47 protein-coding genes and 1 tRNA gene (2 of these 48 only partly in view) are annotated in these 57,671 nt (G+C 43.1%); 34 read left to right on the top strand and 14 right to left on the bottom strand.

What is annotated here, in order from left to right:
- From celB to IGJ42_RS12495, 3 genes are all read left to right on the top strand, one after another.
- On the top strand, positions 1-1,020 hold the 3' portion of the coding sequence (celB, locus tag IGJ42_RS12505) for a PTS cellobiose transporter subunit IIC (protein ID WP_430615647.1). The gene continues 333 nt to the left of window position 1, outside the view; the window shows 1,020 of its 1,353 coding nt (coding positions 334-1,353); its start codon lies beyond the left edge, outside the window; the stop codon is at positions 1,018-1,020.
- Between the two features lie 148 nt (positions 1,021-1,168).
- Positions 1,169-1,807, top strand: a complete 639-nt coding sequence (locus tag IGJ42_RS12500) for a GyrI-like domain-containing protein (RefSeq protein ID WP_086297843.1) — start codon at positions 1,169-1,171, stop codon at positions 1,805-1,807.
- Positions 1,804-2,748: an ROK family protein gene (locus IGJ42_RS12495; RefSeq protein WP_430615644.1), complete on the top strand. Its 945-nt coding sequence runs from the start codon at positions 1,804-1,806 to the stop codon at positions 2,746-2,748. Before IGJ42_RS12500 ends, IGJ42_RS12495 begins: the two co-directional genes overlap by 4 nt.
- A gap of 42 nt (positions 2,749-2,790) precedes the next feature.
- Here IGJ42_RS12495 and IGJ42_RS12490 read toward each other — a convergent pair whose 3' ends face one another.
- Both IGJ42_RS12490 and IGJ42_RS12485 read right to left on the bottom strand, forming a co-directional pair.
- Complete coding sequence (locus IGJ42_RS12490; protein ID WP_086297837.1) at positions 2,791-3,990, bottom strand: AI-2E family transporter; 1,200 nt, start codon at positions 3,988-3,990, stop codon at positions 2,791-2,793.
- A gap of 201 nt (positions 3,991-4,191) precedes the next feature.
- Complete coding sequence (locus IGJ42_RS12485; protein WP_005234285.1) at positions 4,192-4,560, bottom strand: PaaI family thioesterase; 369 nt, start codon at positions 4,558-4,560, stop codon at positions 4,192-4,194.
- A 188-nt stretch (positions 4,561-4,748) separates the two neighbouring features.
- On the opposite strand from IGJ42_RS12485, the gene menB reads away from it, so the two are divergent.
- Genes menB through menC form a run of 6 tightly spaced genes read left to right on the top strand, consistent with a single transcriptional unit; the run spans position 4,749 to position 12,089 of the window.
- Positions 4,749-5,564 (top strand): 1,4-dihydroxy-2-naphthoyl-CoA synthase, encoded by an 816-nt coding sequence (gene menB, locus IGJ42_RS12480; RefSeq protein ID WP_005228595.1) that lies wholly within the window; start codon positions 4,749-4,751, stop codon positions 5,562-5,564.
- The gene (gene menE / locus IGJ42_RS12475) at positions 5,564-7,063 is read left to right on the top strand and encodes an o-succinylbenzoate--CoA ligase (protein WP_086316487.1); all 1,500 of its coding nucleotides are present in this window, start codon (positions 5,564-5,566) and stop codon (positions 7,061-7,063) included. Before menB ends, menE begins: the two co-directional genes overlap by 1 nt.
- A complete protein-coding gene (locus tag IGJ42_RS12470) occupies positions 7,041-8,405 on the top strand; it encodes an isochorismate synthase (protein WP_430615642.1) in 1,365 nt (454 codons plus the stop codon). The genes menE and IGJ42_RS12470 overlap by 23 nt, the downstream gene beginning before the upstream one ends.
- Entirely contained in the window at positions 8,398-10,110 is a 1,713-nt protein-coding gene (gene menD / locus IGJ42_RS12465; RefSeq protein WP_008380821.1) for a 2-succinyl-5-enolpyruvyl-6-hydroxy-3-cyclohexene-1-carboxylic-acid synthase, read from the top strand. The genes IGJ42_RS12470 and menD overlap by 8 nt, the downstream gene beginning before the upstream one ends.
- The gene (gene menH / locus IGJ42_RS12460) at positions 10,107-10,946 is read left to right on the top strand and encodes a 2-succinyl-6-hydroxy-2,4-cyclohexadiene-1-carboxylate synthase (protein WP_008380823.1); all 840 of its coding nucleotides are present in this window, start codon (positions 10,107-10,109) and stop codon (positions 10,944-10,946) included. The genes menD and menH overlap by 4 nt, the downstream gene beginning before the upstream one ends.
- Positions 10,947-10,961: 15 nt before the next feature.
- Complete coding sequence (gene menC / locus IGJ42_RS12455) at positions 10,962-12,089, top strand: o-succinylbenzoate synthase (protein ID WP_429968744.1); 1,128 nt, start codon at positions 10,962-10,964, stop codon at positions 12,087-12,089.
- Between the two features lie 73 nt (positions 12,090-12,162).
- On the opposite strand, the gene IGJ42_RS12450 is transcribed toward menC, so the two are convergent.
- Together IGJ42_RS12450 and IGJ42_RS12445 are read right to left on the bottom strand one after the other, a co-directional pair.
- On the bottom strand, positions 12,163-13,701 hold the full coding sequence (locus IGJ42_RS12450) for an AMP-binding protein (RefSeq protein ID WP_430615639.1): 1,539 nt from the start codon (positions 13,699-13,701) through the stop codon (positions 12,163-12,165).
- Between the two features lie 194 nt (positions 13,702-13,895).
- Positions 13,896-14,519, bottom strand: coding sequence for a DapH/DapD/GlmU-related protein (locus IGJ42_RS12445; protein WP_008380829.1), 624 nt, complete (start codon positions 14,517-14,519; stop codon positions 13,896-13,898).
- 94 nt (positions 14,520-14,613) lie between these two features.
- Between IGJ42_RS12445 and IGJ42_RS12440 the strand changes: the two genes are divergently transcribed.
- From IGJ42_RS12440 to IGJ42_RS12425, 4 genes are all read left to right on the top strand, one after another.
- On the top strand, positions 14,614-15,807 hold the full coding sequence (locus IGJ42_RS12440; RefSeq protein WP_430615637.1) for an NAD(P)-dependent oxidoreductase: 1,194 nt from the start codon (positions 14,614-14,616) through the stop codon (positions 15,805-15,807).
- 54 nt (positions 15,808-15,861) lie between these two features.
- Positions 15,862-16,515, top strand: coding sequence for a GntR family transcriptional regulator (locus IGJ42_RS12435; RefSeq protein WP_005234303.1), 654 nt, complete (start codon positions 15,862-15,864; stop codon positions 16,513-16,515).
- 135 nt (positions 16,516-16,650) lie between these two features.
- The gene (locus tag IGJ42_RS12430; protein ID WP_034872109.1) at positions 16,651-17,865 is read left to right on the top strand and encodes a quaternary amine ABC transporter ATP-binding protein; all 1,215 of its coding nucleotides are present in this window, start codon (positions 16,651-16,653) and stop codon (positions 17,863-17,865) included.
- Entirely contained in the window at positions 17,858-19,582 is a 1,725-nt protein-coding gene (locus IGJ42_RS12425; RefSeq protein WP_430615635.1) for an ABC transporter permease/substrate binding protein, read from the top strand. Before IGJ42_RS12430 ends, IGJ42_RS12425 begins: the two co-directional genes overlap by 8 nt.
- Positions 19,583-19,700: 118 nt before the next feature.
- Here the strand turns inward: IGJ42_RS12425 and IGJ42_RS12420 are convergent, their stop codons facing one another.
- From IGJ42_RS12420 to IGJ42_RS12410, 3 genes are read right to left on the bottom strand one after another with little or no spacing between them, the layout of a single operon-like run.
- Positions 19,701-20,537 (bottom strand): histidinol-phosphatase HisJ family protein, encoded by an 837-nt coding sequence (locus tag IGJ42_RS12420; RefSeq protein WP_430615633.1) that lies wholly within the window; start codon positions 20,535-20,537, stop codon positions 19,701-19,703.
- Positions 20,538-20,556: 19 nt separating this feature from the next.
- Positions 20,557-21,198: a sugar O-acetyltransferase gene (locus tag IGJ42_RS12415; RefSeq protein ID WP_430615631.1), complete on the bottom strand. Its 642-nt coding sequence runs from the start codon at positions 21,196-21,198 to the stop codon at positions 20,557-20,559.
- Positions 21,199-21,211: 13 nt separating this feature from the next.
- Positions 21,212-21,604, bottom strand: a complete 393-nt coding sequence (locus IGJ42_RS12410) for a VOC family protein (RefSeq protein WP_008380837.1) — start codon at positions 21,602-21,604, stop codon at positions 21,212-21,214.
- A gap of 170 nt (positions 21,605-21,774) precedes the next feature.
- On the opposite strand from IGJ42_RS12410, the gene IGJ42_RS12405 reads away from it, so the two are divergent.
- Complete coding sequence (locus IGJ42_RS12405) at positions 21,775-22,755, top strand: ROK family protein (RefSeq protein ID WP_086297807.1); 981 nt, start codon at positions 21,775-21,777, stop codon at positions 22,753-22,755.
- A gap of 88 nt (positions 22,756-22,843) precedes the next feature.
- Here IGJ42_RS12405 and rnhC read toward each other — a convergent pair whose 3' ends face one another.
- On the bottom strand, positions 22,844-23,770 hold the full coding sequence (gene rnhC, locus IGJ42_RS12400) for a ribonuclease HIII (protein WP_430615628.1): 927 nt from the start codon (positions 23,768-23,770) through the stop codon (positions 22,844-22,846).
- Positions 23,771-23,985: 215 nt separating this feature from the next.
- Between rnhC and zapA the strand changes: the two genes are divergently transcribed.
- The 9 genes from zapA to IGJ42_RS12355 all read left to right on the top strand — a co-directional run bounded on the left by zapA (position 23,986) and on the right by IGJ42_RS12355 (position 33,549).
- Positions 23,986-24,426, top strand: coding sequence for a cell division protein ZapA (gene zapA / locus IGJ42_RS12395; protein WP_005228634.1), 441 nt, complete (start codon positions 23,986-23,988; stop codon positions 24,424-24,426).
- A gap of 23 nt (positions 24,427-24,449) precedes the next feature.
- Positions 24,450-25,004 carry a CvpA family protein gene (locus IGJ42_RS12390; RefSeq protein ID WP_016612652.1) on the top strand — a complete coding sequence of 185 codons (555 nt, stop codon included), beginning with the start codon at positions 24,450-24,452 and terminating at the stop codon, positions 25,002-25,004.
- 78 nt (positions 25,005-25,082) lie between these two features.
- On the top strand, positions 25,083-27,446 hold the full coding sequence (locus IGJ42_RS12385; protein ID WP_430615626.1) for an endonuclease MutS2: 2,364 nt from the start codon (positions 25,083-25,085) through the stop codon (positions 27,444-27,446).
- Positions 27,447-27,542: 96 nt separating this feature from the next.
- A complete protein-coding gene (trxA, locus tag IGJ42_RS12380) occupies positions 27,543-27,857 on the top strand; it encodes a thioredoxin (protein ID WP_005228645.1) in 315 nt (104 codons plus the stop codon).
- Positions 27,858-28,035: 178 nt separating this feature from the next.
- The gene (locus IGJ42_RS12375) at positions 28,036-30,270 is read left to right on the top strand and encodes a L,D-transpeptidase family protein (RefSeq protein ID WP_430615624.1); all 2,235 of its coding nucleotides are present in this window, start codon (positions 28,036-28,038) and stop codon (positions 30,268-30,270) included.
- A 122-nt stretch (positions 30,271-30,392) separates the two neighbouring features.
- Positions 30,393-30,719 carry a PadR family transcriptional regulator gene (locus IGJ42_RS12370; protein WP_005234324.1) on the top strand — a complete coding sequence of 109 codons (327 nt, stop codon included), beginning with the start codon at positions 30,393-30,395 and terminating at the stop codon, positions 30,717-30,719.
- Positions 30,706-31,386: a DUF2812 domain-containing protein gene (locus IGJ42_RS12365; protein ID WP_430615622.1), complete on the top strand. Its 681-nt coding sequence runs from the start codon at positions 30,706-30,708 to the stop codon at positions 31,384-31,386. The genes IGJ42_RS12370 and IGJ42_RS12365 overlap by 14 nt, the downstream gene beginning before the upstream one ends.
- A 17-nt stretch (positions 31,387-31,403) precedes the next feature.
- Positions 31,404-32,303 carry an ABC transporter ATP-binding protein gene (locus IGJ42_RS12360; RefSeq protein WP_086297797.1) on the top strand — a complete coding sequence of 300 codons (900 nt, stop codon included), beginning with the start codon at positions 31,404-31,406 and terminating at the stop codon, positions 32,301-32,303.
- The gene (locus IGJ42_RS12355; protein WP_008380850.1) at positions 32,296-33,549 is read left to right on the top strand and encodes an ABC transporter permease; all 1,254 of its coding nucleotides are present in this window, start codon (positions 32,296-32,298) and stop codon (positions 33,547-33,549) included. The genes IGJ42_RS12360 and IGJ42_RS12355 overlap by 8 nt, the downstream gene beginning before the upstream one ends.
- 72 nt (positions 33,550-33,621) lie before the next feature.
- On the opposite strand, the gene IGJ42_RS12350 is transcribed toward IGJ42_RS12355, so the two are convergent.
- Both IGJ42_RS12350 and gloA read right to left on the bottom strand, forming a co-directional pair.
- Positions 33,622-34,335, bottom strand: coding sequence for a gamma-glutamyl-gamma-aminobutyrate hydrolase family protein (locus IGJ42_RS12350; RefSeq protein WP_008380852.1), 714 nt, complete (start codon positions 34,333-34,335; stop codon positions 33,622-33,624).
- A gap of 76 nt (positions 34,336-34,411) precedes the next feature.
- The gene (gene gloA / locus IGJ42_RS12345) at positions 34,412-34,786 is read right to left on the bottom strand and encodes a lactoylglutathione lyase (protein WP_005234340.1); all 375 of its coding nucleotides are present in this window, start codon (positions 34,784-34,786) and stop codon (positions 34,412-34,414) included.
- Positions 34,787-34,933: 147 nt separating this feature from the next.
- Here gloA and IGJ42_RS12340 point away from each other — a divergent pair, with 147 nt between their 5' ends.
- Positions 34,934-35,377, top strand: coding sequence for an NUDIX hydrolase (locus tag IGJ42_RS12340; RefSeq protein ID WP_005234342.1), 444 nt, complete (start codon positions 34,934-34,936; stop codon positions 35,375-35,377).
- A 42-nt stretch (positions 35,378-35,419) separates the two neighbouring features.
- Here IGJ42_RS12340 and yidA read toward each other — a convergent pair whose 3' ends face one another.
- Genes yidA through IGJ42_RS12325 form a run of 3 tightly spaced genes read right to left on the bottom strand, consistent with a single transcriptional unit; the run spans position 35,420 to position 38,423 of the window.
- Positions 35,420-36,238: a sugar-phosphatase gene (gene yidA, locus IGJ42_RS12335; protein WP_016619757.1), complete on the bottom strand. Its 819-nt coding sequence runs from the start codon at positions 36,236-36,238 to the stop codon at positions 35,420-35,422.
- A gap of 9 nt (positions 36,239-36,247) precedes the next feature.
- The gene (locus IGJ42_RS12330) at positions 36,248-37,618 is read right to left on the bottom strand and encodes an HD domain-containing protein (protein ID WP_008380856.1); all 1,371 of its coding nucleotides are present in this window, start codon (positions 37,616-37,618) and stop codon (positions 36,248-36,250) included.
- A complete protein-coding gene (locus IGJ42_RS12325; RefSeq protein ID WP_430616153.1) occupies positions 37,602-38,423 on the bottom strand; it encodes a lipoate--protein ligase family protein in 822 nt (273 codons plus the stop codon). Before IGJ42_RS12325 ends, IGJ42_RS12330 begins: the two co-directional genes overlap by 17 nt.
- Positions 38,424-38,646: 223 nt before the next feature.
- Here IGJ42_RS12325 and IGJ42_RS12320 point away from each other — a divergent pair, with 223 nt between their 5' ends.
- Both IGJ42_RS12320 and rpoE read left to right on the top strand, forming a co-directional pair.
- On the top strand, positions 38,647-39,084 hold the full coding sequence (locus IGJ42_RS12320) for a DUF1934 domain-containing protein (RefSeq protein WP_005234346.1): 438 nt from the start codon (positions 38,647-38,649) through the stop codon (positions 39,082-39,084).
- Positions 39,085-39,168: 84 nt separating this feature from the next.
- Complete coding sequence (rpoE, locus tag IGJ42_RS12315) at positions 39,169-39,777, top strand: DNA-directed RNA polymerase subunit delta (RefSeq protein WP_005234347.1); 609 nt, start codon at positions 39,169-39,171, stop codon at positions 39,775-39,777.
- Positions 39,778-39,941: 164 nt separating this feature from the next.
- Here rpoE and IGJ42_RS12310 read toward each other — a convergent pair.
- Positions 39,942-40,013: transfer RNA gene (locus tag IGJ42_RS12310), tRNA-Arg, on the bottom strand.
- A gap of 51 nt (positions 40,014-40,064) precedes the next feature.
- Between IGJ42_RS12310 and rpoN the strand changes: the two genes are divergently transcribed.
- From rpoN to IGJ42_RS12270, 8 genes are all read left to right on the top strand, one after another.
- Complete coding sequence (gene rpoN / locus IGJ42_RS12305) at positions 40,065-41,384, top strand: RNA polymerase factor sigma-54 (RefSeq protein WP_005234348.1); 1,320 nt, start codon at positions 40,065-40,067, stop codon at positions 41,382-41,384.
- Positions 41,385-41,630: 246 nt separating this feature from the next.
- The gene (locus IGJ42_RS12300) at positions 41,631-42,668 is read left to right on the top strand and encodes a sugar-binding transcriptional regulator (protein ID WP_005228675.1); all 1,038 of its coding nucleotides are present in this window, start codon (positions 41,631-41,633) and stop codon (positions 42,666-42,668) included.
- A 40-nt stretch (positions 42,669-42,708) separates the two neighbouring features.
- Positions 42,709-43,710, top strand: a complete 1,002-nt coding sequence (gene gap, locus IGJ42_RS12295) for a type I glyceraldehyde-3-phosphate dehydrogenase (RefSeq protein ID WP_008380858.1) — start codon at positions 42,709-42,711, stop codon at positions 43,708-43,710.
- A gap of 99 nt (positions 43,711-43,809) precedes the next feature.
- Positions 43,810-45,000, top strand: coding sequence for a phosphoglycerate kinase (locus IGJ42_RS12290; protein WP_005234355.1), 1,191 nt, complete (start codon positions 43,810-43,812; stop codon positions 44,998-45,000).
- 63 nt (positions 45,001-45,063) lie between these two features.
- Entirely contained in the window at positions 45,064-45,819 is a 756-nt protein-coding gene (gene tpiA / locus IGJ42_RS12285) for a triose-phosphate isomerase (RefSeq protein WP_008380860.1), read from the top strand.
- Positions 45,820-45,931: 112 nt separating this feature from the next.
- A complete protein-coding gene (gene eno / locus IGJ42_RS12280; RefSeq protein WP_005234360.1) occupies positions 45,932-47,233 on the top strand; it encodes a surface-displayed alpha-enolase in 1,302 nt (433 codons plus the stop codon).
- A gap of 230 nt (positions 47,234-47,463) precedes the next feature.
- A complete protein-coding gene (gene glf / locus IGJ42_RS12275; protein WP_430615619.1) occupies positions 47,464-48,576 on the top strand; it encodes a UDP-galactopyranose mutase in 1,113 nt (370 codons plus the stop codon).
- Between the two features lie 159 nt (positions 48,577-48,735).
- Positions 48,736-57,671 carry the 5' portion of a KxYKxGKxW signal peptide domain-containing protein gene (locus IGJ42_RS12270; protein WP_430615616.1) on the top strand. 4,060 nt of this gene lie beyond the right edge of the window, so 8,936 of the gene's 12,996 nt are visible here — the first part of the coding sequence; it begins with the start codon at positions 48,736-48,738; its stop codon lies beyond the right edge, outside the window.

The following is a 57,671-nucleotide window of genomic DNA, read 5'->3' as shown; positions in this document are numbered from 1 at the left end:
AATCTCGACCTGACGCCGATCAATGGGGCGTTGTTAGGTGTTTTTGCTACATTGATGTCGATTCCTCAGCTTGTTTTTGACGGCGGAAAAATGACACGGATGAATGATATGGAAGAAGGGCTGATCAATGGTTGGTTGATTGGTGCCGATGGGGTCGCACGTTTAGGAACTGTTGGTATTTTCACTGGGATCGTGATGGCGGTCGTTGCCGTTCAGCTGTATCGTCTCTGTGTAAAAAACAACTGGGTCATCAAAATGCCCGAAGAAGTGCCTGAAGGTGTGGCTCGTAGTTTTACAGCACTGATACCAGCCTTTGTAGTGGCAGTTGTGGTTCTGACCATCAATGGGATTTTAGTTGTTTTTGGGACGGATATTTTTCAACTAGTGGCAATTCCGTTTGGGTTTGTTACCCACCTTACGGATAGTTGGTTGGGAATCATGGTGATTTACTTCCTCGCGCATGCCTTGTGGTTGGTAGGGATTCATGGATTCAATATCATTAGTCCACTGATCACCCCGATCATGTTAGCTAATTTAGCTGCCAATGTTGAAGGGGCGAGTTTCCCATTAGCAGGCCAATTTACCAACGGGTACGTGACATTAGGTGGTTCGGGAGCAACCCTTGGTTTTACCTTATTTATGATCTACATTGCTAAATCGAAACAGATGAAAGTATTAGGGAGAGCTGCCATCGTCCCGTCGATTTTCAATATCAATGAACCGATTATTTTCGGGGTGCCGATCATCTATAATCCTTATTTAGCAATTCCTTTCTTGTTAGCACCGATGGCATCCGCCACGATCGCGTATTTTGCCACAAGGATGGAATTGATTCGTCCCATGATCGCCAATATTCCTTTCCCAACACCCGTTGGACTTGGTGGCTTTATTGGCACCGGTGGAGACTGGCGTGCAGGCGTCGTTGCCATTGTTTGTGCAGTTGTTTCTTTCTTGATCTATTTTCCATTTGCGAAGTTTTATGACACAAAATTGCTGAAAGAAGAACAAGAAGCCGCATAAGACGAGCAGTTGGGGTAACAGCAAGTAGCTACATTATCCCTATAAGAAAAAAACAGTTGTCCCTTTGCAGTTGAAGGGATAACTGTTTTTGCAATGGTCCTTCTTTTTCATGGTAAAATAAAGAAAAGCAAATCGAGGAGGGTCTTTTATGAAGTATGAATGGCGCAAACTAGAAAAAGAGCTTTATCTTCCCAAAAAACCAACAGTGATCGAGGTGCCAACGTATCAATTTATTAGTTTGAGCAGCAGCGGCAATCCGAATCGTCCTGAATTTAGCGAAGAGATCGCCGCTTTATATACGATTTCTTATTCACTCAGGATGGGATTGAAAAAAGGGGCTTTTGGCAATGAACCCTTTGAATACACGGTCTTTCCTTTGGAAGGCGTGTGGACCTCTCTGACAAAGCCAGAGGGTGCCATCAACAAAGAAGAATTGATCTACAAAATCATGATTCGCCAACCAGAACCAGTCACGGAAACACTGTTTCAAGAACAGCTCTTGGCCGTCAAAGAGAAGAAAGACAATCCAAATCTAGAAAAGCTCATCTTTGAGCGCTATGAAGAAGGATTGTGTCTGCAAGCGATGCATACAGGTTCTTTTGACACTGAAGCGGAAACATTTGCGAAAATGAAAGAGCTGTTAAAACAAGAGCAGTTAGTGATCCGTCCAACGATGGACACGTTCCAGCATCGAGAAATCTATTTGTCTGATCCGCGAAAAGTTTCACCAGATAAAGCCAAAACCGTCCTGCGATGGGCAGTAGAAGCAGAGGGTGGGATTCAGTGAATAAAAACTATTTAAGCATCGACATCGGCGGCACGAAAATCAAATCGGCTGTCATTGATCGCTCGGGGAATATTCTGACACGAGGCCGGATGGATACGCCGAAAAATCTTACGGAATTTCTGACAGGGATTGAAACGATCGTTGAAGACGTTCATGGGAGCATTCGGGGCATTGCTGTTAGTACTCCAGGAAAAGTCAACCCAGAGACAGGGACAATCTCGTTTGGCGGGGCATTGCCTTTTTTAGATGGGGTCTCCTTAAAACAGCTGCTGGCAAAGTATCAAATGCCGCTTGCTGTGACCAACGATGGCAAAGCAGCCGCATTAGCTGAATGGTGGCTAGGAAACCTTAAAGGGATTCAAAACGGAGCTGCCATAACATTAGGTACTGGTTTGGGCGGTGGCGTAATCGTTGAGGGAAAACTGATCCAAGGTGCACATTTTCAAGCCGGGGAATTAAGTTTTCTACTAAATGCCACTAAGAGAAGTGACACTCAAGAAAACGCTGAGCAACCAGTCAATCAGGGATTGACCCTGCAGCAATTGGCAGGTTTTAGCGGTTCAGCGGTCGCCATGATTCGTCGCAGCGCCCAACTGCTAGGCTTAGCTGATCTTGCGGATGGTGAAGCAGTTTTTGACGCCATCAATCAGAAACAACCACAGGTCTGGGCGCTGTTTACAGCGTATTGCCGAGAAATCGCGTGTGTCATGCTCAATGTTCAAGCCGTGATCGACTTAGAGCGCTTCGTGATTGGCGGGGGCATCAGTGCCCAAGCGATCGTGGTGGAAGAAATCGACCGTCAGTATCAGCAACTGCTAGCTAGTTTACCGATTTTGCAGCAGACTTTGACGAAGCCGGAAATCCAAGCCTGCAAATTTCAAAATGACGCCAATTTATTAGGGGCGCTCTATCATTTCTTTTTGGAACATGAGATGAAATAAAATAGAAAAAAACTGCCGCGAACCAACGATCGCGGCAGTTTTTTAGGCTTTTTTCTTGGTGTCTTTGTCTTCGTCACCTAGGTAATCTTTGCTAGTGAAGGCACTGTGGAAGTATTTGCCCTCTTGACCGTAATAGCGGTTATAGCGCTGCTTGAATTTGCGGAACACGTAAACGACAAGAACTTTTAGCAGACAATAAATTGGGATCCCGAAAATCACCCCAACGATCCCCATCAAATCACCCATCACTAATAAAACAACCAGAATCGTAATAGGATGAATTTTCAATCGGTCACCCATCACACGGGGCACGACTAAATCCCCATGAAGCAACTGTACAGCAAACCAAGCAATCAAAAATTTAATCAACATCCCGGTGGAGTCTTGTGCGGCAATGAAAAGTCCCGGAAAAAAGACGATAAAAGGACCAATATAGGGGATGATGCAAAGCAGACCAGCGGCGATCGCCAGAATACTGGCATACTCTAAGCCAATCAATAGGAAAACGACCCAATAGATCGCCCCTAAAATCAAGGAAGAAATGATTTGTCCTTTCAAAAAGGCACCGACTTGTATGTCAGAGATCTTGACGATTTCATTAAAGTCTTTGCGAAAACGTGGTGGCACTAACGAGAGAACTGAAAAATAAAACTTGTTGGGGTTGCGCAATAAGAAAAAGGCAATGATCGGTCCCGTAAACAAAGCGATGAACAAGGTCGAAATCGTTGAAAACAAGCTGCTGAGCCCAGCAGCACCAGTTTCCCAATAGTCCCCAATAAAACTCATGATGTTGTTGGTGATATTTTGCAATGTGTCTGTAATTTGTGCCATCTCATCTTGAAACGGGGTATTTTCTAAAAAGGCGGTCGCGTTTTTCTCAAAGTCACTGACCAAACTTGGTAAGCTGTTGATCAGATCGGTGGTTTGCTGCTCCAAAATCGGGTAAAGCTGGAAACCAGCAAAGACGATCAACAAAAGAATCAAAAGATAGATCCCAGCAATCGAAACACTGCGGGGAATTTTTTTCGATTCCAATTTATCGACCACCGGGTTAAACAGATAGTAAAGGATCAGCCCAAATAAAAAGGGTGGGATAATAGCTGTAAGTATGGCTGAAAAGGGTGTAAATAAAAAAGAAATCTGATTTAGCAAAAAGACAGCAACTGCCGACAAGATAATCAGTCCTAAGACATAATAGCTTGTTTTGCCGCCTAAAAAGTGGATCAATCGGTTATTTTTCATAATAAGCCTCGCTTTCTTAGCTACATTATAACGAAAGACCCCTATTCTGTAAAAAAACAACGTACCTTTTGAAAAAACTACGCTCATATTATCAATATCTTTATAATGAAAGAATATCTTTGATAAGGGGTTAACTGATGGCATCTTTCTTCAAAGCAGGCCAAAAATGCTCCCGTGTTTACAACACAGGAGCGAAAAGAATTATTTGCGCACTGTCGTCAAGGTACAGCGACCAACGGCTGTTTTTAACCCGCTAGCTAACCAAATAGTGGCTTGCCAAGTTTGGATACGAGCGCCGATACGATCAGGACTAGCTTCTACGATCAGGGTTCCTTCTTGAGCGGCGGCTAGATGGTTGACTTGTAGGTCAACGCCGGCGGCGAAGGCTTCTTCTTGAGCCAAAGCTTGATTGGCGCCGATGCTGCAGGCAGTCTCGATCAAAACGCCGTTAATGCCACCGTGAACGAGACCAAAAGGCTGTTTGTGCTGTTCTTTGATTGGCATCCGTAAACGAACAAAATCGGCTGTTGCTGCTTCTACTTCGATTTCTAAAGCTTCTAGTAAGTTCATTTTTAGCTCCTTTTTCTAAGAAAGTTACCATGATTATAGCACGAGTTTTGTTAGAAATAGCCGAAGTTCTCAGAAAGTCGGCAACAGGGGGAGAAGTCTTAAGAAATTCCCTTAACCAAAGCAATTTCTAACGAAAAGCGACTAGATATGTGTATAATAGAGCTATGTGAATTGAGGAGGAACAAGTAATGAGAGAATGGAAAACCTTAAAAGAGTACGATGAAATTTTATTTGAACAACATGGAAAAGTGGCGAAAATCACGATCAACCGCCCAGAAGTCCACAATGCGTTTACACCAAAAACGGTGTTTGAAATGATTGATGCGTTTTCAATCAGTCGCGATGAACCAGGCATCGGCGTGATTATTTTGACAGGCGCCGGCGACAAAGCCTTTTGTTCAGGCGGAGACCAAAAAGTCCGTGGTCACGGTGGCTATGTTGGGGAAGATCAGGTTCCTCGCTTAAACGTATTGGATCTGCAACGCTTGATCCGCACGTTGCCAAAACCGGTGATCGCCATGGTCAAAGGCTGGTCGATCGGCGGCGGGAATGTTTTACAATTAGTTTGTGATTTAACGATTGCCGCTGACAATGCTAAATTTGGTCAAACAGGACCAAATGTCGGTAGTTTTGATGGTGGCTATGGTTCGGGCTATCTTGCACGGACGATCGGACATAAAAAAGCCAAGGAAGTTTGGTTCATGACAAAACAATATACTGCCGAAGAAGCATTGGCGATGAACTGGATCAATACAGTCGTTCCTCTTGATCGAGTAGAAGATGAAACGATGGAATGGGCCGAAACGATGCTGCAAAAGAGCCCGTTGGCGTTACGTATGATCAAAGCATCAATGAATGCCGATACGGACGGATTAGCTGGCATTCAGCAATTGGCCGGCGATGCGACCTTATTGTATTACACGATGGATGAAGCCAAAGAAGGTCGTGACGCGTTTAAAGAAAAACGTCAACCAGACTTCGACCAATTCCCTAAATTCCCATAATGACTGGGAGTTGGCTGCAAAGGCAAGCACAACTTCATCCAGAACGACCAGCTTTTTATTGGCATGAAAAAAGCTGGTCGTTTGCTGCCTTGCAAAAAGAGGTTTATGCTTATGCTGCTTATTATCAAGCCCAATTCGTTGTTCTGCCAAACCGGGTAGCCCTTTTTAGCAATAACTCCCCTGAAATGGTCTTTACGATCCTTGCATTGTGGGAGTTGGGGATCGAAGTCCAGCTGTTGAATACGCGATTGACAGCCGCTGAAATCACCTTCCAATTACAAGATGCCCACTGCGACTGGGTGATCACGGCGGATCAGGCAGCGGTCCCGGGTGTTCGCAGCCTGACCTTTGGACAAGCGATGGAACAGGCGAAGGCTCTTGCCAGTTCTTTTGATCCTTCGTTTGTTCCTAATAAAGCAATCTATCAAGCAGAACAAGTAGCTTCGATTATGTATACATCCGGTACGACGGGCAATCCCAAGGGTGTGCCGCAAACCTTTAGGAATCATCTAGCAAGTGCCGAAGCGACTCAAAAGAACTTAACGATCACTAGTGAGGATTGTTGGCTTTGTGCAGTTCCGCTGTATCATATCAGTGGATTATCAATTCTCTTGCGTTCCTTGCGACTTGGAATGAGTGTTCGTTTGTATGAGCGCTTTGATGCTGGAGAAATGGCGAAAGATCTTGAGGCAGGAAAAGGGACGATCGTTTCTTTGGTGGCGAAAATGTTGACAGATTTGCTGCCGTTGGTGCCCCAACAAGGCTTTGATTCGTTGCGTTATGTACTGCTAGGCGGCGGTCCGATTGCCAAAAGTGTATTGGAAAAATGCCAGCAAAAACAGCTTTCTGTGATCCAATCCTATGGGATGACAGAAACCTGTTCACAAGTGGTGGCATTGCCGCCAGAAAAAGCTTCAGAAAAAATCGGCTCCTCAGGGGTTCCCCTGCAAGGTGTCCATTTACGAATTGCGGTTGATGCGAAAATGGCAGATCATCAGACTGCTGAAAGTACCCAGTCGATCGGAGAGATCCAACTGCAAGGACCGGCGATCACGACCCGTTACTTAAACGATCGCAGTCCACAGCAGTGGGATCAAGAGGGCTGGTTTGCCACAGGAGATCTAGGGTATCTTGATCAAGAGGGCTTTTTGTATGTAGTCAGTCGTGCAAGCGAACTGATCATATCTGGTGGAGAAAACATCTATCCTGCAGAAGTGGAGCAAGCCTTGTTGCAGCATCCAGCGGTCAAAGAGGCAGCTGTGGTGGGGGAACCAGACGAGGAGTGGGGACAATCTGTCGCGGCTTATTTAACGTTAAATGAGTCCGTCCGACTCCAAGCCTTGTTGGATACATTAGAAGGGCAGATCGCCCATTATAAATTTCCGCGCCGTTTTTATCACGTGCGAGAAATGCCGCGCACAGCAAGCGGCAAACTTTTAAAACGGCTATTGCTGAGTGAAGAAAGAGTGAACTACATTGAACAGCAAATCATCAAGTAATTATGAAGCAGCGATCGCTGCCGGGAAAACCTATTTGAGTGAGTATCAGCCTTTAAAAAGGTGTGACTTACTGGCTCTTTATGCAGCGGCACAAGAATATCAAGGGGAACGCTATTTCTGGCGTACCCCTGATGAAACGACTAGTCTGGTAGGGTTGGGTTGGTTAGCCACTTTTTCGCAACCCAAACTTGCAGACTTTTCAGAAGTCCGCTCTCTCTTAAAGCAAGCCCATTATCAACCAGAGGCACCTTTGCAGGCGCAGTTGGTTGGTGGTTTTGCTTTTGATGAACAGGCAGAAGTCAGTCAGGATTGGGCTGAGCTAGGTGCCGGTCTCTTTGCGTTGCCAGAAATACTGGTCAGCAAAACTGATGATCAGTGTGGCGTCGTTTATACAGTAGCCGCTTCTTCCGAGGAACAACGACAACAAAAAGTCGCTGCCTTACAGGAAAAAGTCGCAAGCTGGTTGAATGCCAACCCGGACAAGAGTCTTGTAGCAGAAACGCCTGCTTTTCAGGCACAAGAGGAACTAGAGGTGCCCCAATGGCTGCAAGCGGTCGAAGAGACAGTGGCAGCCATTCGCTCGACTGAAACACCGTTGAAAAAAGTGGTTCTGGCCAGGAGAATGAAGATAGAAACGAAGCAGTCGATCATTAGTGCTGGGGTGTTGCAACGGTTGGCGCAACAGCAGCCGAATACCTATCTTTTTGCCATCGAACATGGGGGCCATGTTTTTGCTGGTGCGACGCCAGAACGCTTGCTAAAAGCAACTGTCGATCAGTTTGAAACGGTAAGTATCGCAGGTTCCGCGCCAAGAGGCCAAACCAAAGAAGAAGATGAGGCACTGGCACAAGCCCTCTTAGCGGACGCAAAAAATACCCATGAACATCAAGTAGTTGTCGATCGCTTGGAAACGGCATTGGCTACTTTGTTAGCTGACGGTTTTCAATCAGAAGCCCGCTCCGTCATCAAAAATCGTGACATTCAGCATTTGTTTGTTCCTTTAGCAGGGCAAAGAAAAGCAGGAGTCAACTTTCTGAGCGCCGTGCAAAAACTACACCCGACCCCAGCATTGGGGGGAGAACCGAAAGAAGCAGCCGTCTCTTGGATTCGTACCCATGAACCAGCCAGCAGAGGGATGTACGGTGGACCGATCGGTTGGTTGGGTATTCAAGAAGATATTGGCGAGTTTGCAGTGGCCATCCGCTCAGGATTCTTTAGCGGCAATCAAGCAACGCTGTATGCAGGCTGTGGGATCGTTGCCGATTCAGATGCGGAATCCGAACGTCAAGAAACACGGTTAAAATTTCAACCGATGAGGAGAGGGATCTTAGGAGATGAATAACCAGACAGTCATGACAGACTATTTATTAGCGGCAATCCAAGGACTAAAAGCAGCGGGTGCGAAGCGAGCGGTTATTAGTCCCGGTTCACGCTCAACGCCATTGGCGCTACTATTGCATCGTGATCCTGAGATCACCTGTATGGTGGCTGTCGATGAACGTTCGGCTGCTTTTTTTGCTTTAGGGATGTCCAAAGTTGATCTCCAACCGACGATCTTACTGTGTACCTCTGGAACTGCAGCAGCCAATTATTATCCAGCAATTTGTGAAGCAGAGGCCACCAACTTGCCATTGATCGTCTTAACGGCTGATCGCCCGCCAGAACTGCGGGGCGTTGGGGCGCCACAAGCAATGGACCAACAGAATTTGTATGCCTCTCACGTCAAAAAGATGGTAGAGATGACGGTGCCAGAAAACGATCCTGCTTTGTTGCGTTATAGTTTTTGGCAAGCTACAACTTGCACGATCGAAGCGCAAAAACAGCCGAAAGGCCCGGTCCAAATCAACTTTCCATTACGGGAGCCGCTGTTGCCTGACTTTAGTCGCCAATGCAGTATTCAGCAAGACGTGAGCTATCTGGCACCACAACAAGAGCTGTCAGCAGAGATGATCACCCAGCTAGCCCCTTACTTTGATAAAAAAGGTATTCTGATTGCTGGAGAAAGCCTTACGATCGAAGAAGCGCAGCAGTTGCTGGCTTTTTCAGAGAAATTAGGCTGGCCGATTGTCGGCGATCCATTGACCAATCTGGCGACAGCCGGTACCAAAGTAGGAACATTTATCAGTCAAGCCGATCTTGTTTTCCCGCAATTGACTTCTGCCTTCCAACCAGAAGTGGTCGTGCGTTTTGGTCGCTTACCAGTCACTAAAAATGTCCTATTATGGTTGAACAAAGCAGCGGATACGACGACGTGGCTCTTTGTTGATCCATCGGGGCAGTGGCAAGATCAGCTGCATCGGGCAAACTATTTGATCGAAGCAGCGATCAGCACTTTCGTGGCGGCCATCACCCAGTTGCCGATCGTCAAACATACGGCGTGGCAACAACAATGGCAAGCACTTCAAGCGCGGGCAGATCAGGTGATTGCTGCAAGTCCGCAGTTGAAACAATGGGATGAGAGCAGCGCTGTGCGCATGCTCCAACAATGTCTACCTGAAGAAGCGCAAATTCTTTTGGCAAACAGCAATGCGATCCGTTTCTTTGATCGCTACGGCAGCAAAACTTCCTCCACTTATCGAGTGTATGGAAATCGGGGCGTCAATGGGATCGACGGCCTTGTCTCGACCGTAGCTGGGATTGCTTCCGCCAGTCAAAAGTCTACCTACTTGTTGATTGGTGATTTAGCGTTGTACCATGATATGAACGGCCTACAACTACTGCGTCAGTATCAATTGCCAATAACGATCATTTTACTGAATAATAACGGTGGTGGGATCTTTTCCTTTTTGTCACAAAACACCTTAGAACCAAACGACTTTGTCCCGCTCTTTGGCACGCCGTTAGACCTTGAGTTTCAAAAAGTGGCGGCCTTATATGAGGCAGATTGGCACACACCGACCTCTTTGCTAGAGTTTCAAACGATTTTAACGGAAACAAGCCAACAGCCGTGCTTTCAAATAATCGAAGTGAAGGGTGAGCAAAAAGATCCGGTTGATACTTGGCAAGCACTGCAACAGCAGTTTAGCGAGGCGGGAGCGCAGCAATGAGGGACACGATAAATGGTGTCAGTTATTTTTATCAGTGGTTGCAACCTTACCGACCAGCCTTACCAACCCTTGTGGCATTGCATGGCTTCACGGGTTCTTCGGAAAGTTTTCGACCGGTTTTTGTAGAGGAAGGTTCTTATAATGTATTGGCTGTCGACTTGATTGGACATGGACGGTCATCGATTTATGTCCATCCCATGCGTTATGAACTTCCTTTACTGGTGGAGGATCTCGCACAGCTTTTAGCGAAGTTAGGGATTGAACGCTATGGTCTTTATGGCTACTCGATGGGGGCACGAATCGCACTTGTCTGGGCAGTCAAGGAACCAGCTGCAGTGACCCATCTTTTGCTTGAGAGTGGTTCCCCCGGGTTGGCTGATCCAGGAGAACGACTCGCTCGTCAGCGGCACGATCGCTGCTTAGGATTGCGCTTACTAAGGGAGCCTTTGGTCGATTTTGTCGATTACTGGCAAGAACTGCCGTTGTTTGCTAGTCAAAAGGAGCTGCCCTTAGTGCAGCAGGCTGCTGTACGGCAAGGACGCTTGCAGCAAAATAAATTTGGCTTGGCAGTAAGCTTGGTTTACGGTGGTACTGGCAAACAGCCAAGCTGTTGGTCGGCACTTCCGCAGCTAGCTTGTGAAATTCTTTATTTAGCGGGGGAAAAAGATTTAAAGTTTCGGAAAATCGCCCACCAAATGAAGCAGCTGCAACCAGAGATGACCATCAAAGTCGTTGCTAATGCTGGACATTGTATCCATTTAGAACAGCCGACACAGGTTCGTCATGAAATCGATCAATGGTTTGTAAAAGGATCGAGGCCACAGTCAGCTGATTGACAAGGAGAGAACGCAATGAAGATTGAGAAAATTGAACGCATCGCCTGTCGCTTGCCCCTCAAACAATCCTTTGTGACAAGTTACGGACAATTAACAGAAAAAGCCTTTGATCTTTATTTGGTGACTGCAGAGGAGGGAACGGTGGGCATCGGTGAATTGGTCGCTTTTGAGCAGCCAGATTACATTGAAGAAACCCTCTTTTCTGCTCGACAAGTGATTGAAACAGCACTGATCCCATTATTGATTGACCAGGAGATCGAGCATCCGCAAGAAGTTTGGCAATTGTTTCAAACGGTCCAAGGAAACTACATGGCAAAATCGGCTTTGGAAACAGCAATTTGGGATCTATATGGCAAGCAAACGCATCAAAGTGTGAAAGAGCTGTATACCGCGACCCGACCGAGTGTCGCTGTTGGCGTTAGTATCGGCATACACGACTCTGTCGAAAAACTAATGGCTCTTGTTGCCGCTTATGTCGCCCAAGGGTATCAACGAATCAAGTTAAAAATCAAGCCGGGGCAAGATGTGGCACCCTTGCGAGCGATTCGACAAGCCTTTCCAGAATTGCTTTTGATGGCAGATGCGAACGGGGCCTATCAAAATGAGCCTGAACGCATTTTGGCACTTGATGACTTAGGCTTGGTGATGATCGAGCAACCCCTTAAGGTACGAGATCTGGTGGGGCACAGTCAGCTACAGCGACAGATGAAGACGCCTCTATGTTTGGATGAAGATATTCGAACGGCAGAAGACGTCGATACAGTCGCAGCACTGGACAGCTGCCGTGCGATCAACCTGAAAATCCCTCGTGTCGGTGGGATCACCGAAGCTTTGCGAATCCTTGATCGATGTCAAACCCATGGACTACTCGTTTGGTTAGGCGGCATGTTTGAGTCTGGTGTAGGACGAGCCATGAATTTGCAATTTGCGAGTCAAGATATTTTCCATTTTCCCGGGGACCTTTCCGCTTCTGACCGTTACTTTTATGATGATGTCATTACACAGCCTGCAACTTTGCATGAAGGAAAGCTGCTGGTACCTGATGGAAAGGGCTTTGGTATCACATTAGCTGAAACAAAGCTAAGTCAATATGGGCAATCTAAAGAACGTATCTACTCAAGAAAACGGTCAGCGAAAGAATAACCGCAGCGAAAAAAAACACAGCGAAAGCAAAAGAAACGGCCAGCAGGGAAATCTGCTGGCCGTTTCTTTTGTTTTAGTCTGCGTTTTTGAATTCTTTTTCAATTTGTAGTCGTTGAACTTTCATGGTTGCTGTTCGTGGGATATCTTCGTAGTCGCGTAAAATTGGCTGATTGAGGTGAGGGAGATCTTCCACCATTTTCCACCAAGCATCCCAATCCATTTCACGATTTGGCGCTAAAGCAATGATAGGTTGTGGTGAGTTCTCTTTGTCGCGAACGATCACAACTTCGGCAAGGAAGTCTAAATGATCCAGCAAAAGGTCTTCCAAAGCAAGATTGCTTTCAATATTTTTGATCAAGTCCACTTGACGGTCTTTTAAGTAAAGATGTCCCTGATCATCCATCATGCCGTAGTCACCACTGTCCCACCAAGCGCCATAGACATTGTCAGCAAAACGCTGATCTTCTTTATAATAGGTCAACGCGCGTCCTTTTGAAAGGAAATGGATGTGCCCATCGGTATTGGCTGGCAGCTCGTTGCCCTCTGCATCGGCGATCCGTGCTCTCGTTAAGTCCTCTAGACCAACACCCATATCACGGGCATCGTTGGTAGCGATGCTTTCTAAGGTATGTGCTTTTAGGATCATTGGCCCGCATTCACTTTGACCATAGACTTGCAAAAAGATTGCTTCTTTTGTTGCTGAAGTATTTAAAAAAGTGGCCATTGTTTGGTTGTTGATGGCATCAAAGGTTGAATGGTAATAGCGAATATTGGCGAAAGCATCTGGTTGTTCTTTTGCCACAAAGCTCCATTGGACAAAATTGTTTGGATGAGTTTCCAAAGCGATTGGTGGATATTCTTTTAACATGCTTACGACATGAGCGCCGTTGGCATTGGCTAATGGCATCATCGGAAAGCCCATCGCCATCAAGGATGAGATGCCGATATTGAAGCGGGAGTGCACCGGTGAGATATGGAACGCAATTAAATCAGAGTCTGCCTTGGTGCGATCAATCTTGGTGAAGATCGTTTTTTGCCATTTTGTCCGCCAGCCCATGGAGTTTGCCGAATGACAAATCAATTTTGGAATACCCGTTGTTCCAGAAGTGTGGGTCATATAAGAAATTTGATCCACTGGTAACTCAGTTTGGGCCACTGGTTCCGCTGGTTGTTGCAGCAGATGACGAACAGCAATCTGTTTGTCAGTACTGCTATTTTTCACTTGTGCGACGCGGCCTTCGGTTTCTTCATCAAATAAGATGAATGGATCTTCTAAGCGATCCACAAACACTTCGATGGTTTCAGCAGGGAAATGGTAAGAGATCATAGCAGGCACTGCGCCAAGGTAAGAAGCAGCCGTTGCTAATAAATAGGTATCGAATTTTGAAGATTTATAAAGGATGATTTTATCGCCGGCTTGCACGCCTAGTGCAGCAAGTTGGTAAGCACGTTTTAAAATCATTTCATGACTCGAACGGTAGGCACTACGATAGCCAAGTTCAGGAAATGCTGGTAGCACTTCATCGTGGATGATGGTTGTGTCAGGAAATGCCTCGGCAGCTTCTCGGTAATTGGTGTAAAGATTTAATGGACGATAGTCTAAAATGGTCAAATAGAACACTCCTTTAAAAGTTCGTGAAAAACTTCATTTGATTTCTCCATTTTAGCACAGGAATTTCTCGATACAATAGATTTTCAGTGTTTTTTATTTATTTCTAAAAAATCCTTCCCTCAAAGACTTTCGAAGAATGAATGACTGTGATGTGTTATCATTCATTCCTCGTACTAAGCGGAAAAAGCGCATAATCAACGGGTGTATTTTACTATAAAATCTTCGATTGGGAGCCGGAAATCCAGATAGCGTGCTTCTAATTCTGCACGACTCCAATTCCACCAAGCGATTTCTTGTAAAGCAGTGATCGTTTCTGGATCAAAGCGGTATTTGATCACTTTTGCTGGAACCCCGCCGACGATCGCATAAGGCGGCACATCTTTGGTTACGACTGCGTTTGAGGCGATCACGGCACCATCACCGACGGTCAAACCAGATTGGATCACGGCACCGTGGCCGATCCAGACATCATTGCCAATGACGGTCGTTTTTGCTTTGCGTTTTTCTAAGAAGGACTCGTCCTTTGGCGCAAATCCATAGCCTTCGCCATTATAGGCAAAAAGATGCTGACTAGGGCGTTCATAGGGATGATTGGTGGGGCCGATGCGGACCATCGCTGCGATACTGATAAAACGTCCTAATTGACTGTTCTGAATAAAGCAATATTGCCCCGTATAGGTATAATTGCCGATGGAAGAATGATCAATGTGATTGGCTTCGCCAATTTCGACATAGTCTCCTAAAGTTGTGTCTTGAAGCTGCGAGTCTTTGCCAACGATCGGCTGTTCATCTGGAAAATTTGTGATCGATAGGTGCATAGTAATCATCCTCTCTTGCGTATTGCTATCATTTTACCGCACTTTTTTGTACTATTTGACTAATACGCACTAAAGACAAAAGGAGGTCTGCTTTATGGAGACGATTTATCAGTTAGATAAGATGACCGAAACGATAGGTAAGCGAGCAATCAAAAAAGGATACTCGTTAAAAAATCAAGCGGCCCCAGAGGCGCTGTTTGTACGCAGTTCAACGGTTCCTAACGAATTGATCACACCAGAATTAGCTGTGATCGCTCGCTCAGGAACAGGCACCAATACGATCGATTTGGCACGGTGTACTCAAAATGGCACAGTAGTCTTCAATAGTCCCGGTGTCAATGCCAATGCAGTCAAAGAATTGGTGCTCTCCAATTTGTTTCTCAGCGTTCGCCCCTTATTCAAAGCCATCCAGACGGTAGCCGATTTGCAAGAAGAGGTAACGTCAGGTCAAATTGAAGCAGAAGATGTGTTGAAGGTAGCTGAAGAACGGCGAAAAGAAGTGATCGGCGAAGAATTAGCTGGAAAAACCATCGGTATTTTAGGCTTAGGAGAGATCGGTGAACGGGTGGCAAAAGCCTGTCATCAGCTAGGGATGGAAGTCCTCGGCTATGCCCGTACGAAAAAAGCGGCACACGATTACGAACAAGTCAGTGACTTGCACGTACTGTTGGCCGAATCAGATTTTGTAGTGGTTTTGCTCCCTTTAAGTCAGGAAACCAAAGGCATGCTGAATCGACAAACGATTCAGCAGATGAAAAAAAATGCAGTGTTGATGAATTTTGGGCGCGGGGAGATCGTGGAAGAAGCAGCCGTCTTAGAAGCACTAGCCAAAAATCAGCTCAAACAATACATCACCGACTTTCCTAGTGCCGGCTTGATCGGACAACAGAAAGTGTTGTGTTATCCGCATATCGGCGGCAGTACTACCAATGCCTTGGAAAAGGGGGATCACGTAGTTTTTGATCGCATGCATGCCTATTTGCGCGCTGGGACGATTCAAGAATCGGTCAATTTTCCTCATGCAGAGTTGCCTTTTTTGGCACCGTATCGCTTGGCGCTGTTTTATCACGACAAGCCTGGTGCTTTTGCCCCGCTATTGCGGATCATTTCTGAAGCAGGCGTAGATATCGATAATTTGGCGAGTGAGAGAAAAGCCGGAGTCGCCTATACCTTGATTGATCTTGATGAGACAAATGAAATACTGCTGCAAGATCTACAGAAGCAGATACAGCAAGAAACAGCGGTCATCCGTGCCCGCTTGATCAAAAATTCGCGAACCAGTGAATAGTTGCCACCAACAATGTTTCTTGTTATGATGAAAAAAAAGTAAAGGAAGTTCATCATGACGAATAAGTTTCAAGATAAAAAGAAGGTCGCTTTGCCTCGTTATCAGCAGATTGCCGTGGCGATCGCGGAACGAATCGTTGAAAATCGCTACCAAGTTGGGCAAAAGATCCATGCGCGCTCAACGTTAGCCAGCAATTTCAATGTCTCTCCTGAAACAGCCCGCAAAGCGATCAATGTATTAGTTGATTTAGAAATCATGGATGTCCGTCATGGCAGCGGCGCCTATATTGCTTCAAAGGAAAAAGCACAGGCCTTTGTTGAACAATACCAAGATGTGCAGTCGATCCAAGAAATCAGACAAGACATTTTAGACAGTGTGGAGCGGCAGCAGCAAGAGCTGGATAATTTTTCTGACTTGTTGAACACGTTAGTGCAGCAGACCAAAAAGGTACACCATATGAGTCCGTTTGTGCCCTTTGAACTTCAGTTGACGGAACAAGCGCAGCATTTGGAAAAAAGTATCAATGAATTGAATATTTGGCAAGCCACAGGGGCGACGATCATCGCAATCCAAACAACCGAAGAATTGTTGTTGTCACCAGGACCTTATGCGAAATTCAGTGCAGGCAATACGATTTATTTTGTCGGAAATGAACTGGCGTTGCAGCGCATGACCAATTTCTTCTATCCAACGGACCATTCAGCGTAATTCTTTTTCCTGATTCCCATGCTTTTTTTGCAAAAGAAAAAGCATTGGGAAATTTTTTTTGACAAAGTGACCACATCTTGTTAAGATAGTATGGTCACTTTCGTGAAATTTTTCAGAAAAAGGAGTATTAATCATTTGAGTAAAGTTAAAGTGGAACACTTAACCAAAATCTTCGGTAAGAAAAAGCAGCAAGCTCTTGCCATGGTCAAAGAACAACGCAGCAAAAACGAGATTTTAGAAAAAACGGGTGCCACCGTCGGGGTCTATGATGTGAACTTTGAAGTCAACGAAGGCGAGATTTTCGTCATCATGGGCCTTTCTGGAAGCGGGAAGTCAACATTGATTCGACTATTGAATCGATTGATCGAGCCGTCTGGCGGAGATATTTACATAGATGGCGTGGATGTTGCCAAAATGAGTAAAGAGGAACTACGAGAAGTTCGCCGTCACAAAATCAACATGGTTTTCCAAAGCTTTGGCCTTTTCCCTCATCGGACAATTTTAGAGAACACAGAATACGGACTAGAAGTCCGTGGGGTCTCGAAAGAAGAACGAACAGCGAAAGCGGAAAAAGCGTTAGAAAACTCAGGATTGCTTTCTTTTAAAGACCAATACCCTGACCAGCTGTCTGGAGGGATGCAACAGCGTGTGGGACTTGCCCGTGCGTTAGCCAATGATCCAGAGATCCTCTTGATGGATGAGGCCTTTTCAGCATTAGATCCGCTGATTCGCCGTGAAATGCAAGATGAACTTTTAGAATTGCAAGCCAATGTTCAAAAAACGATTATCTTTATCACCCATGATTTGAACGAGGCCTTGCGGATCGGTGACCGGATCGCTTTAATGAAAGATGGTCAGATCATGCAGATCGGTACAGGAGAAGATATTTTGACGAATCCTGCCAACCAATATGTGCGTGATTTCGTGGAAGATGTCGATCGTTCCAAAGTCTTGACTGCGCAAAACATCATGGTTCCAGCATTGACGACGAACATCGAGATCGATGGACCAAGCGTAGCATTGAACCGGATGCGGAAAGAAGAAGTCAGCATGCTGTTAGCCGTCGACAAACGTCGTCACCTAAAAGGAAGCTTGACAGCCGAGTCTGCTCGTGAGGCACGGAAAAACAATCTGACCTTGAAGGAAGTTATTGATAAAAATGTTAAAAAGATCGATAAAGATATGCTGGTAACGGATATCTTCAATTTGATCTATGATTCGCCTACACCTTTAGCCGTGGTAGAAAACGATCGTTTGATCGGAGTCGTGATCCGCGGAAGCGTGATTGAAGCGTTGGCTGAGACCGATTCAGCCGTTCAAGCAGAGGAAGGGGTAGTGACAAATGGATAATTTCTTACAACATACGATTCCGGTAGCTGATTGGGTCGAAAACTTTACTGATTGGCTAACAGGAACTTTCAGTGGATTGTTTTCAGCCTTACAGTCTTTCGGACAATTTATCATGGACGCTATTACAAATGTATTACTGTTTGTACCACCGTTATTAATGATCGTCTTATTGACGGCTGCTGCCTTTTTCGTTTCACGCAAAAAATTTGGCTTGCCAGCTTTTACTTTTGTCGGGTTGCTGTTCATCTATAACCAAGGGTTATGGACAGACTTGATGAACACCGTCACGTTGGTCTTGTTGTCAAGTTTGGTTTCGATCATCATTGGGATTCCACTAGGGATCTTAATGGCGAAAAGCGAAAAAGCGCAAAGTATCGTGACGCCGATCTTAGACTTTATGCAAACGATGCCTGGTTTCGTTTATTTGATTCCTGCGGTTGCTTTCTTTGGGATCGGGATGGTTCCAGGGGTCTTCGCCTCAGTGATCTTTGCTCTACCACCAACCGTTCGGATGACGAACTTAGGGATTCGCCAAATTTCACGTGAATTGGTAGAAGCCTCTGATTCCTTCGGGGGGACTGGCTGGCAAAAACTGATCAAATTAGAATTGCCACTAGCCAAAAGTACTATTTTGGCTGGGGTCAACCAAACGACGATGCTGGCATTATCAATGGTCGTGATCGCGTCAATGATCGGTGCTCCTGGGTTAGGGCGCGGCGTCTTGTCCGCCTTGCAACGAGCACAAGTCGGTAACGGATTTGTCAGTGGGGTATCCTTAGTTATTTTGGCGATCATCATGGATCGCTTTACCCAGAATTTGAATCGTTCGGCACATCAAAAAGCAGCCAGCAAGACAAGTCGCAAACAAAAACGTCTTTTTGGCGGGATTGCTGCAGCGGCAGTCGTTGCTTTAATTGGCGCATCGTTTGCCTTTGGAAATGTTTCTGACAGCAAAGGCACGGTGAACTTGGCGTATGTCGAATGGGATACGGAAGTTGCATCTACCCATGTGGTGGCAGAAGTTTTGTCGCAAATGGGCTACGAAGTCAATACGACACCTTTGGATAATGCCATCATGTGGGAATCGGTGGCAAAAGGGGAAGTTGACGGGATGGTTGCTGCTTGGCTGCCATCTACGCATCAATCCCAGTATGAACAGTACCAAGACCAAGTCGAGAACTTGGGTCCTAACTTAGAAGGGGCAAAACTGGGGATCGTTGTACCAAGCTATATGGATGTAGATTCCATCGCAGACCTTTCTGACGAAGCTGGCAAAACCATCACTGGTATCGAACCAGGCGCTGGTGTCGTAAATGCAGCGGAAAATACGGTTGCGACGTATGACAACCTTTCAGATTGGAATGTCGCTACCTCTTCTTCAGGAGCGATGACAGTGGCATTGGGCCAAGCCATCAAGAACCAAGATGAGATCGTTATTACTGGTTGGTCTCCACATTGGATGTTTGCGAAATATGATCTGAAATATCTGGATGATCCTGAAGGAACAATGGGTAAAGCAGAAAGCATCAACACTGTTGTACGCCAAGGATTAGCAGATGACATGCCAGAAGTCTACGAAGTACTTGATCGTTTCAACTGGACACAAGAAGACATGGAAGAAGTCATGTTAGCAATCAATGACGGAACGTCAGCCGAAGATGCAGCCAAAGATTGGGTAGCCAATCACCCAGAAGAAGTTGCTGCTTGGACGAACTAATTTCTAAAAAAGAACGACCGCAGATTGAAGCGGTCGTTCTTTTTGTTGTTTAAAATACTTAGATTCATGACGAAAGACGAGGGGATAATTTTTGCAAAAGACGGAGCTTTTGTGCAGGTTAAGCAAAACGATGAAAAATCGGCTGCATCTGTTCAAACGTACAGAGTTCAGTAAATCCTAATGATCGTAAAAGATCTTGTCCCTCTTTGATTTGAAACCCGAGCTGCTCTGGTTTATGACTGTCGCTGCCGATGGTTAGCACGCTTCCCCCCAAGTCACGATAAAGCTTGAGGATCTCGATCGATGGCGTATACCCATTGATTCCGTAACGGTGGGAAGAGGTATTCAGTTCAATGCCTTTGCCATCTTTGATCACGACTTTCAAGATCTCTGCGATTTGTTCTTTCGTTTGTTTAAAAGCGTCCTTCTCTTTATCTAAATAACGACGAATCAAATCCATATGGGCTAAGACAGAATACTCTTTATATGTCGTGACTACCTGATACATTTCATCATAATAGCGCTCGTAGCATTCCTGTTGGCTGCGTCCTTTTTGAAATTCTCCAGTCCAAAATTCTTGATCGTCTACCTGATGAACGGAAAGTAAAATGAAGTCAAAGGGATGCGAATGATAAAGACGGGTAAATTGTGGGATCGTGTGCATTTGCATCCCAAATTCCAGCCCAGTTTTTAGCTTGATTTGGTCACTGTATGTTTCCTTTAAGCGTGCCAGTTCGGTAAAATACAAGTCGTAGTAGACATTTTTTACGACTTTATTGGCTCCGACGAGGTACGCATCCGTCGCTTGCCAGTCTTCTTTGACCCCATAATCCACATGATCGGTAAAGCAGATTTCTGCTAAGCCTAGGTTAATGGCGTCTTTGACTACATCTTCCATCAAATACCAAGAATCATCGCTGTAATCACTATGAACGTGATAGTCTGTAAAAATCATGGCGTCTCCTTTTGTTTCGTTATTTTTGCTGCTTCTGCCAGTCTGCTCGTTTTTGATAATAAAGCTGGGCGGCCGTTTCCCAATGCTCTTTGTCAGTCGGCTGAATCTCACGGATCAGACGGGCTGGATTGCCGCCGACGATCGTATTCGGCGGCACATCTTTTGTGACGACGGAACCAGCAGCGACGATGGCATGTTTGCCGATCGTGACACCTGGTAAAATCGTACTATTGCCTCCGATCCAAACGTAATCTTCGACGGTGATCGGTAGGCCAAATTCCAAATCTTGACTGCGGACCACAGAATCGATCGGATGGCCGGCTGTGTAGAAGCTGACCCGTGGTCCCACCATCACATGATCACCAATCAGAATCTTATTGACATCTAAAAAAATGCAATCCATATTGGCATAAAAGTGATCACCAATCTCAACATGGCGACCATAGTCGACAAAAAGGGGTGGTTGGACAAAGCAATGCTGCCCAAATTTGCCAAAGAGTGCTTTTTCTTTGGCGATGATTCCTTCTCGGTCATCGACTGGTAAAAGGTTGATTTCCTGGGCACGTTTTTTCCCCTCCACTGAGCCATTCTCAGGGAGAATACCGGCAGCTTGATACAGTTGACCAGCCAACATCGCTTGATAATCAAAATCTTCTTTCATTGCAAAATCCTTTCTAAGACGGTAAATCGTCGGTGGTTAATTCAATCAAATTGCCTTCGGGGTCTTGGACAACTGCTTCATAATAGCCATCGCCTGTCGTACGAGGACCATTTAAAAGAGGGTAGCCATCTTCAACAAACCGTTGAGCGTATCGATCAACGTCAGCTTGATCACCTACTGCAATCGCAAGGTGAGTGTAGCCTAAGCTCTCACTGACACGAGGGCTTAAAAATTTCTTGGTCGTTAATTCTAACCGACTTCCAGAATCAAAGGTCAAAAAATAGGACTGAAAGCCTGTTTTCGGATTATGATATTTTTGGTTGCTGACCGCCTGAAAGTAGGTTTCATAAAATGTTCTCATTTTTTCTAAATCATTGACATATAGTGCGATGTGTTCAATTTTCATTATTGACAACTCCTTTAATAAGCAACATGCGTCGTTCTTTCTTCGTTCCTTTTTGAACTTAGTAAACTTTGTTTAATAAGTTGCTTCTATTATACCTTTGTTAACAAAATTAATAAAGGTGTATTCCCAGCTTTTTATCTGTTAAAATAGGAGCGTTGAGGGGGAGAAAAATGAAAGCTTATCAGCCAACGACCATTAAATTACATAATCAGGCAGTATTGCTGGATTTGCTAAAACAGCAGCAAGCGCCTATGACCAAGCGCCAACTGGCAGATGCCTCTCAATTAAGCGTGGTAACGATCAACAAGCTGCTTCCTGAATTGATAGAAAAGCAGTTGCTTTTGACGACGGATCAACCGCAACGAACGGGAGGACGTCAAGCTGCGGCTTACCAGTACAATGCGCAACGGACACTGTTGTTGATCATTCAGTTTATCGAAGAAGACCAGCAGATCGTGATTCGTTTTTCAGTCGTCGATCTCGTCGGGAACATTTTGCATCATGAGCAGTCAGCAGAGGGCCGATTGCCGCAGTTCTTGCAAGTGATTCGTCAGATAAAACAGGAATACCCGAAAATCAGCTTGGCAGTCGTGGGAATTCCTGGTGTGGAAATTGCTGGAAGACTGAAGATCATGGATGCTCCAGCATTTAAGGACATGGCGCTAGGGGAATTGATTGAAAAGGAGATCGCGGTAAAAACGCTTATTGAGAATGACGTGAATGCAGCGGTATTCCATTTCAAAGAAGAGAAAAAAATCGTGGCTGGCATTTATTTTCCGAAAAATTATCCGCCAGGTGCGGGACTGGTCATCGACCAACAGCTCTTTAAAGGAGCCAACCATTTAAGTGGCGAAATCAAGCATTTGCCGCATCTTTACAAAGTTTCTTACCCTTTGGCAACAGAGGCGATCCAAGAGCAAGTGACTGCCACTCTTCAAGCGATCGTGGCAGTCACGGACCCGCATCAAGTCATTTTGTTTTTGCCCTCTGAGTGGCAGGCGCTTGTGCCGCGCTCTTTTTTGGAAAAGCAGCTGGCAGCAGTGTTTCATTATGGCGTCTTACCAAAGTTACACTTTTCAGATCGGTTTTCAGAAAACTATTTGGCTGGGTTGATCACGATGGGAATCGAAGCAGCGGGCTTAGGGCTTTGATTCGCAGCATTCAACTGGTACTGAGGACAAAAACTGCCACTGCTTCCTTTATCAGAAGCAGTGGCAGTTTTTTTGAAAATACGAGAACTCACAGTTTAGCGAGTTTCTGTGCTTTTTCGGTATTCGCAAAATGCAGTTTGGCATATTTGCCCAATAGTGCTATGCCACCTTGCTGCAGTAATTTTGCGGCAACTTGGTCAGCAGCTGCGTGGGCGCCAGAAGGCAAGCGCAAACCGACTTCTTTAGAGGCTGCATCTAATTCATCCAAAAAGACTGTACGACATAAAATAGAGGCTGCCGCTACTGCTAGATGATATTGTTCACCTTTCGTCGCAAAATAGAGATTTTCGGTAACCGCTGCTTGTTCCGACTTTAAATAAGTGCGATAATTTTTTTCGCTTGTGAACTGATCGATCAAAATGGCATCTGGTGTCTCAGGAGCAATCTTTTGCAAAAGCAAACGAATGGCTTGATTATGCAAAGCAACTTTCATTCGGACCGTGTTGTATTTTGGTTGGATCACGTTGTATTTGCTGGGTGTAACAGTGAGCAATTGGTAAGGAACCAATTCTTTGATTTTCAGCGCCATCTTACGGATCTCTGGATCTGTCAGCATTTTTGAGTCCTTGACACCTAAGGCTTTCAGCTGTGGCAATTGCTCTTTTTTGGCATAGACGGCACAGACCACCAAAGGACCGAAATAACTGCCGTTGCCGACCTCGTCACTGCCGACGACGCTTTTTTCGCTAAATCCTGCTGGCAACGCAGTGGTTGAAACAGTCGCTTTTTTCTTATCCGGTACAGCACTTGCCGTATCGCCCCATAAGGAAGCTTCTTTTTCAGCAGTCGCTCCTTGAAACATGACTTTTCCAGACGTATAAGCAGTGATCGTCGTTGGCCCTTTTTTGGCGACAAACACTGTATAAGGAACTTTCTTAGCCAGCAGTTCTCGTTGGTAAAATTGCTGCATCTTTTTGATAGTTGAAGTTGGTACTTTGATAACGATCGTACTCATTTGATTCCTCCTGTTTTTTTGTCTTTTCTTAGGTAGACAAAAGGATACTTTAAGATTTTACCATACTTCTTATTCTTTTTTACTAAGACGATCAGCAAACAAACGATTGGCATGGAAATTCATAAGAAAATCACGTATAATAGTTAAGAGTTTGCGACACATGTTCAATAAGTGATAGAATAGAGCAGAATGTAAGCAATGGGAGGAATATTCCTATGACGGAGCAAAAGAAACGCTATAAAGCAGTTATCGCGAATCAAAGTTACACGATTATTGGACGCGAAAGCAAAGAACACATGGATATGGTGACAAGATTGGTCAATGACCAACTGCTTGAGATCATGCAATTATCGCCACAAACCGATCAAGAACAAGCGTCGATCTTATTAGCGATCAACGCTGTTTCCGACCAGCTGAAAAAACAAGAACAGCTTTTGGTCCTACAAAAAAAAGTGGACGAGTTGCGGGGACAAGCCATTAAAGCAACGGAGCTTGAGAATCGCATCAAGCGGATCGAAGCAATCGAATCCGAAGCACGGAAAGTTCTCGATGAGACAGGTCGCAGTGATGTGGAGATCCATAATCATGTGGAAGCACAACAGATCTTAAATGAACAAAGGAAACGAAAAATTCAAGAAAAGACAGCCCATGGGTAGTGCGGCGTAGAAAGGATTCCTAAATGATTGGATTATTTGTCTTGGTTTTGTTGTTGGCAGCCTTTTACGGCGGCGCGCGGCGCGGAACCAGTTTACAATTGGTCTCAGTTTTGGGCTATTTGCTCTCTTTTTTCTTTGCAGTTGCGAATTACCAAGAAATTGCGAAAAAAATTGAGCTCTATGTTCCTTATATGTCAGTAACGGCGGATTCAAAGTTAAAATACTACGATATGGAACTGGCTTTAGATTTAGACAAAGCCTATTATGCGGCCATTGCTTTTGTGATGGTACTCTTTGCTGGTTGGCTGATCACCAAACTATTAGTGATTTTTGCAGACAGTTTGCGTTACAAACGCCTACGTTTTTTAGGCGGCTATGACTGGGCAGTTGCGGGTGTTTTGAATGTCATCTTGATGTATATCAATTTGTATATGTTTTTCATGATTCTCTCAATGATCCCGTTTGCCACGATTCAAAATCTGTTTGAAACGAGCGGAACTGCGAATTTCATCGTTGATCGGTCACCGATTCTCTCAGATTACTTCTATCGATTGTGGATCACAGATGTGATTGGGTAAAAAGCAGGCAGATGGTTGCAGAGCCATTCTGCCTTTTTCTTAGGAACAAAAAGTTAAAACAAAGCAGGTGAGAAAAGAATGAATACTAAGATCCTTGATGTTTTAGGATTTGAACAAGTAAAGAGTCAAATCGGTCAGTATATCGTAACAGCCCAAGGAAAAGAAGCCTTAGCAAAGCTTGTGCCATCAAGTGATGCGCAAGTCATTTCCTCTTGGCTAGCAGAAACAGAAGACGCGATCAAGATCCAGCGTTTAAGAGGCGGAATCCCTGTACCAAAAATTGAGAATATTCGTCCCCAAATGAAACGGATCGAAATCGGCGCAGATTTAAACGGCGTTGAATTGGCACAAGTTGCCCGCGTCTTATCAACTACGCAGGAATTGAAACGCTTTTTTGCTGATTTGTCTGAAAGTGAGATTGAATTTTCCCGCTTGTATCACTGGGAAGAACAGCTGGTTTCTTTACCAACCTTGAATCGTCGCTTGAAAGAAGCTATCGATGAGGATGGCCGAGTCACAGACGATGCCTCTCCAGCACTTCGGGGAATTCGTCAATCGATCCGACGAGCAGAACGGACGATCCGTGAGACATTGGATGGCATCGTCCGAGGTGGCAATGCAAAGTATCTAAGTGATACGATCGTAACCATGCGAAATGAGCGTTATGTGATTCCAGTCAAACAAGAATACCGAGGTGTTTTCGGCGGCGTGGTTCACGACCAAAGTTCATCTGGTCAAACCTTGTTTATCGAACCGAAACAAGTAGTGGAACAAAATAACCGCTTGCGTCAGCATCAAATTGCGGAACGGGACGAAATCACTCGTATTTTGGCGGAATTATCAGCAGAGTTAGCTCCGTACCAAAGAGAGATCCTCCATAATGCATATGTGATCGGAATTATGGATTTCATGAATGCCAAGGCTCGTTTTGGGAAAGAGATGAAGGCAATCGTACCACCGATCAATCAAGATAACCATGTCTTTTTTAAACAAGCACGTCATCCATTGATCGATCAAGAAAAAGTCGTTCCTAACGATATTACGATTGGAAAAGACTATCAAGCTGTTGTCATTACTGGGCCGAATACCGGCGGGAAAACCATCACCTTAAAAACATTAGGGCTATTGCAGATCATGGGCCAAGCCGGCTTACCAATCTTGGCAGAAGAAGAAAGCCAAATGGGGATCTTCAATGAGATTTTTGCGGACATTGGTGATGAACAATCCATTGAGCAAAGTCTATCGACCTTTTCTTCACATATGACAACGATCGTTGATGTGTTGAAAAAAGTCGACGAAACAAGTCTGGTGCTTTTTGATGAACTAGGTGCTGGGACCGATCCCCAAGAAGGGGCAGCACTAGCAATTGCGATTTTGGACGAACTTGGGGCTAAGTCGGCTTATGTCATGGCGACGACCCATTATCCAGAATTGAAAGTTTATGGCTATAACCGATCCAATACGATCAACGCCTCTATGGAGTTTGATGTCGATACCTTAAGTCCGACCTATCGCTTGTTGATCGGGGTTCCGGGGCGAAGCAATGCGTTTGAGATTTCGAAAAGACTTGGCTTGCCAGAGACGATCATTGATCAAGCCAAAGAGATCATGGACGGAGAAAGCCAAGACCTGAATGAAATGATCGCTGATTTAGAAAATCGAAGAAAAATGACGGAAACCGAGTATCTGGAAGTTCGTCATCATGTAAAAGAAGCAGCCCGCTTGCACCAAGAATTAGAAGCAGCTTACAGTTATTTCTTTGAAGAACGCGAAAAAGAATTGGCAAAAGCCCGTCAAAAAGCCAATCAAATCGTAGAAGAGGCTAAAGAGGAATCTGAAAAAATCATTGCCGATATTCGTAAAATGCAGTTAGCCGGCGGTCAAACGAAGGTCAAAGAACACGAACTGATCGACGCGCGCACCAAGCTATCAGGACTGCAGCAAGAAGAACATCTGCAAAAAAACAAGGTTCTGCAAAAAGCCAAAGCAGCCAAGACGCTGAAAGAAGGAGACGAGGTACTCGTAACTTCTTATGGGCAGCGTGGGGTACTGTTGAAAAAAGCCGGTAAAAATCAGTGGCAAGTCCAAATCGGCATTCTGAAAATGAATTTGCCAGAAACAGATCTCCAACCAGCAGCGCCAGTGAAGGAGCCTACACAGCGTATCGTTAATACGATTCGTTCTGCTGACAGCAGTCCAGTGGTCAATCAGTTGGATTTACGCGGCAAGCGGTACGAAGAAGCCCTCAATGAAGTGGATCAGTATTTGGATGCAGCAATTTTGGCAGGCTATCCGCAGGTGACGATCGTTCACGGTAAAGGAACTGGCGCATTGCGTCAAGGGATCACTGACTACCTAAAAAATCATCGCTCGGTGAAAAGTTTTGAATTTGCGCCAGCAAATCAAGGGGGCAATGGAGCGACCATTGTGAAGTTTAACTAAACGTTAAGAACCCTTACCTTTTGTAAGCAGACGATTTTAAAAAACTTCCGATACGTGGTATACTTTTTTTAGTTTTAAAAATGGAGGGGAAGTACGATGGCAAAAGAAATAACCGATAAAACTTTTTCAGAAGAAACCGATAAAGGCTTAGTCCTTATTGATTTTTGGGCAACTTGGTGTGGCCCTTGTCGTATGCAAGCACCGATCTTGGAACAATTAGCGAATGAATATGAGGAAGACGAATTGAAGATCGTGAAAATGGATGTGGATGAAAATCCTGAAACACCTGCTTCATTCGGGATCATGTCTATTCCTACTTTGTTGTTGAAAAAAGACGGTCAAGTCGTTGATAAAGCAATTGGGGTGCATACAAAAGATCAATTGAAAGCTTTAGTTGCGGAACATATGTAATAGAATAAGTGTTTTTGAAGCAATAGCCGAAAGAGGCTATTGCTTTTTTGTTTTTGGGAGGTTTTTTTTAGATATTTCTTTCGGCAGTGGTATACTTAAAGTGGGGAGTGGCACTAAAAAATATCTCGTTTATATAGTAAGAAAGTGATACCAAAATAGGATTAAAGGGGGAATAAAAATGAAAAAGTTGAAACGCGGGTTATTTCAAGGCGTTGCGATTGTTGGGGTACTGGTCGCACCCATCGTAGGAACGATCACACAAGTCTATGCAGCAAATGAAGGAGATTCGACAACAGCTTCTTTCGCTGCGCAAGAGACTACGTCAGAAAGTTTCTCAGAAGAAAGCGCAGCATCATCTCAAGAGGCCAGCACTGAAAGTATAGAGTCAAGTTCGACAACAGAGTCCTCATCAACGTCTACCTCTTCATCAGAAACAACGTCAAGTACTGGCACGGCTACGACTGAGACCAGTCAGACCGAGGCCACCCAAGACTCATCTACTCAATCGACGGAAGAAACTTCGGAAGAACCAGAACTTGGGAACATTGATGTTGAACCAGTTGCAGATAAAAACCAATATGTAAAAATCAAGCCGGTCGTAGCAACGGATCCAGAAACACACAAAATCCTTTACCGTTTAGAAAATGGCCAATTGATCGAACAAGGAACGATCGATGAATTAGCTGGCAAGGTATACCGTAGTGTCAAACGGTATCAAGATACCGATAAGCAGACCTATCTTGAAATTCGCGACGATCAAAAGGTTATCGGTGTCGTAGCAGAAGCAGCAGTGAAAGTTGCCGGCGGAACCTTCAAAACCGAGAAGAAATATGCAACCATCACAAGTGCGAAAGAACCGATTTGGCAAGATGTGTTTTTAGATAAAAAAACGAGCACCTCTTCAAGCATTAATGGTCAAACCTTTGAAATCAAAGAAATATTCACGACGAATAATAACGTAGCCTATTACGCATTGTATTCAAATAAAAATGTTCTCATCGGTTGGATAAAAGCCGCCGGTGTTAAGTTAGCGACAACTCCTGGTGGTGCATGGCAGTCTGAATCAAAATATGCCACGATCATCAGCGGGAATTATACGCTATGGCAAAATTTTAATTGGACAGCGAAGAAAGGAACGACAGCCGCTTTAAATGGCAAAACAGTCAAAGTTACTGGGAAATATCGTCACTTGAATGGGTCGACGTACTATTCCCTTTATACAAATAACAATAAATGGCTAGGCTATATCAATGCCTCGGGTGTTAAGCTAACGACGGATGCACAAGGTGCCTATCAATCCTACGGAAAATATGTGACATTGACCAAGAAAAATTACACGATTTGGGGGAATTTCCGTTGGTCGAGTAAGAAAAATACTACAACGAAATTAGCGGGAAAAACCTATCTTGCAAAAGGAAGATATAACCATGTCAATGGCGGTGTCTACTTGTCCCTTTATGATGCTAACGGAAAATGGATCGGCTACTTAAATGCCGATGCAGCAACGGTTGCCAACAATCAAGGCGGTACTTGGCAAAGTGAAAAACGCACAGTCCGCCTAAAAAGTAAGAATTATACCTTATGGCAAGATTTAGCTTTTGCGAAGAAAAAAGGCAGCAGCGCTGATTATATGAACAAGAATATTCAAGTTACTGGGAAATATCAACATTTCAACGGCTCCACCTACTATTCACTTTATCTCAATAACAAGTGGCTGGGTTACATCAATGCAAGTGGGGTGACTAATGCCCATACGATCACCTCTCAAAGCAACATTAGCCGCTACGTGGTCGTCAAGAATGGGGATGGCAATTTCTTTGAAAAAGCTGATCCAAATAGTACGAAACTTGGGAAAAAGAGTGCCTACAAAGGGTATATGGCACAAGCGACCAAACTAGCAAAAACGAGTGATGGCAACTACCTGTATCTCGTTTCGCCAGCCGGTCGAATCGGTTGGGTCAAGGAAAATCAAACCACAAATGTAAATAGTAACTTTTGGATGTATACTACTGGAGGAAAATATCCTTCATTAAACGTTCAAAACTTAAATATTGAAGTATCCATCAGCAAACAGCGGGTTTATATCAAATCAGGGAATAAAGTGATTTATACGATGCTTTGCTCGACCGGTGCCTTCAATACACCAACACCTTTAGGGAATTTTCGCATCCAAGCAGAAAAAGGCTTAGCTTTTTCAGGAGCCGCCTACTACCGTTCCTTTAAAGACCATGGGGTCTATTTATTCCATACGATCCCAACGAGTATCGCTTGGTCCACCAATGCTTTTAGTTCCGTTGAAGGACGAAAATTAGGCACTCGGGCTTCTCATGGCTGTATTCGATTAGCAGTGCCGGATGCCAAATGGTTTTACTATAACATGCCTTATAATACGCCCGTCAAAATTGCTAACTAATGATCAAAAGTCGTTTCCGTCAACGGAGACGGCTTTTATTTTCCAAAAAAAAAGATTGACGCTGGCTATATCATTCGATAATATATCATTAAGTGATATAGTTAGTGGGATGGAGGAATCAAATGGATGAGGCATTGACAGATTCAACCTATTTGATTTTATTAGCGCTTTTAAAGCCAAAACATGGGTATGTCATTATGAAACAAATCCATGAGCTAAGCCAAGGAACATTTGAGATTGGCCCCGCGACGATGTATACGATTTTGAAAAAGCTGACGAAAAAGGGGTGGATCGATTTAGAAGAAAGCGTCGATCGAAAAAAAATCTATCAGATTACACCAGAAGGAAGACAGGTTCTGGAGAAAGATATTCAGCGACGCAAACTATTTTATCAAATCGGAGAACAGGTCTTCGAAGCGTTAGGAGGGGAACAAGATGGGCATCAATAAGAAATATCTTCTTTCTCTTGGAGTCGCCTATTATCCGGAAAAGGAAATGGTTCGTTTACAAAAACAAGCGTCAATGGGCTGGCATTTTGTGAAGATGAATCGGTTAGGGTTTTTGAAGTTTATCAAAGGAAAATCGGAAACGACCAAATATGCAGTGGACTTTTTCGAAGGAGATCCTTCTGAGATCGTTGATTACCTAGCGATGTATCAAGCTGGGGGCTGGATTTATATCAGCAATTATAAAGATCGGTATTTTTATTTTAAAGCATCTCCGGATACACCAGCGATTTTCAGCGATCAAGAAAGCTATCAAGAACGAATCGATAATGAGACGCGCTATTTGATGAAAAAATCGATTCTGTTTTCAGTGGTCAGTTTAGCAATTTTAGCAGTGATTTATTTTTCCATTCGTTATTTCAATATTCGTACAAATCCCTTTTGGTCCTTTGGGCTAGGATTGATTACTGGGCTAGTATTTATTCCGATAGGGGTAGGATTGACCACGATTTTGATGAAATTTTTATACAAAAATCGAGCAAGTTATTACAATGAACCAGAGAAACTGGCGAAACGCCAACGGGTGATCCGCGACTCTATCATCTTGATGGTTGCAGGAGCAATCGTTGGTGCCATTATCGGTTTTTTCTTTAGTGACATATTTTATTAGACAGGGAAGGTGAGCATGTGTTAGAAGCAAAACAGCTAGTAAAAACATTTGGGGATTATACAGCAGTCGATCAATTGTCTTTTACCATCAATGATGGTCAGATTATGGGATTAATTGGTCAAAACGGAGCAGGAAAAACGACGACATTCCGATTGATCTTGGATTTTTTGAAAGCCGATCAAGGAGAAGTATTATGGGATGGTCACAAAATTAGTGAAAAAGAATACAATCTTATTGGCTATCTGCCAGAAGAACGCGGCTTGTATCCAAAAGTCACGATTGAAGATCAATTGATCTACTTCGCGCGTTTACGTGGCAAAAAGAAAGAAGATATCGTACCCAAAATCGACTATTGGATGGACAAGTTTAAAGTCAAAGGCAAGAAAACTGATAAAGTCAAATCTTTATCAAAAGGAAATCAGCAAAAAGTTCAGCTAATTTCAACGTTGATCCATGAACCAAAATTAGTGATTCTAGATGAACCGTTTAGTGGCTTAGACCCAGTCAACGCGGAACTGTTGAAAAACGGGATCATTGAACTGAAAAAAAATGGCTCTTGTGTCATCTTCTCCAGTCATAATATGGATAACGTAGAAAAAATCTGTGACCACTTGATTATGCTAAGGGATGGTCAAACTGTCTTAAACGGAAAGGTCCATGAAATTCGTGAATCCTTTGGACGAACGAAAGTTTATTTGGAGTCTAATTTGATGAAAGAACAGCTTTTGGCAGTGGCAGGTGTTGAGGAAGTCATTGCCAGAGAAGACGGCAGCTATGATATTACGATCGCTGATCCTGCAGTAGGAAAAACCTTATTTGATTTAGCGACGGCGGATGGTTATATCCCTATGTTCAATCAACAACCGCCAACGTTAGAAGAAATCTTTAAGCGGAAGGCAGGAAAAACAAATGAATAAGTTTTGGGTAATCGCATTAGATGTTTATAAGAAAAATATCAAATCAATTTCGTTTTTGATTATGATATTGGTTCCATTCATTGCAATGGGCGGATTTTATCTGATTAGTTACTTTGCCGATGGTATGAGCAGTGTGGATAAAATTGTCGTTTATGCGAATGAACCAGCCATTGCGCAGACCTTTGTGGAGCAAAGTAGCGATGATTATGAATTTGAAGTTGTGGAAAGCGAAGAACAAGGACAACAACAGTTGGCTGACAAAGATGCTGATGCCTTGTTAGTTATTACTGCTTCAGGGGATACGCTGCAAGGGGAATTATTAAGCGAGTCCTCAATGGGGCAAGCTTTAGAGCTGACGATCCAACAATTATTGACGGGCTTGCAGTCATCCTTTCGAGCTAGCGAGCTTGGTTTGACTGCTGAGCAAGTGGCAGTTCTTAGTGAAGTTGCACCGCTTGACCGGCAAAAAGTTTCCTTCAGTGAAGGTGGCGAAATGACCTATGGAGAAGATAATACCGCGATGCAAGCAGCAGTTAGTACCATCGCAACAATCGTTCTCTTTTTCTTTATCATCACTTACGCACAAATCATTGCGCAAGAAATTGCTTCTGAAAAAGGAACGCGCATTATGGAAGTCATTTTGTCTAGTACGCGTGCACAAACCCATTACTACGCCAAATTAACTGGGGTGATCATGGTTGCAGCGACCCAGCTAGTTGCGTATGTTGCGATTTTTGGCGGGAGTTATTTCTGGATCAAGGACAACTCCATGGTAAAAGACTTATTGGCAAGTTTTTCATCAGATGGCATTTTTGGTCCTTTCCTCGTGTTTGCGATCGTTTTCGTCTTCTTAGGAATCTTGATCTATTCTGTCTTGTCAGCCCTTTGCGGGTCGTTAGTGAACAAAGCAGAAGATACGGCGAAAGCCATTATTCCAGTGACGTATCTTTCGTTGGGCGGGTATATGCTAGGAATCGTACTAGGCGGTATGGATCCGCATAACGTTGTTTTACGAGTAACTTCTTATATCCCATTCTTGTCCTCGTATATTATGCCAGTACGGCTTGCTAATGATACAGTGGGGATTGGCGGAGCGTTGATTTCAGTAGGGATCCTTGCTGTTACCACAATCGTCCTGATGCTGGTTTCTGCAAAAATGTACAAATCAAATGTCTTGATCTATAACGACAATGGCATCTTGGCAACGTTGAAACAATCACTGGTGTTAATGAAAAATGAGAAATAAACAAAACGCCCGATCCTTTTTGTGATCGGGCGTTTTTTATTGGCTAGAATCTAGAAAACAAGGTGCAGGCCTTTAGAATTCCTGCACAAAAAAGTCGAAGATCGATTGCTCAGAAGGCAGCTTGTGAGCGGCTAGCTCAGGATGCCACTGAATGCCTAAGATCGGTGCGCCATAGGCGGTGGATTCAATGGCTTCAACAACACCATCAGGAGCGGTGGCGGTCACATTGAAATCATCTGCAACTGTTTTGACTGCTTGGTGATGAAAAGAATTGACTTGATAGGTTGTGCCTAAAAGAGCAGCCAAACGACTGTCTGCCTTGATTTCCACCCGATGTGTAGGGAATTGAAAGAACGTTGGTAATTGCACGTGTTTGATCGTTGGGTGATCGATCAAAGAGAGATCTTGGTACAAACTCCCACCAAATGCGACATTTAGTAACTGCATGCCGCGGCAGATTCCAAAGATGGGTTTGTTTTGAGCCACTGCTTCTTTGATCAATGCCAATTCAAAGACATCACGATCAGGATGAATGCCTTGAATCAAAGGATGAGGATCTTCGCCATAATGATCAGGGGAGACATCATGACCACCGGCTAACAAGAGTTTATCGATTTTGCTGATGTAAGTCGCAGCATCTTCCACGACACCCATTGGTAATATTAGGGGAATGCCTTGGGCTTGTTGGATATGGGTGACAAAATTTTTGGGTGTATAGGACAACCAATGTTCTGCTTCTTCAATCATTGGCCGTTCATTAGCAGCGATGCCGATAATGGGTTTCATTTGATCAAACCTTTCTATAAGTAAATGGAACGAAAAGAAAAAAGGACACGAGGTCCTTTTTTCGAGCATCTTCGCTTTATTTTTCGCGAATAACTTCGATTTTATAACCATCAGGATCTTTCACAAAATAGTAAGATGGAGAAGTCCCTGGTAGTCCTTTCAAGTCAGTGACGTCAAATCCGGCAGCTTGGTGCTTCTCATGAAGCGCTTCTAGATCATCGGTACTGATGGCGATGTGGCCATAGCCGTCGCCTAACTCATAGCCAGGATGGTCATAGTTATATGTCAACTCTAGCTCGTAGTCATCTCCAGGCAATGTTAAGTAAACCAAAGTAAATTGATGTTCAGGAAAATCACGACGGCGAGATTCTTCAAAACCAAAGGCAGTTTGATAAAAATCTAGAGAAGCCGTTAAGTCTTTGACGCGGACACAAGTGTGAGCCATTTTCATGGGTAAATCATCCTTTCGATCTTGATAGTTGTATGATAACATATTTTCTCATTTTATAACGAATAAAAGACAACAGAGCGTTATTTCCAGCTTGTCCAGACTATTGGCATAGGGTAAAATGGAAAGAAAGTGTTGGTGGAGGGAATCATGCCAGAAAAGGAAATTGTGTTCGGGGAAAAAGAAGCGGGGAAACCATACAAATCAAGATATGGCGCGTATGTCGTTCTTCCAAATGAAAAAAATGAAGTGATCTTGGTACAAGCACCCAATGGCGCCTATTTTTTACCAGGCGGTGAAATTGAACCAAATGAGACCAAAGAAGAAGCGATCCAGCGAGAATTAATAGAAGAACTTGGATTTGAAGGGGAGATCGCTGCCTATTTAGGGGAGGCAGTTGAATACTTCTATTCACGCCATCGCGATACATTTTACCATCATCCCGGCTATTTCTATTTAATGACCAAATGGAAAAAAGTCTGTGAACCGACAGAAGAAACCAATCAGTTGTCATGGCATACGCCAGAAGAAGCGATTCAGCGATTGAAACGCGGCAGCCATAAATGGGCAGTTGAACAATGGTTGGCAAAATAAAAAAGGCAGGCTTCCGATAAAAAGGAAACCTGCCTTTTACACTTAGTTATTTGCTAAAACATACTTGTTGATTACTTCTGCCACACCGTCTTCTTCGTTTGATGCAGTTAGGACATCTGCGGCATTTTTCACGTTTTCAGTGGCATTGGCCATCGCCACACCGATACCAGCGTATTCCACCATGGTTAAATCATTTTCGTTATCGCCGATCGCCATGACTTCTTCTTGTTTGATGCCTAAGTGCTCCGCCAATTTTTTGACAGCAGCCCCTTTATGGGCTTGTTTATTTAGAACTTCCAAGAAGTAAGGAGCACTTTTGACCACATTGTAATTGTCCGTCAAACTGCTCGGCAATTGTGGGATGATCTGATCAAGTATTTCGGGATCATCGATCATCATCATTTTGATGATATTCAAGTCAGCAGTCATTTCTTCTGGTGTCCGATATTTCAATGGCATGTTGACTAAGAAGGCTTCATAAATCGTATAAGGACTGATATCGCGGTTAGCGGTATACATGGTATCTTCGGTTTCTACATGAAGATGAACCCCTAATTTTCTCGCAGTCATCTCAACAAAGAGATAGTCATCTTGGGACAAGCCGAATTCAGAGATGATCTCTTGGTTTTTGGTTTTTTGAACCAAAGAGCCATTATAAGTAATAACGAAATCATTGTCCGTAAATAAGTCTAGTTCCTTTAATAAATCTTGGACACCAGTTAAAGGGCGTCCCGTACACAAAACGATGCGTACACCTTGCTTTTCAGCGTCTTTCAATGCCTTGTAAACGGCTGGGGTGATCTTGCGGTCGTTGTTCAACAGGGTACCATCGATATCGATGGCGATCAATTTGATACTCATAAGTTCCTCCTAGTGGCTTGGTTTGATCAAAGCACCATTGCGAATGTGCTTGGCAAACTCTTGATACGTCTCTCCAAATAAATCATAGTGATTTTGGATGTTGGGGTCAATCATTTCTTTTGGAAAATAAAAGCGTTGGTCACCTTGGGTTTGTCCCGCTAAAGCTGCAACTAGCTGACTGGCTTGGGATAATTCCACAAGGGAACCATCTTTTTCCTGTAATTCGATTTGTGTCCGATGTTTGCCTGAAGTCGGCCGATAAAAATCATAAGGCAGATCGAAGCTTGAATTGATGGCAGTATAATAGCGGGGATTGAAGCCGACTTTTTCCACCAGTCCCTGCATTTCTTCAATCATCGGCAACTGCGTCTCATCGTCAAAGCGGGCGGATTTCAACGGTTTACGATTTAAGAACCGCTTGGCCAAATCGCTGAGGATCGGATCATTTTCTTCCGTCCATTGGGTAAAGTAGGTATTCAGAACGCCATCGTCGAGTTTCAAGTATTCATCTAAGGTGAATTCTTGTTTTAAAAATGGGAGAAGCAGCTGCGAATGGCCTTGAAACAATTCTGAATCCACTTGATACAGTTCTGCAGCTCGATCCAGCAAATGGGCTAAGATCACTTCCATCCCTCGAGAACTCGCATGGAAATAAACTTGCACATACATCTGGTAACGACTGACGATGTAGTCCTCCACAGCGTGCATGCCATTCATAGAAAAAGCAATACCGCCTTCGTACGGACGAATCACTCGTAAAATTCGGGTCAGATCAAACGTGCCGTATTCAGTGCCGGTAAAATAAGCATCGCGCAGCAAGTAGTCCATCCGATCAGCATCGATTTGACTAGAAATCATTTGAACGACTTGAGGATTTGGATAAGTTTTAGTGATAACACTTGCGACTTTCTCAGGAAATCCAGCTTCCACTCGGTTCAATATCTGATGAACTTCCGTTTCAGGAGAAGTAATGATCGCCACTGTGATGGCTTCATGGTCTGTATGGAAAATGTGCTCAAAGGTGTGGGAGTATGGTCCGTGGCCCACATCATGAAGCAATGCTGCACACAAGGTCACTAAACGCTCTTTATCATCCCAGCCGTTTGGTCCGACTTTTTCAAGGGAATAATTGCGTTGGAAAATATCGCAAATGCGACGGCTGATTTCATAAACGCCCAAGGAGTGAGAAAAGCGGCTATGTTCTGCTCCGTGAAAGGTAAAGGAAGCAGTTCCCAGCTGTTTGATGCGCCGCAAACGCTGCACTTCTTTGGAATTGATCAAATCTAAAATCACTTGGTGCTGTACATGGACATAGTTATGAACAGGATCACGAAATACTTTTTCTATCGCTAAGGTTTGATATTTATATGGTAGGCTCATCGCTAAACTCCTTTATTGGTTGGTTTCGCTTTTCCATGCCAGCTAAGCGTTGCTGCATTTGTTCGCTAAGGTTATTTTCTGTCAGCCATTGATCCAGTGATTCAAGCGGATATAGGGATTGGTCTGTGATCAAGGGAAGCAGGGCTTTTTGCAAGCGGTCAGTCACCTCGTGTGTGGTAAACTTACGGCCGAGGGCCGCTTCTAAAGTGGTCATGCTCGCAGGATTGACGACTGGATAGCCATCTGTACCAAAGCGCTCTTTCAAACCTGCTTGGTAAAAACGACGAACGAGAGAGCCGCGGGCTGGTTGGTCGCCGTTGACACTCAGATACATCATGACAGCCACGCCGTCTTTGATTCGTCGTTGTGCTGTACCAGCAATTTTTTTCCCATCAATACTCAGGTCATAGGTGCCTGGGCAATACGAGTCAGCAATTTCATAAGCCAAAATTGTCCGCTCAGGAAAGGCGGTTTGCAGCAATGTCGCCATCATTTCATAGGCTGCATCTGTGGTGGCAGCCAAATGTTTAGGGAAGATGAGGGAGACATTCAAAATACCGGCATCATTAATTACACCAAGCCCCCCTGAGTTGCGGATGATCGAGGCATAGCCAGCTTCTTTCAAAACCTGCAGACCATCTGTCAAAAAAGGCAGCCGGGTATCTTTCATTCCTAAAATCATCGTATCGGACAACAGCCAAAAATGACAATAAACTTGTTCAAGTTTGCCAGCAGCTTCGGTGGCAACATCGGTGAAAGCAAACGGCTCATAAGGATTGTGGATACGTGGTAAGGTTTGATCCATTATATAGATAGTCAAATCGGTTAAACTCCTTTAAAAATACCTGTTATCCTTATTATATACGATTCTTGGAAAATTACTTGGAGAAAAGAATGAAAACTTGCTTTTGTTTTCGCTTTTTTATTTTCAATGAAGAAATAGACCAAGGAGAATCAACTGAAATGATTGACAAACGAATGAAAAAAAGCAAGAATGAAACTGAAATCTTCAAAGGAGGCACACGTACATGCAAGAATTATCAAAAGGAATCCCAATCTCGATTCATTTAACAACCAATGTACGTCAAGCAGGGGAAACAGAGAACTTTCTGTTTGATCTGCAAGGACAAGCAGTCAAGATCGGTGATACCTTATATCTCCGTTACAAAGAGATCCAGCCAGACGGCACCGACATTCCCGTTACGATGAAAATTATGCCAGACGGATTGATTCAATTGATTCGCTCAGGGGAAATGCGCATGCGCTTGAAATTTTCTTATAAGGAACGTTTAGAGACGAGTTATCAAACCCCGTATGGCTTGATGATGTTCCACACCTTCACCAATCACTTGCACGTTAGCTTGAAAGACCGTCCATACTCGGGAAAGATCGATATCGATTATGACTTGTTCATGGCTGCTGACAAAGTCGGCGAATACAAACTGTCTTTAGAATTTACCGCTTAATCAAAGGGAAATTGAAAGAAAAAATTGCAATTTGAGACGTAATTTTGTATGATTAGGAGTAGACTGTGAAAGGACGTGTCCCGTTTGGAAATTAATGTATTTGAAGGTGTAAATAAAAACGAATTGTCGATGATTGAAGTTGCCCATGCGATTTTAGAGCAGCGCGGTGACGTGATGGATTTTTCTGATTTGGTCAACCAAATTCAAAACTATCTTGAAACTTCAGACAGCGAGATTCGTGATTCATTGGCGCAGTTTTATACAGACTTGAATATCGACGGTAGTTTTATTTCTTTAGGCGACAATCGTTGGGGCTTACGTTCATGGTACGCCATTGATTCGATCGATGAAGAAGTCAACCATGGCATCGAAGACGAGGATGAAGATACACCACGTCGTCGCAAACGTAAAAAAGTCAATGCCTTTATCAACGATGATGAAGATGCAATCGATTATAACGATGATGATCCTGAGGATACTGATTTGTCAGATGACGAAGAAGATGATCTCTTTGATGATGATGATGACGAGGATGAAGAAATCTCGGCATACAATTCAGACTTGCAAGAAATCGGCGCCGACAATAGCACCGATGATGAAGAAGAATTACCTGACAGCATTGAGGAAGATCTCACCATTATCGATGACGATGATGAAGATGATTTTGCGGATGAAGAGGAAGAAGAGGAGTAATCCTCTTCTTTTTTTCGCCTTATGGCTGCAAGCAGCTTTTAATCGTTGAAGGACGAGTTCGCCTTCTTACATAGATACAAATAAAAAAGGAACCGCATCAGCGGTCCCTAAGTGCTTTTGAATTATTGATTTGAATCGAGTATACTTGTAACGAAAAGAAAAAACGCGCCTTGAGGGAATCGAACCCCCGTCTCAAGAACCGGAATCTTACGTGATATCCACTACACTAAAGGCGCGAAGCACAAATATTAGTTTAACCAATTTCAGTGAAAAAAACAAGAGGTAGAATGATGAAATTTCAACAGCAATTTTCACAACAACAAAAACAGACGCAAAAGCTTGCTATGACGCAGAAATTACAGCAATCGATCCAAGTGCTGCAATTTTCCGCAGACGAATTATTGTCCTTCATAGATAACCAGGCATTAGAAAATCCGTTGATTGATCTGGGGGAATATGATTCGCCCATCACACTAAGCAAGAGCAGCGGCTCGTCAGAACAAATAATGGATTACTTAAGCCAGATCCCTGATCAGCACACGTCTTTATTCGAACACCTCATTGATCAAGTCCATTTAAATTACCGCGACACCTTTTTGCGGACGATCGTTTTATTTTTAGTCGAGTACATTGATTTAAACGGCTTTTTGACGATTGATTTGGAAGAAGCTGGGAAGCTTGTCGGGGGGACGCCGATCCAAATGCTTGATGCTTTAACCTTGATCCAGCAACTGGATCCGGCAGGAGTCGGTGCTCGTGATCTAAGAGAGTGTTTGATGCTGCAAACGGAAAGAGATGACTATGCGCCGCCAATGGCTTATCTCATTTTAGAAGAATTCTTCACGGAAATGGCAGAGCGCAAGTGGGACAAAATCAGCAAAGCGCTGCAGATTCCATTAACTGAGATTCAAAAGGTCTTTGATTATGTTCAAACATTGACCCCCACACCAGGGGCGGCGTTTGGGTCGACCGATGGGCTTTACATCGTTCCTGACCTGCGAGTGACGGTTGAAAAAGGACAACCGATCGTGAAATCGAACAAACGCGCCTTACCAGAGGTTCGCTTTCAGCAGCAGTACTTTGACCAATTGAAGCAAAGCGGTGATCCAGAAGTCTTAAGTTATTTAGACAATAAAGCCCAAGAGTTCGAGTGGTTAAAGAAGACCTTGCTGCAACGAGGGGATACCATCTATCGTGTCGGGGTGCAGATCGTTGCGCGGCAAAAGGAGTTTTTCACTCAACCAGATCGACCATTAAAGCCATTGGTTTTAAGAGAAGTTGCCGAAGAATTAGGAATTCATGAATCAACGGTCAGCCGGGCAGTCAATGGGAAATACTTGGAGACCTCCTTTGGGGTGTTTGAATTAAAACTATTCTTTGGACAGAAAGTTTCGACGCAAGAAAGCGGTGATGACCTGACGACGGCATCGATCAAACAGCAGCTAAAAGCACTGATCGATGAAGAAAATAAAAACAAACCATTGTCAGACCAAAAGTTGACAGATGCCCTCAAAGCCCAAGGCATCGATATTTCTAGACGAACGGTGGCAAAGTATCGTGAAGCCATGAATATCCCTGGTTCTTCCAAGCGGAAACGATTCGAGTAAAGCAAAACTTACTATTAACGATGAGTAGGGAAGGCAGCAAAGCCTTTCCTTTTTTTATCGATCCTTTCCTCTTTTTCAAATTATGACGATTTTATGAAAAGCAAGATTTTGTGACTGAAATAGTTGCGTATCAAGGCGATAAGTGCTACTATTATTGGTGTAGGAAACAGATTTAAATTTTTTTTGCAATCGATGGGTCATTTTAAGTCATTGTAGGACGAAAATTGTCCAACGGGAGGATATAAAATGCTCGATGAATTAAAATTGATTGAGGCAATCACCCCGGATATTCTCGCTGTACTCCAGGAACGTTACCGTATCTTAAGAAATATTTATTGGATGCAGCCCGTTGGCCGCCGGACACTTTCGGAAAGTTTATCAATGACGGAACGCGTGTTGAGGACGGAAACAGATATCCTTAAAAAGCTGAAACTGATCGACTCTTCAAAAAGCGGCATGCAATTGACCGCCTACGGAGAAGAAGTGTACACGAAGATTGGTGCACTGATGGATCAGCTGTTCGGAATGCACCAAATCGAGAAACGATTATCAGAGACCTTTGGCATCGAACGTTGTTTGATTGCGAGCGGCGATGGTGATCGACAACCGAAAGTTATTGCTGAATTTGGCCAATTGCTGAATGAATCGTTGGATCTCTTATTGCCAGAAGGCAAAAACACCATTGCAGTAATGGGAGGGACGACAATGGCGAAAGTTGCCGAGGAATTGGGTAATTTGGAAACCGCCAAACGTCATAACTTGTTTGTTCCAGCCCGTGGTGGTATCGGAGAATCAGTCAACGTGCAAGCAAACTCTGTCAGCTCGGTGATGGCAATGCAGACAAATGGCGATTATCGCTCCTTGTTTGTACCAGAACAATTAAGCATGAACACCTACGAGTTTCTCTTGAAAGAACCCGCCATCGTTGATGTCTTAAACTTGATAAGTCAAGCAAATTGTGTTATTCATAGTATTGGACGGGCGTTGCATATGGCGGCTCGAAGAAAAATGTCAGAACAAGAAATTCTGATGTTGAAACAAAAAAATGCAGTTGCAGAATCCTTTGGGTATTTCTTTAACGAAGCAGGCGAGGTCGTTTACAAAGTTCCTCGAATCGGACTTCAATTAAAAGATTTACAAAAAGTCCCAATCATTTTTGCGGTCGCTGGCGGACAATCAAAAGCCAAAGCGGTCAATGCATACATGAAAAATGCACCAAAACAAACCTGGCTCATCACCGATGAAGCTTGCGCAAATGAGATTTTAAAAGGGGCAACCCTTTAAAATAAATATTTTTATGATTTTCATAAGGAGGAAATCTTAAATGACAGTTAAAGTAGGTATTAATGGATTTGGACGTATCGGACGCTTAGCATTTCGTCGTATCCAAGAAGTAGAAGGAATCGAAGTTGTGGCTATCAATGACTTAACAGACGCTAAAATGTTAGCTCACTTGTTAAAATATGATACAACACAAGGACGTTTCAACGGTACAGTTGAAGTTCACGAAGGTTCATTCAATGTGAACGGAAACGAAATCAAAGTTTTAGCTAACCGCAACCCTGAAGAATTGCCTTGGGGCGAACTAGGTGTTGAAATCGTGTTAGAATGTACTGGATTCTTCACTTCTAAAGCAGCTGCTGAAAAACATTTAACAGCTGGTGCAAAACGTGTAGTTATCTCAGCTCCTGGTGGAAACGATGTTCCAACAATCGTTTACAACACAAACCATGAAACTTTAACAGGTGAAGAAACAGTTATCTCTGGTGCTTCATGTACAACAAACTGTTTAGCTCCTATGGCGAAAACATTGAACGACAAATTTGGTGTGATTGAAGGATTAATGACTACAATCCACGCTTACACAGGTGACCAAATGACTCTAGACGGACCACACCCTAAAGGTGACTTCCGCCGTGCCCGTGCTGCTGCTGCAAACATCGTGCCTAACTCAACTGGTGCTGCTAAAGCGATCGGCTTAGTAATCCCAGAATTGAACGGCAAATTAGATGGTGCTGCTCAACGTGTTCCTGTTGCAACTGGTTCATTAACTGAATTAGTTACTGTTCTTGACAAAGAAGTAACTGTTGATGAAATCAATGCAGCAATGAAAGAAGCTTCAAACGAATCTTACGGTTACAACACAGACGAAATCGTTTCTTCTGATATCGTTGGTATGACTTACGGTTCATTATTTGATGCAACTCAAACAAAAGTTATGACTGTTGGCGACAAACAATTAGTTAAAACTGTTGCTTGGTACGACAATGAAATGTCATACACTGCACAATTAGTACGTACTTTAGAATACTTCGCTAACCTATAAGAGTTGCGAACGACTTTAATTTAAACCATCGCAAGAGAAAGCGGGGAAGCATCGCGCTTCTCCGCTTTTTTTAACAATTATGCTAGGAGGAATCTGTTCATGGCTAAAATGACAGTTCAAGATATCGATTTAAAAGATAAAAAAGTTCTTGTACGTGTGGACTTCAACGTTCCATTGAAAGATGGAGTGATCGGAGATGATACACGGATCAAAGCAGCATTACCAACAATCAATTATGTGATCGAAAACGGCGGAAAAGCAATTCTTTTCTCACACTTAGGTCGTGTGAAAGAAGAAGCAGATAAAGCTGGAAAATCTTTAGCGCCAGTTGCGAAACGTCTAGGCGAATTGTTAGGAAAAGAAGTAACTTTCGTTGATGAAACCCGCGGCGAAAAATTAGAAGCAGCGATCAACAACATGCAAGATGGCGATGTCGTTGTTTTTGAAAACACTCGTTTCGAAGACATCGATGGCAAAAAAGAAAGCAAAAACGATCCTGAACTAGGTAAATACTGGGCTTCTTTAGGCGATGTTTTTGTAAATGATGCCTTTGGTACCGCACACCGCGCACACGCTTCAAACGTAGGGATCGCTTCAACAGGTATCCCAACAGTTGCTGGTTTCTTAATGGAAAAAGAAATCAAATTCATCGGTGAAGCAGTCGAAGAACCAAAACGTCCAATGATCGCGATTCTTGGTGGAGCAAAAGTATCTGACAAAATCGGCGTAATCGAAAACTTGATTCCTAAAGCAGACAAAATCTTGATCGGCGGCGGAATGACGTATACGTTCTACAAAGCAAAAGGCATGGAAATCGGTAATTCTCTTGTGGAAGCAGATAAAGTAGAATTAGCAAAAGAATTGATCGAAAAAGCTGGCGATAAATTAGTATTACCAGTTGATTCAATCACTGCTGCTGAGTTTTCAAATGATGTCCCAACAGAAGAACATACTGGTGATGTTCCTGAAGGACAAATGGGCTTAGATATCGGACCTGAAACCATCGCTTTGTTTGCTGAAACATTAAAAGGCGCAAAAACAGTCGTTTGGAACGGACCTATGGGTGTGTTTGAAATGTCTAACTTCGCAAACGGTACGATCGGTGTTTGTGAAGCAATTGCCAACCTTGAAGATGCAACAACGATCATCGGTGGCGGTGACTCTGCAGCTGCAGCAGAACAATTAGGGTTTGCTGACAAATTTACCCACATCTCAACAGGTGGCGGTGCCAGCCTTGAATTGCTAGAAGGAAAAACACTTCCTGGCCTAGCTGCGATCAACGATAAATAATCAATGACAAGCCGTGCAAAGAATCTCCTTTGCACGCTTGATAACGAAAAGGAGTGCCAGAACATGCGCAAACCAATTATTGCCGGAAACTGGAAAATGAATAAAACTGCGAAAGAAGCAAAAGAATTTGCTGAAGCAGTCAAAACAAAAATTCCTAGCAACGAGACAGTTGACTCTGTGATCGGTTCGCCAGCTTTATTCTTAGAAACATTAGTGAATGCTGCTGAAGGAACAGAATTAAAAATTGCTGCTCAAAACAGCTACTGGGAAAATGAAGGTGCCTTTACTGGCGAAACTTCACCAGCAGCTTTAGCAGATCTAGGTGTTGACTATGTCATCATTGGTCATTCAGAACGTCGTGAATACTTCCATGAGACAGATGAAGACATCAACAAAAAAGCCAAAGCAATCTTTGCAAACGGCATGATCCCAATCCTATGCTGTGGTGAATCTTTAGAAACCTATGAAGCTGGCAAAACAGCGGAGTGGATCGAAGGACAAATCACTGCTGGCTTAGACGGTTTAACAGACGGTCAAGTAAGTAATCTTGTGATTGCTTACGAACCAATCTGGGCGATCGGTACTGGTAAATCTGCGGATGCAAACATCGCAGACGAAATTTGTGGCGTTGTCCGCAAAACCGTTGAAAAATTATACGGCAAAGAAGTTTCAGACAGCGTACGTATTCAATACGGCGGCTCTGTAAAGCCTGAAAACATTGCTGAATACATGGCAAAAGAAAATGTTGACGGAGCATTAGTTGGCGGCGCAAGCTTGCAAGCTGATTCATTCCTAGCATTATTAGATGCTGTAAAATAATTTCATTTTCATGAAAATAACATTTGCAGAATCGTCATTTTTTCACTACAATTAAGTTGTTCGCAAGGGGCATTCCCCTTAAGATAAAACAAACTCAAAGGAGAGACAAAACATGTCAATTATTACTGATGTTTACGCACGCGAAGTCTTAGACTCACGTGGTAACCCAACTATCGAAGTAGAAGTCTACACAGAATCAGGTGCTTTCGGCCGCGGAATGGTTCCTTCAGGAGCTTCAACAGGTGAACACGAAGCAGTTGAATTACGTGATGGCGACAAAGCTCGTTATGGCGGTAAAGGTGTAACGAAAGCAGTTGACAATGTAAATAACATCATTGCAGAAGCTATCATCGGCTACGATGTACGTGACCAAATGGCTATCGATAAAGCAATGATCGCTTTAGACGGAACTCCTAACAAAGGCAAATTAGGCGCAAACGCGATTCTTGGTGTTTCTATCGCTGTTGCTCGTGCAGCTGCTGATTACCTAGAAGTACCTTTATACCACTACTTAGGCGGATTCAATACAAAAGTATTGCCAACTCCTATGATGAACATCATCAACGGTGGTTCTCACTCTGACGCACCAATCGCTTTCCAAGAATTCATGATCTTGCCTGTAGGCGCACCTACATTCAAAGAAGGCTTACGTTGGGGTACTGAAGTATTCCACGCTTTGAAATCAATCTTGTCTAAACGTGGTTTAGAAACTTCAGTAGGTGACGAAGGTGGTTTCGCTCCTCGTTTTGAAGGAACTGAAGACGGTGTTGAAACAATCTTAGAAGCAATCAAAGCTGCTGGTTTAGAACCAGGTAAAGATGTATACCTAGGATTTGACTGTGCATCATCAGAATTCTACGAAAACGGTGTTTACGACTACTCTAAATTTGAAGGCGAAAACGGCGTAAAACGTACTGCTGCTGAACAAGTTGACTACTTAGAAGAATTAGTTAACAAATACCCAATCATCACTATCGAAGACGGTATGGATGAAAACGATTGGGATGGTTGGAAACTATTAACTGAACGCTTAGGCGACAAAGTTCAATTAGTAGGGGATGACTTGTTTGTTACAAATACTGAAATCCTTGAAAAAGGAATCAAAAACGGTATCGGTAACTCAATCCTTATCAAAGTTAACCAAATCGGTACATTGACGGAAACATTCAATGCTATCGAAATGGCGAAAGAAGCTGGTTACACTGCAGTAGTTTCTCACCGTTCAGGTGAAACAGAAGATTCAACAATCTCTGATATCGCTGTTGCAACAAACGCTGGCCAAATCAAAACTGGTTCTCTTTCACGTACTGACCGTATTGCAAAATACAACCAATTACTACGTATCGAAGACCAACTTGGTGAAGTTGCTGAATACAAAGGCTTGCAAGCTTTCTACAACTTAAAAAATAAATAATCTTTCGATTATTGCTTTGCTCTGAAAGAGCAGCGGTTGATTTAACAGTCAGCTGCTGCGATTTCAGAGCTTTTTTGTTGCCTCGATTAATTCAGTGCAGACAATGACCAATCATTTAAGATAACAGAAGGTAGTCATTTCTTCTTTATTTTCTTTTTCAAAAAAAAGAAATTATAGTTCTGACTTATCAAAATCCTATAATAAAAGAAAATAGTTTTTAGGAGAAAAAAATGGCTTATGATTATTTGATCGTTGGTACAGGTCTTTTTGGCTCAGTTTTTGCTCATGAAGCAGCGAAACGGGGACATACAGTGAAAATGTTGGAAAAACGGACACATATTGGCGGTAATTGTTATACAGAAAAACAAGCAGGAATCGACGTACATAAATATGGTGCGCATATTTTTCATACATCGAGTAAAAAAATTTGGGACTATATCAATCAGTTTACTGAATTCTATCCCTACATTCATGCTCCTATTGCAAACTATCAAGGCGAGCTATATAATCTTCCTTTTAATATGAACACATTTTACCAACTGTGGGGAACCAAAAATCCTGCTGAAGCTCGTACCAAAATAATGACTCAAATTGAAAAGACAAGAATAAAAAGACCACGAAATTTAGAAGAACAGGCTCTTTCTTTAGTCGGACCAGACATCTATCATAAGCTGATCAAAGGCTACACTGAAAAACAGTGGGGACGAGAATGTGATCTTCTTCCTTCTTTTATTATCAAAAGGCTGCCGATCCGGTATACCTTTAACAACAATTATTTTACGGATATTTTTCAAGGAATACCTAAATTGGGTTATACACAAATGATTCAAAAAATGCTTACACATCCACTGATTGATGTTTCTTTAGAGATTGATTTTTTTGCAGATCGCACACGACATGAAGCCTCTTCTAAGAACATTGTTTATACTGGAATGATTGATCAATATTTCGATTATTGTTATGGCGAGTTGGCCTATCGGTCTTTACATTTTGAAACTGAAGTCTATAACACGGATAATTACCAAGGAACAGCCGTCATGAACTTTACAGACAGTCAAACGCCCTATACGCGAATCATTGAGCATAAACATTTTTGTCCAGTGGTGTCAAAAAGAACAGTTATCACTAAAGAATACCCGAAAGAGTGGAAGAAAGGAGATATTCCTTACTACCCAGTTAACGATCAAAGCAATAATGCATTGTATCGCAAATATGAAAAATTAGCGCAACAGCAAAAAAATTGTTTGTTTGGTGGGCGCCTAGCCAGCTATCGCTATTATGATATGGACGATACGATCGCAGCTGCTTTAAAGCTTGTCCAACAGGAATTTCAAGTGGAGTAACCTCTTCTATTGGAGAGGTTGCTTTTTTTTGTCCCGATTCTGGGACAAAACGTAACTTTTTTACTAGCTATGAAATAATTAGTTATCCTATCTTCTAAATAAATAGGACTTGGGGAAGTTTATAAAACATTTTTACGAAAGGGGAGAAAAATAAACGTAATGAGTAAAAAGAATAATTATCGAAAGTTGTTACGCTCCAATAAAAGTGAACGCTACAAGATGTATAAAAGCGGAAAACATTGGGTCTATGCAACGATCACTTCTTTTACTGGCATTGCTGGATTGAGTATCGCGCCAATCGTGGCACATGCTTCAGAAATCACACCGCCATTAGATGCAAGTAAAGAAGCAAATGCCGAGAATGTCTTGGCAAATAAAACGACGACCAAAATACCGGCTTCATCGACACAAGAAAGTGAAGCTACTTCTCAATCTGAAAGCACACAGCCATCGGATAGTTTTTCTGAATCCGAAAGTATTACCCAGTCACAAAGTGCAACAGAGTCAACTAGTTTAACCGAATCACAGAGTGTGAGTGATTCAGAAATTGAAAACAATGTTACCACTATTGAAGAATCCCAAAGCACTTCTGAATCAATGAGCCTTTCCGAGGAGGAGAGTGTGTCTGAATCAGAGAGTTTGAGTATCTCAGAAAGTACCTCTATTTCAGAAAGTGGTTCGTTGTCGTCAAGTGCATCAGAATCGACTAGTCTATCGATGTCACGATCTACCAGCGTCTCTCATTCAACGTCAGTAAGTCAAAAGAACCCACCAAAACAAACAGTCTCCGAAAAAAATAAAGTAGAATCGCAAAAAGCACAAGAGCTCTTTGATCAATTAGTGCCGAAGAAAGTACAAGCGTCGGTTGACACTACAACGAATTCATTAGAGATAGTAGTCAAAGATGGCAATTCACCAAGTACATCTTTGATACGGGCAGCGCAACAATATGCTAGTGCCAATAATTTGATTGCAAGTTTTGCAATTACCACCCAATCGGGGCAGATCATTAAAATCAATGTTTCTGCAGATCCGGATATGGGTCGAGAAGAATTTGAGCAGGCAATCAATGATGGAAATAAAACCAATTCACCTTCTGGGGTAACAGTTGATGTGCCAGACCAAGTGAAGAATAAAGATTTATATAAGCAAACCGCTATTGCTAATGGCACTTATGCCGCAGTTACTGACTGGGCTACCTTAAAAGCAGCATATGGAAATTCTTCGATTACCTATATCGAGGTAACCGCCAATATTACAGCGGCTACCAATGTGGCAACTCGTGATTTGGGTTGGCGCGAAACGAGTGTGATTATTGACGGGAATGGTTTTACAGTCAATATGGCAGGAGCAGCGTTTAATGTAGGGGCAAGTTCTACGGTTCGCGGTTCTATTTTTACGATCACAAATATTAACTTGATTCATTGGCAGTCAGGCACCAACTCAGGAGACAGTGGGACAGGTACAGCGGACGCTGTGATCGATTCAAGGTCGGCAACAGGTGGTTATGGATACTGGTACTTCAATATCGATAATGTCACTCTCGAAGGACGAGATGGTGTTAGCGGAACAGATACTGCTTATCAACCACGACGACTACTGGATGCTGAGGATAGTCAAGTGACTTTATCAGGCAAAATCGTTGCCAATGTAAAACAAGAATTGATGCAAATTGGGGAAGTAGCTATCGCTAACGGATCCCATGTAGAGTTGAATCGAACAGCTGGTACCACTGGTTATTCCATGTTTTACTATATGGCCATCCGAGGGAACAATGCGAGTGATACAGGATTCAACCATACCTTTAAAGTAGGTGATGGAGCGACAATTATTGGGAACGAACTTAGTACCTATAATAGTAACAACTATCCCCTTGTCTATTATGGATTTAACTCAATCACTGTTGGAGATGACGTAACCTGGAAACAAGACGGCTTCCAAATGCTCCTTGATTTTTCTCGTTATTCAGGAAGTCAATCAAATGACCGAACTGCAACTTTTGGACAAAATTTACAAATGACGGCTACGCGTACAGTAGGTTCTAACTCGCTGAATGTCACAAATAGAGCGGTTGTTACATTTAATGCAGGAACGGTACTTGATTTGCAACAATGGAATGCCAATACTGTTGTAAACGTTGATTCTGGCGCAACCATTCGCTTTATTTCACCGCGAGCATTGCACTTAGCACGTTTAACTTCTTCAGGAGCTGTTTCGGCTGGCCGATTGATTACAGGTTCGGGAACATTTGTCATGAATAATTCTCAGATTAGTACATGGCAAGGCAGCAGTAGCCAAACCGCTGCTCCAGAAGGAAACCGTAACTTAAAATTCGTAGAGATGACTATTTCAGGTACGACAACCACCATTAAAGATACGGCTGGAAATGTTACTACATCTAATATTGTAGATACTTCTACCCGTGAATTAGCGACTGTTGCTATTGCACCAGGAACTGTAACTGTAAACTATGTTGATCAGTATGGCAATATTATCAAAACTGTTGATATGCCAATTGATCCAGACGTTAATTACATTGGTGAGTATCTTGATTTGCAAACGTTGGAGTATGCCAATGATCTAATGCCTGATAATTATATGTGGGCAATTGGTACTCAAGTCGCTAGTTCTGCGAAAAACGATGGCCAAAGTGGCGGAGATAGTACGACTAATGCCGATAATGGGGATAGTTATGGACAAGCGACAGTTGCGATCGTTCCGATGGAAAACACCAATTATACCTATAATATTTATGTATACGGTGTTGCTAATAATTCGGTTCAGTACCAATATGTTGACGTTAAGACAGGTCAAGTGATTTCTTCTGAGTACATGAATGCTGGTACCGAAGCTTCAGGAACAGATAGAGTTCCTGCAAACTACGGGAATGTTATTGATTGGACCAATAGTTACTATACTTCGACGAATTTACCTCCTGGTTACTATTATGCAACAGGTACAGTATTAAATGGCAATGTACAGCCTGGATCTACTACAGTAGGAACAGGTGCGAGTCTAACCACTATTTACGTTGTAGCAGATACACAAACAGTCAATGTAACATTTGTTAATTCAGATGGTCGTCCATTACAAAACCAAACTGGCACAGTTGCCATCAATGGGACGACCGGCCAAGAAATAAGTTATGAGGATTTAATTGCGGATTACCTCACTCAAACCGGTTATTATGCAGATCAAACAGGGACATTTGTTTTTGATAATACTAGCAATAATGGTAGTACGACAGATAGTGATCAACAGTTTATTACGATCACTCTCTATCCGTCTTATCAAGAAGTCGGTGTCGTTGGAAATAATCAACCGGAATCAGATCCTGCTACAGGGGAAGCATTTGAGCAAATCCCGGGAACAGTCACTGTTGGAAAATATGGTACTTCTGGCGTTTCAAACGAAAGTATCACTCTTGGTGTAACAGATGCAGATTTAGAGAGAAATGGATATATTTATACGGTTACAGGACCAGATGGAGTAGTCTACAATACATTAGCGGAAGCTATGGCTGCCAATCAAACTTTTGATACCACCAGCAATGGAGCATCTCAAATGGATTCTTCACCTCAGATGTTCACGGTCAATTATGAACAAGATCCGGTATCTTTGTCTACTTCAGAGTCTGTTTCGGGAAGTGAATCATTATCAGAATCCATTATTACTTCTACTTCAGAATCAGAAAGTGTTTCTCTTTCTCAATCGATTTCAGAAAGTGACTCTTTATCAGAATCGATCTCTGTTAGTGATTCAGAAACAATGTCTACATCAATGAGTGAGTCTGTTTCAGTTTCAGAATCAGAGAGTGACTCATTGTCATCGTCTATTTCAGAAAGTGAATCTGATATGAATGATTCGACATCTGAATCATTATCAACATCAATCTCTACTTCAACTTCTTTAAGTGATTCAGAATCGGTTTCGATCTCATTGAGTGACTCAGAATCAGCGTCTCTTTCAACAAGTGAATCTATTTCAGTGTCGGACTCAGAGAGTGGCTCGTCATCGACCTCTATCTCAGAAAGTGAATCAATGTCTCTTTCAATTTCGCTTAGTGATTCAGAATCTTTATCAGAATCCCTATCTGAAAGTATTTCAACATCGATTTCATTGTCGGATAGTGATTCAATGTCAGAAAGTCTTTCAGCATCAGAATCGTTATCCATATCAGCTAGTGTTTCTGAGTCAGATTCAGAAAGTGATAGTTCTAGCTTTAGTGCCTCTGTTTCTGGATCATTGAGCAACAGTACAAGTGATTCTGAAAGTTTATCTTTATCTGAGTCAGTATCAGTTTCACTCTCGCAATCACTCAGTGAATCCACTTCACTATCATTGTCAGAGAGTGATTCAGTATCAGAAAGTATTTCAGCATCAGAATCATTATCTGTCGCAATTAGTGAATCTGATTCTTCTTCGCTTAGTGAGAGCATTAGTTTCAGCGAATCTATTTCTGATTCATTGAGTGCTAGCATGAGTTTATCAGAAAGTTTATCGGAATCAGACTCGATCTCAAATTCAATTAGTATGTCGATGTCATTGAGCATTAGTGAAAGCAATAGTGAGTCTACTAGCGAATCAGCAAGCTTCAGTGGCAGCACAAGTGTAAGTAACAGTGATTCCACAAGTGTAAGTACGTCAGCTAGTGCTTCAACATCTGTAAGTATTAGCGAGTCAATCAGTACCAGCACATCAGTTAGCGATTCATTATCATTAAGTAACAGTGAGTCAATGAGTTTGAGTACCTCGCTTAGTGATTCATCCTCATTGAGCGCCAGCATTTCGACATCATTAAGTGCAAGTGACTCTGCAAGTTATAGCGGCAGTACGAGCGTAAGTAATAGCGATTCGGCAAGCGAAAGTATATCTGCAAGTAATTCACTTTCAGTAAGTATTAGTGAGTCAACAAGCCTGAGCACCTCGATCAGTGATTCATCATCATTGAGCACAAGTGTTTCGACATCCCTAAGTGCGAGTGATTCAGCAAGCTTTAGCGGCAGTACAAGTGTAAGTAACAGTGATTCGACAAGTACAAGTACGTCAAATAGTGAATCAACATCTACAAGTATTAGTGAGTCAACAAGCCTAAGCACATCAATTAGTGATTCATCATCATTGAGTACAAGTGTTTCATCTTCCCTAAGTGCGAGTGATTCTGCAAGTTACAGTGGTAGTACAAGTGTAAGCAACAGTGATTCGACAAGTACAAGTATGTCAAGCAGTGAATCAACATCTGCAAGCATTAGTGAGTCAACAAGCACCAGCACATCGATCAGCGATTCGTTATCAGTAAGTACAAGTATCAGTAACAGCGAATCAGCAAGCCTGAGCACATCAGTCAGTGATTCATCATCATTGAGCACAAGTATTTCGACATCTCTAAGTGCGAGTGAATCAGCAAGCTTTAGCGGCAGTACAAGTGTAAGTAACAGTGATTCGACAAGTACAAGTACGTCAAATAGTGAATCAACATCTACAAGTATTAGTGAGTCAACAAGCCTAAGCACATCAATTAGTGATTCATCATCATTGAGTACAAGTGTTTCATCTTCCCTAAGCGCGAGTGATTCTGCAAGTTACAGTGGTAGTACAAGTGTAAGCAACAGTGATTCGACAAGTACAAGTATGTCAAGCAGTGAATCAACATCTGCAAGCATTAGTGAGTCAACAAGCACCAGCACATCGATCAGCGATTCGTTATCAGTAAGTACAAGTATCAGTAACAGCGAATCAGCAAGCCTGAGCACATCAGTCAGTGATTCATCATCATTGAGCACAAGTATTTCGACATCTCTAAGTGCGAGTGAATCAGCAAGCTTTAGCGGCAGTACAAGTGTAAGTAACAGTGATTCGACAAGTACAAGTACGTCAAATAGTGAATCAACATCTACAAGTATTAGTGAGTCAACAAGCCTAAGCACATCAATTAGTGATTCATCATCATTGAGTACAAGTGTTTCATCTTCCCTAAGTGCGAGTGAATCAGCAAGCTTCAGTGGTAGTACAAGTGTAAGCAACAGTGATTCCACAAGCGCAAGTACGTCAAGCAGTGAATCAACATCTGCAAGCATTAGTGAGTCAACAAGCACCAGCACGTCGATCAGCGATTCGTTATCAGTAAGTACAAGTATCAGTAACAGCGAATCAGCAAGTGAAAGTACGTCAATCAGCGATTCTGCATCATTGAGTACAAGCATTTCGACATCCTTAAGTGCGAGTGATTCTGCAAGTTACAGTGGTAGTACAAGTGTAAGTAACAGTGATTCGACAAGTACAAGTACGTCAAATAGTGAATCAACATCTACAAGTATCAGTGAGTCGACAAGCTTGAGCACATCAATTAGTGATTCATCATCATTGAGTACAAGTGTTTCATCTTCCCTAAGTGCGAGTGAATCAGCAAGCTTCAGTGGTAGTACAAGTGTAAGCAACAGTGATTCCACAAGCGCAAGTACGTCAAGCAGTGAATCAACATCTGCAAGCATTAGTGAGTCAACAAGCACCAGCACATCGATCAGCGATTCGTTATCAGTAAGTACAAGTATCAGTAACAGCGAATCAGCAAGCCTGAGCACATCAGTCAGTGATTCATCATCATTGAGCACAAGTATTTCGACATCTCTAAGTGCTAGTGAATCAGCAAGCTTTAGCGGCAGTACAAGTGTAAGTAACAGTGATTCGACAAGTACAAGTACGTCAAATAGTGAATCAACATCTACAAGTATTAGTGAGTCAACAAGCCTAAGCACATCGATCAGTGATTCATCATCATTGAGTACAAGTGTTTCTTCTTCCCTAAGTGCGAGTGAATCAGCAAGCTTTAGCGGCAGCACAAGTGTAAGCAACAGTGAGTCCACAAGTACGAGCACGTCGATCAGCGATTCATTATCAGTAAGTACAAGCATCAGTAACAGTGAATCAGCAAGCCTGAGCACATCAGTCAGTGATTCATCATCATTGAGCACAAGCATTTCGACATCCCTAAGTGCGAGTGAATCAGCAAGCTTTAGTGGTAGCACAAGCGTAAGCAACAGTGAGTCGACAAGCGCAAGTACGTCAGTGAGCGAATCAACATCTACAAGCGTTAGTGAGTCAACAAGCTTGAGCACATCAATCAGTGATTCATTATCATTGAGTACAAGTGTTTCGACATCTCTAAGTGCGAGTGAATCAGCAAGCTTTAGTGGTAGCACAAGTGTAAGTAATAGTGAGTCCACAAGTACGAGCACGTCGATTAGCGATTCATTATCAGTAAGTACAAGCATCAGTAACAGCGAATCAGCAAGTACAAGCACATCAGTCAGTGATTCATCATCATTGAGCACAAGCATTTCGACATCTCTAAGTGCGAGTGAATCTGCAAGCTTTAGTGGAAGCACAAGTGTAAGCAACAGTGATTCCACAAGTACAAGCACGTCGATCAGCGATTCATTGTCTGTAAGTATAAGCATTAGTAACAGTGAATCAGCAAGCCTGAGCACATCAGTCAGTGATTCATCATCATTGAGTACAAGTGTTTCGACATCTCTAAGCGCGAGTGATTCTGCAAGCTTCAGTGGTAGCACAAGTGTAAGCAACAGTGAGTCGACAAGTACAAGCACATCAATCAGTGATTCATCATCATTGAGTACAAGTATTTCAGCATCCCTAAGTGCGAGCGATTCTACAAGCTTTAGTGGTAGCACAAGTGTAAGCAACAGTGATTCCACAAGTACGAGCACGTCGATTAGCGATTCATTATCAGTAAGTACAAGTATTAGTAACAGCGAATCAGCAAGCCTGAGCACATCAGTCAGTGATTCATCATCATTGAGCACAAGTATTTCGACATCTCTAAGTGCGAGTGATTCTGCAAGCTTTAGTGGCAGCACAAGTGTAAGCAACAGTGAGTCGACAAGTACAAGTACGTCGATCAGTGATTCACTATCATTGAGTACAAGTATTTCAGCATCCCTAAGTGCGAGTGATTCAGCAAGTTTTAGTGGTAGCACAAGTGTAAGTAATAGTGAGTCCACAAGTACAAGCACGTCGATTAGCGATTCATTATCAGTGAGTACAAGCATCAGTAACAGTGAATCAGCAAGTATAAGCACATCAATCAGTGATTCATCATCATTGAGCACAAGTATTTCGACATCTCTAAGTGCGAGTGATTCAGCAAGCTTTAGCGGCAGTACAAGTGTAAGTAACAGTGATTCCACAAGCGCAAGTACGTCATCGAGCGAATCAACATCTACAAGCATTAGTGAATCAACAAGCAACAGCACATCGAACAGTGATTCCTCATCATTGAGTACAAGTGTTTCGACATCTCTAAGTGCGAGTGATTCAGCAAGCTTTAGTGGTAGCACAAGTGTAAGTAATAGTGAGTCAACAAGTACAAGTACGTCGATCAGTGATTCATTATCAGTGAGTACAAGCATCAGTAACAGTGAATCAGCAAGTATAAGCACATCAATCAGTGATTCATCATCATTGAGCACAAGTATTTCGACATCTCTAAGTGCGAGTGATTCAGCAAGCTTTAGCGGCAGTACAAGTGTAAGTAACAGTGATTCCACAAGCGCAAGTACGTCATCGAGCGAATCAACATCTACAAGCATTAGTGAATCAACAAGCAACAGCACATCGAACAGTGATTCATCATCATTGAGTACAAGTGTTTCGACATCTCTAAGTGCGAGTGATTCAGCAAGCTTTAGTGGTAGCACAAGTGTAAGTAATAGTGAGTCAACAAGTACAAGTACGTCGATCAGTGATTCACTATCATTGAGTACAAGTATTTCAGCATCCCTAAGTGCGAGTGATTCCGCAAGTTACAGTGGCAGCACAAGCGTAAGCAACAGTGAGTCCACAAGCTCAAGTACGTCAGTGAGCGAATCATCATCTACAAGCGTTAGTGAGTCGACAAGCCTGAGCACATCGATCAGTGACTCATCATCACAAAGTGCAAGCATTTCGACATCATTAAGTGCGAGCGATTCTACAAGCTTTAGTGGCAGCACAAGTCTAAGCAACAGTGATTCCACAAGTACGAGCACGTCGATTAGCGATTCATTATCAGTAAGTACAAGTATTAGTAACAGTGA

It is taken from the genome of Enterococcus sp. DIV1067f (assembly GCF_050543505.1).
Taxonomy (GTDB): Bacteria; Bacillota; Bacilli; order Lactobacillales; family Enterococcaceae; genus Enterococcus_D; species Enterococcus_D entomosocium.
Note: the sequence above shows the minus strand (reverse complement) of the source record. Positions and strands in the feature narration are given on the sequence as shown.

Excerpts from the sequence above, each read along its gene's own strand:
- IGJ42_RS12485 (WP_005234285.1), bottom strand. The coding sequence starts at position 4,560 with ATGAACTTACTAGAAGCTTTAGAAATCGAAGTAGAAGCAGCAACAGCC.
- IGJ42_RS12365 (WP_430615622.1), top strand. The coding sequence starts at position 30,706 with ATGGGCATCAATAAGAAATATCTTCTTTCTCTTGGAGTCGCCTATTAT.
- glf (WP_430615619.1), top strand. The coding sequence starts at position 47,464 with ATGGCTTATGATTATTTGATCGTTGGTACAGGTCTTTTTGGCTCAGTT.
- IGJ42_RS12340 (WP_005234342.1), top strand. The coding sequence starts at position 34,934 with ATGCCAGAAAAGGAAATTGTGTTCGGGGAAAAAGAAGCGGGGAAACCA.
- menB (WP_005228595.1), top strand. The coding sequence starts at position 4,749 with ATGAGAGAATGGAAAACCTTAAAAGAGTACGATGAAATTTTATTTGAA.
- menD (WP_008380821.1), top strand. The coding sequence starts at position 8,398 with ATGAATAACCAGACAGTCATGACAGACTATTTATTAGCGGCAATCCAA.
- IGJ42_RS12440 (WP_430615637.1), top strand. The coding sequence starts at position 14,614 with ATGGAGACGATTTATCAGTTAGATAAGATGACCGAAACGATAGGTAAG.
- eno (WP_005234360.1), top strand. The coding sequence starts at position 45,932 with ATGTCAATTATTACTGATGTTTACGCACGCGAAGTCTTAGACTCACGT.
- IGJ42_RS12375 (WP_430615624.1), top strand. The coding sequence starts at position 28,036 with ATGAAAAAGTTGAAACGCGGGTTATTTCAAGGCGTTGCGATTGTTGGG.
- gloA (WP_005234340.1), bottom strand. The coding sequence starts at position 34,786 with ATGAAAATGGCTCACACTTGTGTCCGCGTCAAAGACTTAACGGCTTCT.
- IGJ42_RS12300 (WP_005228675.1), top strand. The coding sequence starts at position 41,631 with ATGCTCGATGAATTAAAATTGATTGAGGCAATCACCCCGGATATTCTC.
- IGJ42_RS12325 (WP_430616153.1), bottom strand. The coding sequence starts at position 38,423 with ATGGATCAAACCTTACCACGTATCCACAATCCTTATGAGCCGTTTGCT.
- menE (WP_086316487.1), top strand. The coding sequence starts at position 5,564 with ATGACTGGGAGTTGGCTGCAAAGGCAAGCACAACTTCATCCAGAACGA.
- IGJ42_RS12490 (WP_086297837.1), bottom strand. The coding sequence starts at position 3,990 with ATGAAAAATAACCGATTGATCCACTTTTTAGGCGGCAAAACAAGCTAT.
- IGJ42_RS12410 (WP_008380837.1), bottom strand. The coding sequence starts at position 21,604 with ATGAAAATTGAACACATCGCACTATATGTCAATGATTTAGAAAAAATG.
- IGJ42_RS12355 (WP_008380850.1), top strand. The coding sequence starts at position 32,296 with ATGAATAAGTTTTGGGTAATCGCATTAGATGTTTATAAGAAAAATATC.
- IGJ42_RS12415 (WP_430615631.1), bottom strand. The coding sequence starts at position 21,198 with ATGAAAGAAGATTTTGATTATCAAGCGATGTTGGCTGGTCAACTGTAT.
- IGJ42_RS12330 (WP_008380856.1), bottom strand. The coding sequence starts at position 37,618 with ATGAGCCTACCATATAAATATCAAACCTTAGCGATAGAAAAAGTATTT.
- IGJ42_RS12390 (WP_016612652.1), top strand. The coding sequence starts at position 24,450 with ATGATTGGATTATTTGTCTTGGTTTTGTTGTTGGCAGCCTTTTACGGC.
- rpoN (WP_005234348.1), top strand. The coding sequence starts at position 40,065 with ATGATGAAATTTCAACAGCAATTTTCACAACAACAAAAACAGACGCAA.
- IGJ42_RS12445 (WP_008380829.1), bottom strand. The coding sequence starts at position 14,519 with ATGCACCTATCGATCACAAATTTTCCAGATGAACAGCCGATCGTTGGC.
- IGJ42_RS12420 (WP_430615633.1), bottom strand. The coding sequence starts at position 20,537 with ATGATTTTTACAGACTATCACGTTCATAGTGATTACAGCGATGATTCT.
- gap (WP_008380858.1), top strand. The coding sequence starts at position 42,709 with ATGACAGTTAAAGTAGGTATTAATGGATTTGGACGTATCGGACGCTTA.
- menH (WP_008380823.1), top strand. The coding sequence starts at position 10,107 with ATGAGGGACACGATAAATGGTGTCAGTTATTTTTATCAGTGGTTGCAA.
- IGJ42_RS12370 (WP_005234324.1), top strand. The coding sequence starts at position 30,393 with ATGGATGAGGCATTGACAGATTCAACCTATTTGATTTTATTAGCGCTT.
- menC (WP_429968744.1), top strand. The coding sequence starts at position 10,962 with ATGAAGATTGAGAAAATTGAACGCATCGCCTGTCGCTTGCCCCTCAAA.
- zapA (WP_005228634.1), top strand. The coding sequence starts at position 23,986 with ATGACGGAGCAAAAGAAACGCTATAAAGCAGTTATCGCGAATCAAAGT.
- IGJ42_RS12435 (WP_005234303.1), top strand. The coding sequence starts at position 15,862 with ATGACGAATAAGTTTCAAGATAAAAAGAAGGTCGCTTTGCCTCGTTAT.
- trxA (WP_005228645.1), top strand. The coding sequence starts at position 27,543 with ATGGCAAAAGAAATAACCGATAAAACTTTTTCAGAAGAAACCGATAAA.
- IGJ42_RS12425 (WP_430615635.1), top strand. The coding sequence starts at position 17,858 with ATGGATAATTTCTTACAACATACGATTCCGGTAGCTGATTGGGTCGAA.
- IGJ42_RS12405 (WP_086297807.1), top strand. The coding sequence starts at position 21,775 with ATGAAAGCTTATCAGCCAACGACCATTAAATTACATAATCAGGCAGTA.
- rnhC (WP_430615628.1), bottom strand. The coding sequence starts at position 23,770 with ATGAGTACGATCGTTATCAAAGTACCAACTTCAACTATCAAAAAGATG.
- tpiA (WP_008380860.1), top strand. The coding sequence starts at position 45,064 with ATGCGCAAACCAATTATTGCCGGAAACTGGAAAATGAATAAAACTGCG.
- yidA (WP_016619757.1), bottom strand. The coding sequence starts at position 36,238 with ATGAGTATCAAATTGATCGCCATCGATATCGATGGTACCCTGTTGAAC.
- IGJ42_RS12500 (WP_086297843.1), top strand. The coding sequence starts at position 1,169 with ATGAAGTATGAATGGCGCAAACTAGAAAAAGAGCTTTATCTTCCCAAA.
- IGJ42_RS12290 (WP_005234355.1), top strand. The coding sequence starts at position 43,810 with ATGGCTAAAATGACAGTTCAAGATATCGATTTAAAAGATAAAAAAGTT.
- IGJ42_RS12385 (WP_430615626.1), top strand. The coding sequence starts at position 25,083 with ATGAATACTAAGATCCTTGATGTTTTAGGATTTGAACAAGTAAAGAGT.
- IGJ42_RS12350 (WP_008380852.1), bottom strand. The coding sequence starts at position 34,335 with ATGAAACCCATTATCGGCATCGCTGCTAATGAACGGCCAATGATTGAA.
- IGJ42_RS12320 (WP_005234346.1), top strand. The coding sequence starts at position 38,647 with ATGCAAGAATTATCAAAAGGAATCCCAATCTCGATTCATTTAACAACC.